43 protein-coding genes (1 of these 43 only partly in view) are annotated in these 56995 nt (G+C 40.8%); 31 read left to right on the top strand and 12 right to left on the bottom strand.

Annotated features, from left to right (window positions below; genetic code table 11):
- Positions 1 to 374: 374 nt before the first annotated feature.
- Positions 375 to 674 carry a hypothetical protein gene (locus tag M3204_RS04700; RefSeq protein ID WP_251479051.1) on the bottom strand — a complete coding sequence of 100 codons (300 nt, stop codon included), beginning with the start codon at positions 672 to 674 and terminating at the stop codon, positions 375 to 377.
- A gap of 107 nt (positions 675 to 781) precedes the next feature.
- Positions 782 to 1432, bottom strand: coding sequence for a helix-turn-helix domain-containing protein (locus M3204_RS04695; protein ID WP_251479049.1), 651 nt, complete (start codon positions 1430 to 1432; stop codon positions 782 to 784).
- A gap of 458 nt (positions 1433 to 1890) precedes the next feature.
- Between M3204_RS04695 and M3204_RS04690 the strand changes: the two genes are divergently transcribed.
- Together M3204_RS04690 and M3204_RS04685 are read left to right on the top strand one after the other, a co-directional pair.
- Entirely contained in the window at positions 1891 to 3810 is a 1920-nt protein-coding gene (locus M3204_RS04690) for a cell wall-binding repeat-containing protein (protein ID WP_251479047.1), read from the top strand.
- 89 nt (positions 3811 to 3899) lie between these two features.
- Complete coding sequence (locus M3204_RS04685; protein WP_251479045.1) at positions 3900 to 5486, top strand: cell wall-binding repeat-containing protein; 1587 nt, start codon at positions 3900 to 3902, stop codon at positions 5484 to 5486.
- Positions 5487 to 5983: 497 nt separating this feature from the next.
- On the opposite strand, the gene M3204_RS04680 is transcribed toward M3204_RS04685, so the two are convergent.
- Complete coding sequence (locus M3204_RS04680) at positions 5984 to 6412, bottom strand: S8 family peptidase (protein ID WP_251479043.1); 429 nt, start codon at positions 6410 to 6412, stop codon at positions 5984 to 5986.
- Positions 6413 to 6425: 13 nt separating this feature from the next.
- On the opposite strand from M3204_RS04680, the gene M3204_RS04675 reads away from it, so the two are divergent.
- The 10 genes from M3204_RS04675 (at position 6426) to M3204_RS04630 (ending at position 15828) form a co-directional block, all read left to right on the top strand.
- Positions 6426 to 6722, top strand: coding sequence for a cell wall-binding repeat-containing protein (locus M3204_RS04675; RefSeq protein WP_251479041.1), 297 nt, complete (start codon positions 6426 to 6428; stop codon positions 6720 to 6722).
- A gap of 511 nt (positions 6723 to 7233) precedes the next feature.
- Positions 7234 to 7983: a L,D-transpeptidase family protein gene (locus M3204_RS04670; protein WP_285856897.1), complete on the top strand. Its 750-nt coding sequence runs from the start codon at positions 7234 to 7236 to the stop codon at positions 7981 to 7983.
- Positions 7984 to 8413: 430 nt separating this feature from the next.
- Positions 8414 to 10501, top strand: a complete 2088-nt coding sequence (locus tag M3204_RS04665; RefSeq protein WP_251479039.1) for a BglG family transcription antiterminator — start codon at positions 8414 to 8416, stop codon at positions 10499 to 10501.
- A 42-nt stretch (positions 10502 to 10543) separates the two neighbouring features.
- The gene (locus tag M3204_RS04660; RefSeq protein ID WP_251479037.1) at positions 10544 to 10981 is read left to right on the top strand and encodes a PTS sugar transporter subunit IIA; all 438 of its coding nucleotides are present in this window, start codon (positions 10544 to 10546) and stop codon (positions 10979 to 10981) included.
- A 2-nt stretch (positions 10982 to 10983) separates the two neighbouring features.
- On the top strand, positions 10984 to 11250 hold the full coding sequence (locus M3204_RS04655) for a PTS sugar transporter subunit IIB (protein ID WP_251479035.1): 267 nt from the start codon (positions 10984 to 10986) through the stop codon (positions 11248 to 11250).
- A 21-nt stretch (positions 11251 to 11271) separates the two neighbouring features.
- The gene (locus M3204_RS04650; RefSeq protein ID WP_251479033.1) at positions 11272 to 12567 is read left to right on the top strand and encodes a PTS ascorbate transporter subunit IIC; all 1296 of its coding nucleotides are present in this window, start codon (positions 11272 to 11274) and stop codon (positions 12565 to 12567) included.
- A gap of 82 nt (positions 12568 to 12649) precedes the next feature.
- On the top strand, positions 12650 to 13642 hold the full coding sequence (locus M3204_RS04645; protein WP_251479031.1) for a phosphotriesterase family protein: 993 nt from the start codon (positions 12650 to 12652) through the stop codon (positions 13640 to 13642).
- Between the two features lie 11 nt (positions 13643 to 13653).
- Positions 13654 to 14385, top strand: a complete 732-nt coding sequence (locus M3204_RS04640; protein ID WP_251479029.1) for a creatininase family protein — start codon at positions 13654 to 13656, stop codon at positions 14383 to 14385.
- Positions 14363 to 15088 carry a KDGP aldolase gene (locus M3204_RS04635; protein WP_435367717.1) on the top strand — a complete coding sequence of 242 codons (726 nt, stop codon included), beginning with the start codon at positions 14363 to 14365 and terminating at the stop codon, positions 15086 to 15088. The genes M3204_RS04640 and M3204_RS04635 overlap by 23 nt, the downstream gene beginning before the upstream one ends.
- Positions 15089 to 15093: 5 nt before the next feature.
- Positions 15094 to 15828: an SIS domain-containing protein gene (locus M3204_RS04630; protein WP_251479025.1), complete on the top strand. Its 735-nt coding sequence runs from the start codon at positions 15094 to 15096 to the stop codon at positions 15826 to 15828.
- A gap of 152 nt (positions 15829 to 15980) precedes the next feature.
- On the opposite strand, the gene M3204_RS04625 is transcribed toward M3204_RS04630, so the two are convergent.
- Positions 15981 to 18491: an NEW3 domain-containing protein gene (locus M3204_RS04625; RefSeq protein ID WP_251479023.1), complete on the bottom strand. Its 2511-nt coding sequence runs from the start codon at positions 18489 to 18491 to the stop codon at positions 15981 to 15983.
- Positions 18492 to 18890: 399 nt separating this feature from the next.
- Here M3204_RS04625 and M3204_RS04620 point away from each other — a divergent pair, with 399 nt between their 5' ends.
- Genes M3204_RS04620 through argH form a run of 5 tightly spaced genes read left to right on the top strand, consistent with a single transcriptional unit; the run spans position 18891 to position 25531 of the window.
- The gene (locus M3204_RS04620) at positions 18891 to 20102 is read left to right on the top strand and encodes an ROK family transcriptional regulator (RefSeq protein ID WP_251479021.1); all 1212 of its coding nucleotides are present in this window, start codon (positions 18891 to 18893) and stop codon (positions 20100 to 20102) included.
- A gap of 15 nt (positions 20103 to 20117) precedes the next feature.
- A complete protein-coding gene (locus M3204_RS04615) occupies positions 20118 to 21206 on the top strand; it encodes an extracellular solute-binding protein (protein ID WP_251479019.1) in 1089 nt (362 codons plus the stop codon).
- A gap of 12 nt (positions 21207 to 21218) precedes the next feature.
- A complete protein-coding gene (locus M3204_RS04610; RefSeq protein WP_251479016.1) occupies positions 21219 to 22313 on the top strand; it encodes an ABC transporter ATP-binding protein in 1095 nt (364 codons plus the stop codon).
- Positions 22310 to 24001 carry an ABC transporter permease gene (locus M3204_RS04605; RefSeq protein ID WP_251479014.1) on the top strand — a complete coding sequence of 564 codons (1692 nt, stop codon included), beginning with the start codon at positions 22310 to 22312 and terminating at the stop codon, positions 23999 to 24001. The genes M3204_RS04610 and M3204_RS04605 overlap by 4 nt, the downstream gene beginning before the upstream one ends.
- 39 nt (positions 24002 to 24040) lie before the next feature.
- On the top strand, positions 24041 to 25531 hold the full coding sequence (gene argH, locus M3204_RS04600) for an argininosuccinate lyase (RefSeq protein WP_251479012.1): 1491 nt from the start codon (positions 24041 to 24043) through the stop codon (positions 25529 to 25531).
- Positions 25532 to 25666: 135 nt separating this feature from the next.
- On the opposite strand, the gene M3204_RS04595 is transcribed toward argH, so the two are convergent.
- Positions 25667 to 27301 (bottom strand): bifunctional metallophosphatase/5'-nucleotidase, encoded by a 1635-nt coding sequence (locus M3204_RS04595; RefSeq protein ID WP_251479010.1) that lies wholly within the window; start codon positions 27299 to 27301, stop codon positions 25667 to 25669.
- Positions 27302 to 27593: 292 nt separating this feature from the next.
- Here M3204_RS04595 and M3204_RS04590 point away from each other — a divergent pair, with 292 nt between their 5' ends.
- Positions 27594 to 28304, top strand: coding sequence for an N-acetylmuramoyl-L-alanine amidase (locus tag M3204_RS04590; RefSeq protein WP_251479008.1), 711 nt, complete (start codon positions 27594 to 27596; stop codon positions 28302 to 28304).
- A gap of 282 nt (positions 28305 to 28586) precedes the next feature.
- On the opposite strand, the gene M3204_RS04585 is transcribed toward M3204_RS04590, so the two are convergent.
- Positions 28587 to 29708, bottom strand: coding sequence for an acyltransferase (locus M3204_RS04585; protein WP_251479006.1), 1122 nt, complete (start codon positions 29706 to 29708; stop codon positions 28587 to 28589).
- A gap of 383 nt (positions 29709 to 30091) precedes the next feature.
- On the opposite strand from M3204_RS04585, the gene M3204_RS04580 reads away from it, so the two are divergent.
- Positions 30092 to 30358 (top strand): IDEAL domain-containing protein, encoded by a 267-nt coding sequence (locus M3204_RS04580; protein WP_251479004.1) that lies wholly within the window; start codon positions 30092 to 30094, stop codon positions 30356 to 30358.
- A 57-nt stretch (positions 30359 to 30415) separates the two neighbouring features.
- Here M3204_RS04580 and M3204_RS04575 read toward each other — a convergent pair whose 3' ends face one another.
- Positions 30416 to 30907: a sigma-70 family RNA polymerase sigma factor gene (locus M3204_RS04575; RefSeq protein ID WP_251479001.1), complete on the bottom strand. Its 492-nt coding sequence runs from the start codon at positions 30905 to 30907 to the stop codon at positions 30416 to 30418.
- Positions 30908 to 31592: 685 nt separating this feature from the next.
- On the opposite strand from M3204_RS04575, the gene M3204_RS04570 reads away from it, so the two are divergent.
- On the top strand, positions 31593 to 32141 hold the full coding sequence (locus M3204_RS04570) for a competence protein ComK (protein WP_251478999.1): 549 nt from the start codon (positions 31593 to 31595) through the stop codon (positions 32139 to 32141).
- 86 nt (positions 32142 to 32227) lie between these two features.
- On the opposite strand, the gene M3204_RS04565 is transcribed toward M3204_RS04570, so the two are convergent.
- The gene (locus tag M3204_RS04565) at positions 32228 to 32902 is read right to left on the bottom strand and encodes a C40 family peptidase (protein WP_251478998.1); all 675 of its coding nucleotides are present in this window, start codon (positions 32900 to 32902) and stop codon (positions 32228 to 32230) included.
- Positions 32903 to 33207: 305 nt separating this feature from the next.
- On the opposite strand from M3204_RS04565, the gene galE reads away from it, so the two are divergent.
- Positions 33208 to 34176: a UDP-glucose 4-epimerase GalE gene (gene galE, locus M3204_RS04560; protein WP_251478995.1), complete on the top strand. Its 969-nt coding sequence runs from the start codon at positions 33208 to 33210 to the stop codon at positions 34174 to 34176.
- 412 nt (positions 34177 to 34588) lie between these two features.
- Here galE and M3204_RS04555 read toward each other — a convergent pair whose 3' ends face one another.
- From M3204_RS04555 to M3204_RS04545, 3 genes are all read right to left on the bottom strand, one after another.
- Complete coding sequence (locus M3204_RS04555; protein WP_251478993.1) at positions 34589 to 34957, bottom strand: hypothetical protein; 369 nt, start codon at positions 34955 to 34957, stop codon at positions 34589 to 34591.
- Positions 34958 to 35152: 195 nt separating this feature from the next.
- Positions 35153 to 36982: a bifunctional diguanylate cyclase/phosphohydrolase gene (locus tag M3204_RS04550; RefSeq protein WP_251478991.1), complete on the bottom strand. Its 1830-nt coding sequence runs from the start codon at positions 36980 to 36982 to the stop codon at positions 35153 to 35155.
- Between the two features lie 187 nt (positions 36983 to 37169).
- Entirely contained in the window at positions 37170 to 37766 is a 597-nt protein-coding gene (locus tag M3204_RS04545) for a DUF5317 domain-containing protein (RefSeq protein ID WP_251478988.1), read from the bottom strand.
- Between the two features lie 416 nt (positions 37767 to 38182).
- Here M3204_RS04545 and M3204_RS04540 point away from each other — a divergent pair, with 416 nt between their 5' ends.
- From M3204_RS04540 to M3204_RS04515, 6 genes are all read left to right on the top strand, one after another.
- Complete coding sequence (locus M3204_RS04540) at positions 38183 to 39382, top strand: hypothetical protein (protein ID WP_251478986.1); 1200 nt, start codon at positions 38183 to 38185, stop codon at positions 39380 to 39382.
- Between the two features lie 34 nt (positions 39383 to 39416).
- Positions 39417 to 39755 carry a hypothetical protein gene (locus M3204_RS04535; protein ID WP_251478984.1) on the top strand — a complete coding sequence of 113 codons (339 nt, stop codon included), beginning with the start codon at positions 39417 to 39419 and terminating at the stop codon, positions 39753 to 39755.
- 250 nt (positions 39756 to 40005) lie between these two features.
- Positions 40006 to 40791: a hypothetical protein gene (locus tag M3204_RS04530; protein WP_251478982.1), complete on the top strand. Its 786-nt coding sequence runs from the start codon at positions 40006 to 40008 to the stop codon at positions 40789 to 40791.
- A gap of 339 nt (positions 40792 to 41130) precedes the next feature.
- The gene (gene glpK / locus M3204_RS04525; RefSeq protein ID WP_251478980.1) at positions 41131 to 42621 is read left to right on the top strand and encodes a glycerol kinase GlpK; all 1491 of its coding nucleotides are present in this window, start codon (positions 41131 to 41133) and stop codon (positions 42619 to 42621) included.
- Between the two features lie 332 nt (positions 42622 to 42953).
- Complete coding sequence (locus tag M3204_RS04520; RefSeq protein ID WP_251478978.1) at positions 42954 to 44606, top strand: glycerol-3-phosphate dehydrogenase/oxidase; 1653 nt, start codon at positions 42954 to 42956, stop codon at positions 44604 to 44606.
- A gap of 199 nt (positions 44607 to 44805) precedes the next feature.
- Positions 44806 to 46047, top strand: coding sequence for a BglG family transcription antiterminator (locus tag M3204_RS04515; RefSeq protein ID WP_251478976.1), 1242 nt, complete (start codon positions 44806 to 44808; stop codon positions 46045 to 46047).
- A 107-nt stretch (positions 46048 to 46154) separates the two neighbouring features.
- Here M3204_RS04515 and M3204_RS04510 read toward each other — a convergent pair whose 3' ends face one another.
- The gene (locus tag M3204_RS04510) at positions 46155 to 47330 is read right to left on the bottom strand and encodes a HupE/UreJ family protein (protein WP_251479080.1); all 1176 of its coding nucleotides are present in this window, start codon (positions 47328 to 47330) and stop codon (positions 46155 to 46157) included.
- A gap of 263 nt (positions 47331 to 47593) precedes the next feature.
- On the opposite strand from M3204_RS04510, the gene M3204_RS04505 reads away from it, so the two are divergent.
- From M3204_RS04505 to M3204_RS04490, 4 genes are all read left to right on the top strand, one after another.
- On the top strand, positions 47594 to 53413 hold the full coding sequence (locus M3204_RS04505; protein WP_251478974.1) for a DUF4350 domain-containing protein: 5820 nt from the start codon (positions 47594 to 47596) through the stop codon (positions 53411 to 53413).
- A 581-nt stretch (positions 53414 to 53994) separates the two neighbouring features.
- The gene (locus tag M3204_RS04500; RefSeq protein WP_251478972.1) at positions 53995 to 54645 is read left to right on the top strand and encodes a 5-bromo-4-chloroindolyl phosphate hydrolysis family protein; all 651 of its coding nucleotides are present in this window, start codon (positions 53995 to 53997) and stop codon (positions 54643 to 54645) included.
- Positions 54645 to 55820 (top strand): toxic anion resistance protein, encoded by a 1176-nt coding sequence (locus tag M3204_RS04495; RefSeq protein WP_251478967.1) that lies wholly within the window; start codon positions 54645 to 54647, stop codon positions 55818 to 55820. The genes M3204_RS04500 and M3204_RS04495 overlap by 1 nt, the downstream gene beginning before the upstream one ends.
- Positions 55821 to 56151: 331 nt before the next feature.
- Positions 56152 to 56995, top strand: the 5' end (the start) of a protein-coding gene (locus tag M3204_RS04490) for a cell wall-binding repeat-containing protein (RefSeq protein WP_251478959.1). It continues 974 nt past the right edge of the window; only the first 844 of its 1818 coding nucleotides appear in the window; the start codon lies at positions 56152 to 56154; the stop codon falls past the right edge of the window.

Below are 56995 nucleotides of genomic sequence, written 5' to 3'. Positions count from 1 at the left end.
GTCTTCACGGTACTGGTATTAATATTTAATTCATTGGCAATCTGAGAATAAGAACGACCTTCCTTTTTTAGTTCAACAGCTCTGATTTTAACTTCCATAGTGTAGTTTTTATAGATTTGGCCTTTTTTCGGCATGTTAATCACCCCTTAAAATGGTTTCCAAACTAGTTGTTTTTCAACCTCTACTTTAAGGGGTGCACATCACGGTTCTAGTGTTTCAGTGTGGAAGCGAAAAACACAGGGAGGGTTCGAAAACCAGGGACGGTTTTAGTGTTTCGAAAGTATGTTCTGATCAGTACTTATTGAAGGTAAGCATAGATTAATTGAACATTAGAAAAGCATAACTAGTATAGTTTTGTTTATTTGAAATTTAAACTATGCTGTTTTGCTTTTCCCCTTATTTTTATCCTTGTTTCGTTGCTCTTGGTGCCATTGTTTATATCCAGTTAGATGTTCATCGAGTAGTTTAGAATAACTAAACCAAGTACTTGTTTCAACTTTCGAGGTGTAATCATCTAAACATTTCCATTTAGATATTAATTCAACAGCAGGTTCTACATATTTTTCATTTTTAGCTGCTATCTTTATTAAATTGGTACAAACATCTCTTGTCCAATTCTTTGTATCATATTTATTGTTAGATTCCTCATTTGGTATTCCAATTAAGTCAAACACATGGTCCACCATCTCATTCATTTCTGCATCAAACACTTCAATAGCTTTTGATATTACGGTTCATTTGAAAAAATCCGATTAAATGATTTTTGTTTCTATAGAAACTCCTATTCTTTGTTTACAAAAGCAATCCACGTCGAGTATGAAGGGCTCTCTTCTTTTTCACCACGGTAATAGGCAAATTGGTCTTTACATATAGCTTTCAGGTTGTTTGATAACTTACGCCAAATATAAAACTCATAAATATGTTGCATATATGGGCTATGAACTCCTTTACCAGAAAGCAATTCATCCATCATTCTATTGCGAATATCCTGCTCGGATTTATAAGAGAAAAACAGTAAACAAAACCCTGCCTCTTCTAAATTGCGAATATTAACGTAGCCCTTTGAGTATGGATTAAATAATTTGCTTTCTTTTTTTGACCTGTTGATCGCATCAGATATTGTTTCGCTTTTATCCTCATACTCAATATTATTATGGTCGATCCGTTGGTATCCTTCTAAATCGCCTTTGAAAACCAATATTTCATCGTAAGATTTTCCTAAAACTCTGGAAAGTATGATTAAATCTTTTTTATCTGGAAGGGATTTTCCACAATAATAATTAGAGATTGTTTTGGGTTCTCTTCCCAAAAGATTTGCTAATTGTGATTGAGAAATGCACTGATTTTGTACCAAGAATTTTATTCTTCGACTAGTTGCTTTTATAACGATATTATCCAGTTCCGAAAAATCCTCCATTTGTTCATTTGTCAATCTGCTACCCCTCCAAAAAAGTAAGATATCAGTATTATAGGTACTTTTTATCTTTAAAAGAAGTAGAAAAATTGTTTCTAGGTGAGGCGCGGTGACGATTTTCGTATCCTATTCGGATTAATAAACCATTCCTATATCAGGAGAGACATGGGGACGGTGATGTGCACCATTGTATTAATGGTTCGGAGTTCTTTTTTTTATTGTGTTTTAAAGGGCCTCAGTATATTTTCACTCCGATAGAAAATCGTTCTTGGGATTTATAATGAGGATTTACGACTCTGTTGTCCCCTTTTATTTGCTTTAGTTTATAAATTACATGCATTTAACGTTTGTTCACTTGCTTTTTCAACCAAATACTGGGTATAAATAACTCTGAAAAAATGTCGATAATAAAAAAGTGACAATAGTAAATATTTATATCCTGATCAATTAATATGCTTATTTGAAAGGTGTTTCTAATGAGAAAATATTTCACAATAACTCTGTCTTTCTTGTTATTAGTAAGCTTGGTCTTTGTAAAAAGGACTTATGCAATGGAAGATCTTGAAGGTCCTGAGCTAGTAAAAGTAGACATAAATAAAAGCAGTATAAATGCGAGTGAAGAAATTACTGTTTTTATAGATCCAAAGGAGGATATATCAGGGGTACAATATGCAGGAATTGTTGTGAAAAGTCCTTCTGGAAATCAGAGTTTTGGTAAGAATATATGGAGTCCCGATGCTGAAGGAAGATACACTTATACAATCAGTATAGGAGAAAATGCAGAAGCAGGAAAATGGGGAGTAGACAGTATTTCATTAGTAGATAACGCGGGCAACACTTCTGTTTACTGGAATGGCAGAGATTATGATTTGAATTTTGATGTAGTTAATACAAACGAAGATACTACTGGTCCAGCGCTAGCAAAAGTAGAAATTAATAAAAGTACTATAAGTGCGGGTGAAGAAATTACTGTTTTCATAGATCCAAGGAATGATATATCAGGGGTACAATATGCAGGAATTGTCGTGAAAAGTCCTTCTGGAAATCAGAGTTTTGGTAAGAATATATGGAGTCCCGATGCTGAAGGAAGATACACTTATACAATCAGTATAGGAGAAAATGCAGAAGCAGGAAAATGGGGAGTAGACAGTATTTCATTAGTAGATAACGCGGGCAACACTTCTGTTTACTGGAATGGAAGGGATTATGTATTAAACTTTGATGTAAATAATCAAGGTGATTATAAAAAACCAAATGTTCCCACAGTCCAAGAAATAACAGATAGAGAAAGTAATTTAGTAGGCACATCCGACCCTGGGTCAACCGTTGTTATTACAGTAGACGGAAAAGAAATTGCACGTACATTTGCTAACGAAAAGGGGAACTTCTCTGTAAGTATAGATCACCATACAGCAGGGAAGCTAATTAAAGTTTATGCAGTAGATAGTTCAGGAAGTACAAGTGAAGCCGCAAGTATAACAGTCAAAAGGAAACTACAGACCTTAATTGGGAGTACAAGGTATACCACAGCAATTGAAGCTTCAAGAATGGGATGGAAAACATCAGGAACAGTCCTATTAAGCAATGGTGAAGCCATTGTCGATGGACTTACAGCAACTCCTCTTGCCTCTGCAAAAAATTCTCCTTTACTTTTAACGAAGAGGACATTGCTGCCTGATGAAACGCTTCAGGAAATCAGGAGATTAGGGGCAAAAGAGATTATTTTGATTGGCGGTACCGGTGTCATTTCTACAACTGTAGAAAACCAGTTGAAATCCAAAGGTTATAAGGTGACACGTATTGGCGGTAAGGATAGATATGAAACATCTCTGATGATTGCCAGGGAACTGGATAAAATCATTGATGTTGATACCGTGCATCTCGCCTACGGATGGGGTGAACCAGACGCATTATCGATAGCAGCACAGGCTGGATTGAAAAAGCAGCCGATCATTCTGGCGAATAAAAACACAGTTCCTGCTGCTACATTCAGCTGGCTGAAACAAGAAGGTTTAGCGAATGCTTACTTTATAGGTGGTACTGGGGTAATATCGCCAAATATTCTCAGCCAGATGGATTCCATCACCAAGCAGAGTGTGTTAAAAAATCGTATTAGCGGCCAGGATCGTAATGCTACGAATGCCAAGGTCCTTGAAAGGTTTTATAAAGGAGCTAATTTGCAAACAATTCTAGTCGCAAAATCCGAAACAAATCTGTTGGTGGATGCCCTGACAGCAGGTCCATTGGCCGCAAAAATGGGAGTCCCGGTACTACTTGTTTCACAAAAAGGATTGCATCCAGAGCAACAAACCGTTTTAAACGGCATTACAACAAAGTTTGTACACCAAATCGGTGGGGGAATCAAGGATTCTGTCATTAATGTTGTTGTTCAATAGATGTTTGGCCCCAGTCAAGGAGGAGCCTCTTTTAATAGGAGCTCCTTTTTTGAGATAAACCGTTTTAGGTATCAGTTAAAGGTAGTAGTATGATGAAATACGAAACTAATACATCCCGTGATAGCATTCTTAACTCTTTTATAAAAAGGGAGATTGAAGATAATATTTTTTTAATTTCGACAGAATTCGAGCGATTTGAAGTGCCTTTTCTTATACTATTATTTTTAGGAATTCACTTTAAGAAAAACGTAAGATTAATAATCTACTATGGAGGAAAAATTGTGAAAAGAAGTATATTGTTTTTAGTTGCTATTGTTTTGCTATCAGCTTCTTCATTTTCCCGTCCAGCATTAGCAAACTATGGTTTTGCGGAAAAACCATTGAACCTGCAAAATGATGAAGATTTTCAACTTGTTAATGAAAAAGAACCAAATGATTATTTTACCGAAGCAAATTCAATCTCACTTGAGGACGAGGTCACTGGAACGATGAGTTCATCAGATCGGGATATGTACAAGATAACCATTCCGAAAAGAGGGGGCTTTCTTCTTTATGGTGCAATGTTAGAAACTTTCACTAGTGTAAATGGTGAAATCAGTATTGTGATCTATAAAGAACACTCAGATGGAACTAGGGAGCACTTACCCGAGGTGCGTAGTTCATTTGATGATGAAGGTGGGTTTTATGCTGAGGCTATTTTAGAACCTGGTACTTATTATTTACAGTTAACGGACAACTACGATACAACAAGAGGCGAACAATACAGATTCACTACAATGATTAGGGAACCAGGTATAGATAGAATTTCTGGTAAGGATAGATATGAAACTGCTGTGAATGTTGCTTATGAGGGTTGGTACGGGAGTGGTGCCGATGAAATTTTATTGGCAACTGGAACAGACTTCCCGGATGCCCTGGCTGCAGCACCGTTAGCCTACTATTTAGATGCGCCTATTTTGCTCACAACAAAGAATTCATTGCCGAATTCTGTTATTCGAGCAATTCATGATCTGGGAGTAGAAAAGGTAACTATCATTGGCGGTACTGGAGTTGTGTCCCAGGCGATTGAAGCCTACCTCAAGAATACTCTTGGAATAACAGTTGAACGAATTGCAGGAAGCACAAGGTATGAAACTGCTGTGCAGATTGCAAAAAAGCTGCCATTACAAGATACTTCTATTGTAGTTTCAGGACAAAATTATCCTGACGCCCTATCTGTTGGATCATATGCTGCTATAAGTGGTACCCCAATCCTGTTAACTGAGGCAAATAAACTGCCTGTTTCAACGACAGCTGAAGCAAAAAAATATAAAAATACATTTGTTATTGGCGGGACAGGAGCAGTGTCAGAGAATGTCTTTAAACAATTACCTGACCCTGTTCGGATCAGCGGACAAAACCGGTATGAAACATCAGCGAACGTATCAAAATACTTCTTTTCAGCGGGAATTGACTCTTCATTTGTGACAACCGGTACTAACTTTGCAGATGCACTATCAGGTTCAGTCCTGGCGGGATTTTACAAGGAGCCCATTGTATTAACCACTCCAAAGACACTTCACCCTGCGGCAAAGGCACTCTTTGGTGATGAACAAGTGTTATGGTACACCATCATTGGTGGACCAGGGGCAGTGAGTTTGGACATTGAAGATGAACTTTGGTCACTAATTCAATAATGATGATTGATGAGGCAGAATGGATTCTGTCTCTTTTTTTCAGTTTTTTTGATGTAGCTTATTGGAAATACAACGACGAGAGACATAGGGATGGTGTTTCATTCGGCAGTCGAAATAGTTTGGTTGATATTTACTAATATCTGGAGATGGATGGTGATTTTTCTTTTTGATTGCAGCGATTCTTGCAGCTAGGAAGCTGAGGTTAGGAGAGACCGCAAGGCTGAAACTCAAAGGAATTGACGGGGGCCCGCACAAGCGGTGGAGCATGTGGTTTAATTCGAAGCAACGCGAAGAACCTTACCAGGTCTTGACATCCATTTGCAGAGGGTCTGGCATCAGCAAATGCTAATGTCCAAAATTCAAAGGTAACTGTAAAAGGTGAACTAAAAACTGATCGAGTGCTTGTAAAGCTTGACTCTGGGATTAAAGCTACTAATTTAGAAAGCTATGATATTGTTGATTCTCAAGTCGGCAAGGTACAAGGGCTTGTGCAACAATCAGCACCCCGTTCTGATATGCATATTGAATCGCTGAATTATAAGAGGAGGAATATGAATAACTTCTAAATCGTCAGCTGTTTCGAGTAAACGATTGGCTAGGTCGTTATTCGATATATAAGGTTCATTGCTCAAAATCAGGGCAGCAACCCCGGCTACAACAGGAGAAGCCATGGACGTTCCGCTCTTCCATGCATAGCCTCCATTTGGAACCGTCGAAAGAATTGATGAACCTGGAGCAGCAATATCGATGTCAGAACCATAATTGGATAAATAAGACAAATCATCGTTACTAGTTGTTGAACTGACTGAAATAACATTTTCGTATGAAGAAGGATAATGAGCCCCACTTACAGCATCGTTACCTGCCGTTATAGGTGGTACTGGGGTAATATCGCCAAATATACTCAGCCAGATGGATTCCTTCACTAAGCAGAGCGTGTTGAACAACCGTATTAGCGGCCAGGATCGTAATGCTACAAATGCCAAAGTGCTAGAGAAATTCTATAAGGGAGCAACATTGCAAACAATCCTCGACTCCAAGAAGGAAACGAAACTGCTGGTGGATGCTCTGACAGCCGGACCATTGGCAGCCAAGATGGGAGTTCCTGTTCTACTCGTCTCACAAAAAGGATTGCATCCAGAGCAACAAACCGTATTAAATGGCATGACAACAAAGTTTGTACACCAAATCGGCGGGGGAATAAAGGATTCTGTTATGAATCAAGTTGTTCAATAGTAAATCTGATAATAGTTAGCAAGTTGGCAATAGCAGATACAAAAAATAACCATCCTCTAAAAAGGGTTGGTTATTTTCTATTTTATTATTTTTTTTGGATCAAAATAAAGGGACGGTAATCGCGTTTCAAGACCTGTAATAATATGTATTTTTATGAAACGGAGCCTTTCCTGTGCTTCTAAATCACCCTCAGTAATATTAAAATACCCAATTTCCAAAATCCTCTCAGTTTCAATAAGTACTTTGATGACTTCATTTTATTAGAGCATTATATGTAAAATTGACTACCATTCCAAAAAACGACATAAAAATAATCATTTTGTCACAAAAACAAGAAAAAATTTTTACCATTTAACGGTAATATATGTAACTATTGTAAGGGAAATACGTTTATAAGAGTGTAAAAAACGTTTTAAATAATGCATGCCATCGGCTATTTTTGCAAAAAAGCCATTCAGGCAAGTTGGTCCTGCAATATTTAAATCAGTTTGGAACTCAAGGGGGATGGGGTATGAAAAAATTCATTATTTGTATTATGCTTCTTGTATCCATGGTGTTCTTTGAGGCACCAGCATTGGCTGCGGGCGGAGACATTATTGTTATCAATAAGTCGAACAATCAACTAGCTTATTATCAAAATAATAAACTAGTAAAAACGTTCAAAGTGGGTACCGGTCGGAAACCTTCATATACACCGGAGGGAAAGTTCAAAATAGTTAATAAAATTAAGAATCGACCATATTACAGCGGGAATATCCCTGGTGGAGATCCAAGGAACCCACTTGGCAATAGATGGCTTGGTCTAAATGCGAGAGGGACTTGGGGAACAACTTATGCAATTCACGGCAACAATAATCCTAAATCGATAGGCGAATATGTGAGTGGCGGATGCATCCGAATGTACGATGAAGAAGTGGAATGGCTTTATAAGCAGGTAAAGGTCAATACCCCTGTAATCATCACTACTTCTAAAAAGTCCTTTAATGCTATTGCAGCTGCTAATGGATATAAGGTTACTGGCGGGGCTTCTGTGCCAGTGTATGCCGTTCCTGCAGGCTCAGTCCTGAAAAAAGGCATGAAGGGTGCGGAAGTTAAGGAATTGCAGAAGCTCCTTACAAACAAGGGCTATAGCACGAAGGGGATCGACGGAGTATTCGGACCGGCTACTGAAGCAGCCGTGAAGAAATTCCAAAAAGCCAAAAAACTGAAGGCCGACGGGGTAGTTGGACCAGCCACCAAAAAGGCACTTGGAATGAAATGAATGGGATAAATCCCTATGTAAGGTAGTCATCTCATTGATGGTTGCCTTTTCTTTTTTTGCTAAGCTTGTGAAGAAGCATGGAGACTCTATACCATTGGGAAATGAATTATAGCTACCTGTCGCCACCCAGAACTTGTCAAAGTAATAGGTTGGTTTAAATATATCAATAAAGGAGATTGATTCAGTTGATAGCTGGTCACTCTCTTTTTCTATATTCGTCACTAGCCAACAGAGGTACAAATTAATAAACTGCGCATAATAAACAGTCCAATTTTGCACAAAATTATTCGGAATATTTGGTCTCCTGTTTTTTGTAACGCTGGCGTATATTATATTTAAACAATTGTTTGATTTGTATAAAGTCCTATTTTGCACAAATAATTGTACTAAGGTGGTGGTTTATCTGTCTCTTGATCAACGCAGTAGTGCAATGTTATCGTACCTCGCGCAAACTCAGGATTATGCTCCGGTGAAGGTGCTGTCTGAGAAATTCAATATCTCAAGAAGAACGATTTATTATGATATTGAAAAAATTAATGGATGGCTTAAAGAGCATAAGCTTTCGCCTGTGCAATATGTGCGGTCGGCTGGGTTTTTCCTGGAGGAGGAAGCTGCTTCGCAGGTTCCCGAGAAGTTAGGTTCATTGAAGGTCTGGCATTATGAATACACACCCAAAGAGAGAAAAGCTTGGCTTTCTATCTATTTAATGTCCAGGACGAGTCCATTATATCTTGAGGACTTGATGAAGAAGGTACGTGTCAGCAGGAATACAGTCATCGAAGATTTAAAGAGCTTGAAAGAAGAATTATTGCGTTTTGAGTTAGATCTGGAGTTTGACCGTAAAGAGGGTTATGTCATCACTGGGAAAGAAGATGATAAAAGAAAAGCGATTGTCTACTATTTACAGCATATTTTTACAGAGCAAAGCTGGCAAACAGTATTAGCCCAAATTCCAGTCCTCCTTAATGCCAATGATGAAGGTCTGAATTTATTCGATTCAGAAAAAATGAAAGCGGTTCAATTTATCGTCAGTTCGATTGAGCAGGAGTTGAATATACAATTTACGGACGAATTCATCCATAATTTTGTGTTTCGCATACTGCTTTTTGTTCGAAGGCTGGCACAAGGGAAAAAAATCAAGATTGATTCTGTAGAGAAAGAAATTCTCAAGGAAACAAAAGAATACCAGGCAGCAATAAAAGTCAGTGACCAGTTATCTAATCTTTTTCATGTGAACTTTCCGGAGGATGAAATTTTTTATATTACCAAACATCTCTTGGGATCCAGGATTCAGTTCTCAGAGGATCTGCTTTTACACAATAGCAACCATGAAACAGCGATGCTTTCCGATGTTGTATCAAACATGGTCACAGACTTCCAGACGTATGCATGTGTGTTTTTTGAAAATCGCAGAGAAATTGAGAAAAATCTAATATTGCATGTTAAACCTGCTTTCTACCGGATCAAATATGGCCTTGAGGTTGAAAGTGAAGTGACTGGCTCGATAAAAGAAAAATACAATGATGTTTTCCAGCTAACCAAAAAAGTGATTGTTCACCTAGAAGAAGCTGCAGGCAAAGAAGTTAATGATCATGAAGTAGCCTTGATTGCCATGCATTTCGGCGGCTGGATGGAACGAGTCGGTGTTAAACCGGCCAATCGAAAGAATGCTTTGCTTGTCTGCACGACAGGAGTTGGAACTTCTCAGTTATTATGGCATCAGCTTGAAGGGCTCTTTTCGACAGTGGATATTCTAGGCTGTGTTTCCAAAAGGGATTATGAGAAAAATCTTTATGATGTGGATTTCATTATTTCGACCATCCCGCTGGAGGAAAGGAATAAGCCGGTTTTCGTTGTCAGCTCTATTTTAACAGAAGCTGAAAAGGAAGGCCTCCTTCAAAAGGTGAATGCCCTGGTTGACGCGAAGCCACAGCAACGGACTTCGATAGAAGCTGTGATGTCTATTGTCCAGAAATATGCGGAAGTTATCGATGAGGAGAGCTTGCAAAGGGAATTGAAGAAATATCTGTATCAGCCAGTAAATACTAGTAAAGAAGTGGTTAAGCCCAATCTAAAAGACCTTCTGAAAAAAGAGAACATCCAGGTTGCTGAAGGTGTTTCTGATTGGAAAGAAGCAATACGGCTAGCTGCACAGCCATTATTGAAGGATAAGGCAATAACAAATGTCTATATAAGGGCCATGATTGATACGTTAGTCAAAATGGGCCCGTATATTGTCGTCTCGCCTAAAGTGGCAATCCCGCATGCCAGACCCGAAGATGGGGTAAACAGGCTGGGAATGAGCGTGCTTTGGCTGGAACATAGTGTACCATTTTCTGATAAAGGAACGCACGATGTTCAGCTTGTAATTGTCCTGGCGGCAATTGATGGGGAAGCACACCTTAAAGCATTATCCCAATTGACGAACATGCTTAGTGATCAGAAGGTAAAGGAAAAATTGCTTGCCACAGGTTCGAGAGAAGGTATTTATGAATTGATCAAGGCTTATTCGGTATAAAAATGAGATAGAAAAGCAATTAAGGCAGAGAGGGTTTTCATCATGAAATTTTTAGAAAAGAATTTAGTAGCACTGGATGTTGCTGCAACCTCTGCTGAAGACGCAATCAGGGCGGCTGGGCAGTTGTTGGTGGAAGAAAAACTTGTGGAGGCACATTACCCGGATGCCATGGTAGATTCTTATAAAACCAATGGTCCTTACTTTGTCCTCGCACCGCAGATTGCTCTTCCACACGCCAGGCCTGAGGATGGGGTGAATGAAGCATCCGTATCATTTGTAAGATTGAGGGAACCTGTGGTTTTTGGCAATCCAGCAAATGACCCTGTTACATTAGTGTTTGCGCTCGGTGCCTCATCAAGTGATGAGCATCTGCAAATCATCCAAAAACTAATGAAGCTGCTGGGTGATTCTGCAAATGTTGAAGCATTGAAGACGGTATCAAACTATGAAGAAATAAATTTATTAATCGGAGGGAACTAATAATGAAGATTTTATGTGTATGCGGCCTAGGACAAGGAACGAGTTTGATTTTGCGAATGAATGTTGAAACAGTGTTAAGAGAACTTGGTATTTCAGCTGACGTTGAAAATACAGATGTATCTACAGCATCAAGCATGGCGCCAGATTATATCGTTACGAGCAATGAATTAGCACAAACACTCGAAGGAACAGCTTCAAAAGTTATTATTGTTAATAACTATTTTGATATGAACGAGATCAAGACTGCATTACAAAATAACTTAAGTTAATTCTAAAAGGGGGAAAATGCAGTGGAAATTATCAAATGGGTTGCGACGAATGTTTTTGGGACTCCGGCAATTTTATTGGGTTTTATCGTATTAATTGGTCTGCTGCTTCAAAAGAAAAATTCCAGCCAGGTTGTAAGCGGCACTTTTAAAGCAATTATCGGATTCTTGATTATCGGTGCTGGTGCGGGAGTAATTGTAAACGCTTTACTGGTATTTGAGCCAATGTGGAAAGAAGTGTTTAACCTTGAAGGCGAATCATTAGGCAAATTCATGGGCCAGGAAGGATTCAATGCTAAATACGGCAGCGCAGTAACTCTGGCTATGACTATCGGTTTTTTAATCAACGTATTGCTTGCTCGCTTCACGAAATTTAAATATATCTATCTGACAGGACATATGATGTTCTGGACTACCACAATTTTCGCAGGTATTGTTGTTCACTCTGTTGGTGATGTTTCTCCAGTAAAACTAGTAATCTTCTTATCAATACTAATGGGTATTTATTGGACAGTACAGCCTGCATTGACGCAGCCATTCATGCGTAAAATCACTGGCAATGACAACATTGCTTTAGGTCACACCTCGGCATCAGTTGCGTTGCTGGCAGCTCTTGTAGGGAAGGTAGCAGGTAATAAAGAGAATGATTCTGAGAAAATCAAATTGCCAAAAGGACTTGAGTTTTTACGGGATTCAAACGTAATCACGGCTTTAACAATGGGATTATTATTCCTTGTAGGTGCGATTATTCTTTCTGCCAAGGGTACTCCTGGTGCGGAGGAATTAATGAAAAAATCGGGAGAACAGAATTTCATTATCTATTCGATCATTCAGTCATTTACATTTGCAGGAGGTATTGCAATCGTCCTGCTCGGTGTAAGGATGTTCATCGGTGAAATCGTACCTGCGTTTAACGGAATTGCAACACGCTTAGTTCCTGGAGCAAAGCCTGCGCTGGATTGCCCAATCGTATTCCCATATGCTCCAAATGCTGTAATTCTTGGATTCCTTGGTGCATTTGCCGGTGCTTTAATCTGGCTTGCAGTACTTGGTAACACAGTTAGCTATGTATTTGTACCAACAATGATTGTCTTGTTCTTCCACGGTGCAACTGCCGGTGTATTCGGTAACGCAACAGGCGGTGTACGCGGAGCGCTTCTCGGAGGCTTCATCACTTCAACTGTAGTTGCATGGGGACAATATATCATGGTGAAAATGCTGATTTCCAGCACAGTACCTGATACTGCAATGTGGGCTGCTGATTCTGATATGTTCATCCTTGGACCAATCATCAAATTTTTAGCTCAGCTATTCTTTTAGTCTATAAGACAATTCCAGTAAAGGGCATCTCGATGCCCTTTACCTATTTCATTAGTCAAAGCACAAGCAGGAGGGAAAGATTATGAGCTTTATTCGTACATTGCGCGGGGATATAAAACCTGAAGATCTAGGCTTTACCTACTCCCATGAACATATCGTTTGCAGGCCGGCCTATTGGGCTGAAAGAGGAGAAGACGACCTGTTATTGGATGACAAGGAAAAATCGAAGCTTGATGTGGAAGATTTTAAAAAGCACGGAGGAAGGTCAATCGTTGATGCGACAGCAGTTGATTATGGCCGCGATGTACAAGCTGTAAAGGAAATTTCTGAAGAGCTGGATATTCATATTGTAGGAACAGCAGGCTTCAATAAAAGCTTTTTATGGGATGCAAAAATAAAGGAAGAACTGAAGCCGATCATTGGTGACTACAAGACGTATACTGATTGGATTGAGAATAAGAGTATTAATGAATTAACAGAATTTGTGATCAGAGAAGTGGAAGAGGGTCTTGAAGGTACTCCTTTTAAAGCGGGCCAGGTGAAATTCGGGACCGGCTATAACCGTATTACACCGCTGGAGGAAAAAACATTGCGGGCTGTGGCGCGTGCGCACCATGAAACAAAGGCGCCGCTTCATTCCCATACAGAAGCCGGCACAATGGGGCTCGAGCAAATCGACCTTTTAAAAAGTGAAGGTGTCGATCTTTCTTATATGAGCTTCGGCCATATGGACCGAAATCCCGACCCTTATTATCATGAGCAAGTCGCAAAAACTGGAGCATACCTGAGCTTTGATGGAATCGCAAAAATCAAATATGCACCGGAAAGCACGCGGATCAACTGTATTCTTGAGCTTGTTAAAAAGGGCTATGAAGATCAGATTCTTGTAAGCGGGGACACAGCCAGGAAGACCTATTTAAAGCATTATGATTACGGTCTTGGCCTGGAATACATTATTGCAAAGTGGGTGCCTCGTTTTATTGACGATGCAAACCGCCAGGGATTTGACGGTGAAAAATTAGTGCGGAAATTCTTCGTCGATAATCCGGCACGATGCTTCACATTTAAAAAATAGGAGGCGCAGCTATGATTTTTCAGAATGAAAACTCCTTTGAGGTTAAAGAGAAAATCCAGAATAGAAAGATTGCTATTTTGCCTATTGGGGCAGTCGAAGCCCACGGGCCACATCTTCCGCTTGGTACAGATAACTATTTGGCAGAACGGCTTTCGGAGAGAGTTGCCGAACAAACAGGGGCATTTGTTTTGCCGACACTTCCTTACGGTCAGGTATGGAGCCTGAAGAATTTTCCCGGAAGTATAAATGTAAGCAATGATTCTCTCATCAGCATACTGGTGGATATCGGTATAAGCCTTTATGATCAAGGGTTTAAAGTATTTGCGATGGTTAATGGCCATCTTGGCAATGCAGTTGCTTTGAAGGAAGCTGCAAGGAAGCTTTATAGTCTATATCCAGACTTTAAGATTCTTTACTTATTTTACCCAGGAGTAAAAAAGATAACGGAGGTAGTCAGGGAAACACCTTCAGCCCATGCCAGCTATTTTCATGCCTGCGAGATCGAGACATCTTATATGCTGTATCTCGCGGATGAATATGTGGACATGTCCCGTGCGATTACCGACATCCCTGATATCCCGATGAATGCGGACGTTACACCAACGCCATGGGAGGAGTTCACAACCTCAGCTGTATTAGGTGATGCAAAAATTGCGACAAAAGAAAAAGGCGAGAAAATTATCGAAGTAGCGATTGAAAATATGGTAAAGCTGATTGAAGGTGCCAAAAATGAAGTTATATGACCTGAATAAACTTGATGGCTTTTTGCTGTTTAACTTCCTTGCTAAGGATAAAGAAAATGCTCGCGAAATAATCGAAGCAGGGACTGGTTTTATCGTCCCAGGAATTGTTTCTTCCGATTTTGACAGCATTGAGGCTGGTATTGAAAAGGTTAAGGAGTTGAAAGAAGTAGCTCCTGTAGTCAGCATTGGGCTGGGAGACGGAGGCAACCCTGAAAATTGGGAAAAGGTTTTAAAGATAGCTGCTGGATCTGATCCCGGTCATATTAATCAGCCTTTTGAAAAATCCAGTTTTTCAAAAGGGTATTTACAGGCAATCGGATTGGATCAGGTTGTTAATGGATTGGTTACTCCATCTGGCAATGTAGGGTCTGTAAAGCTTGCTGGGGTTGAAATCAAGGTAGAGGATTTCGTGAACCTTGCCATCTCAATGGGCATTGAGTCAATTAAATTCATGCCATTGAAAGGAACCGTCCATTTAGAAGAGCTTGTCTACCTTTGTAAAGCAGCAGCTGAAAAGGGAATTTTGTCAGTTGAACCAGCTGGAGGCATTTCTTCAGACAATATCGTTGAAATCATTAAGGCAGTCAAGGAAACAGGGATTTCACTATTCATGCCGCATATATTCGGCTCAACCATTGATAAACTGACAGGCAGGACGCTTCCAGAGGAAGTCAGTAAGATTGTGAATTTAGTTAGGAGATGATCGAGATGCTAAGTCAATATTTCGCGAGAGCAAAAGAAAGACTGGAACTAGTAGAGAATAACGAGCAGGAAAAGATGTCGGCAGCGGCAGTAAAGGTAGCGGAGGCAATCAAGAACGGTGGAATTATTCAGCTGTTTGGCTGCGGCCATTCTCATATTTTAACTGAAGAGGTGTTCTATCGTGCTGGAGGACTGGTGCCAATAAAGCCGATATTAGTAGAACCTTTAATGCTGCATGAAGGGGCCTTGCGGTCATCCTACTTGGAGCGCCAAAATGATTATGCTGCAGAATTCTTGAAAGAACAGGATATCCGCCCGGAGGATGTTGTATTCGTACTTTCTACTTCAGGACGTAACCCGGTACCAGTAGATGTAGCCCAGGCAGCAACAAAGAAGGGTGCATATGTTATTGGCCTTACCTCATTCGAGTACTCGCAAAGCCAGCCATCCCGACATAAAAGCGGCAAGCATCTCTTCAATTCAGTAGACCTGGCGATTGATAACCATTCTGTAAAAGGCGACGCCATTCTCTCATATGAAAAGGTATCTGTACCATTTGCCCCTACATCAACAGTAGTCGGTGCAGTTATCCTTAACGCCATTTTTGCAGAAGCAATCAAGATTCTTGCCGACCAGGGAATCGAACCACCTGTGTTCCTCAGCGGTAATATCGATGGAGCAGACGACCATAATAACATGCTGGTAGAAAAGTATAGAGGTAGGATTTCGTTGTTGTCTTAATACTACGCAAGTATTGCAACGCCAGCAAGCTGCGGGAAATCCTCGACAACTTCTTCTTTATTATTAGGAATTTCGGTTCTGGTGCCTGCCACCACCCGAATTTGATCGAAAAACAACCATCCACCGGAGGGGGGATGGTTGTTTTCCTTTGCTTAGTTCTCTGAACCGTAGCTGATCAGGTTTGTAAAGATTCTATATCCACCCGGCACCTGTCCCTGGATTTGGCGGTAGAATACTAGGTTGGTGTAGAGGTAGGTTCCTTTGCCGTAGTTGGCCATGAGGATTCCTCCGTCAAATGCGTTTTCGCCCGGGTCAGCCATCCTGACGTATGTTTCGTATTCTGGTCCCCATGCCATTGGGTAGTATAGTCCTCTTTCCTGGATCCAGTGATCCCAGTCGCTGTCTGTGATTTTGTTCGGATAGTTGAACAGTGGCGATTCTGGCTGCAGGACTGTCACTTTCGCATTTTCATCGGTCACCCTCCAGGCGATGGATGGGTTTCCGATTGTTAAAGGATATGGTGCTGTTGTATCTTTGTTCCATCCGTCGTTTGGCTTGTGGTATTGGACGACTAAATGTCCGCCGTCTTCTACGTATTTAAGCAGGCGGGCGTTGTTCGCAAGAAGATCTGCCCTTGATAGGTAGGCGCGGATTCCGACTACGATTGTGTCGTACTGGCTTAAATCGGATGTTGCTACATCGGATTCAGTAAGCTTTGTGATATTCAATCCGGCATTCGACAGATAATCAGCAACCAAATCGAAGCCGCTGTCGATATAACCGACCTTAAGGTTATCGTTCTTCAATAATTCAAAAGCGACACCGTTTACCTTGGCAGGGTACTGATAATAGAACGTTCCAATATGGTCGTAGCTGATTTCCTGGATGGTGGAATTGAATGTTTTTCCGTTAACAGCGACCTCTGCATCAATCTTGAAATCTCCTGAATGAATGTCTTGAGGCGGTGATAGGGTGAATGCCACTTCTTGTTCTTCAAATTGGGAGCTGAAATCAACTGTTGCTGTTTTAGGTTCAACTTCCCAGCCTGCAGGTGCCTTTAAAGTCACAGAAGCTTGAGTTGCGCCGTTAAAATAATTCTTAACCTTTGCAGTCACCGGAATTTCTTTTTGGACGTTAGCGGTATTGACGATGATGTCCTCTGGATTCAAGGTGACCGCCGCATCTGGAAGGACGGCGATTGTGCCATCTAGTTCTCTCACTTGTTCGACGGCAGCGCCATCATTCTTGTAAGAGACTTTGGCCTGTAAAACTGGTTCTTTATAGGCGTGATAGAACTCGGCATCTTCAGGTACGGAAACGTTAAAAGTAAGGGTAGCCGTTTCGCCTGGCGCTAATGCTTTTTCCTTGCCGTTAGCTTTAACAGTCCAGCCTTCTGGAGCCAATAATTCAACAGCAGTATGCTCCAATTCATGTGAGCCGTTGTTTTTTAGTGTAACGGTAACAGTTGTGTCCTGGCCCTTAGTAAGGACAGTTGATAGAGCTTCTGCTTTTACATCAAGGCTTGAAGAAACGAAGCTTGCCTCCTGCAGCTGAGCTTCCTTCAGGCTTAGCTTGTGGAGCAAATCAGACTTTAGCTCGTCATCAAGCTTTGCCTTTTCCGTCATCTTTTGCAGGCGGAGGACATCTTTTAAAGCTTTTTGCGATTGAGTGAATACCGTTCCTCTGTCAGGATAGGAAGCGATGATCGACTCAAGCTGATCCTGGAGTTTCGTATATTGGACTGATAGTGAATTCGCGTTTTTCGGAAGAGTTTTAGCCCATTCTGCAAAGTCATATGGTACACCTGCAAAAAGTTCGCTGCTTTTGTTTGTGTCTACAGCGCTGAAAAGCAATTCTAGATGAGTTTGACGTGGTTCGACAGAGATGTCATTGCCCATTCCCTGGCTTTTATGCATGTAGCGGGATTCTTCTCCCAGCTGTGGATAGGACATCTGGTAAATCGGATCATACATACCGATTTCAATAGAGGTAGTGGCAGTATCTTTTGAAGCAGCAGGGAGGAAGAGCTTTTTGATCTGCCATACTGACAATCCTTCTTTTAACTGCTCTGGATAAACCGCTGGATCTGCCGCGTCTTTAAAAGCATTTTCACTCAGGATTTCCATTGCACGGTGATGGCCATGCTGCGTTGGGGTGTTCCTGAATGAAGGCATGACGATGTCCGGCTGATATGTGCGGATAAAACGGATTAAACGTTCATAAGCAATGTCTTCATCCCATTTTTCCAGCGTTTCATCCGGGCTTTTCGAAAACCCGAAGTCATAAATTGCATCGGATGTTGTTTCGCTTAGGTGATAAGCGGTAACTCCGGTGATCTTTGCGGCTTCAATCATTTCGCGGGAACGGATGATTCCGAGGGCGTTCCCAAGTTCATTGCCGATTTCATTCTGGCCGCCTTCGCCACGGTTGGCAATCATGCTCGCCGTTGTAACACCGAGTCCCCTTGATAGATATGCTAAAAAGTCGCTTCGCTCATCATCCGGGTGCGCGCCGGTGTTCAGGAAGGTCACGGTCGTATCGAGAGGCTTCACTGCATTCCAAAGATCAACATCTGGCTCCTGGGTCTGGGCGGCTGTTCCGCTTACTGGCAGCAGGGATACGACTAGCAGGAAAGAAAGCATGCCCATAAAAAACTTCCTCATTTTTGTAACCCCTTTCATTTTTAAGTTCTGATAAAAAATATCAAACACTCCTTCCTTGGTATGTAATTGCAGGTTAGTTAATCTACCTAACTAACAGGTGATATAACCCCTAGTTAAAGGTAATCACAGTTGGATAATATTGTAAATTAATAAATTGTCAGAATATTAAAAATGGTAAATTATATCCAGTTTCCCGTTGGGTAAATTGACCTAACTGAATATTTTATTTATAAAGATAGCGAAGGATCAAGAATATCTCCTAAATTTATAAAATATAACTCTAATAAACTAAGTTTTTAAATTTTCTGAACAATATAGTTGTAAACGATTTCAAACTATTGTATATTTTTAGTTAATTAGTAAATCTTACTAACCAAAAAGAATTAAGGCCGTGATGTTATGAATTTAAGTGGAACAACGGTGCAGGTGAAATCACTCAACAAAAAAAGAGTGCTTCAGTGCATACAAGAGAATTCACCGATCTCAAGGGCTGAAATTGCAGCAAAAATCAATATCAGCAAGCCAACGGTATCATTATTGGTCGATGAATTGATTCAGGAAAAATGGATTTTTGAGAAGGGGATTGGCGAGTCCACTTCACAGGGAGGCAGAAGGCCAATCCAGCTATACTTCAACGAAAAAGCAGCGTACATAATTGGAACGGATATTGGTGGAACAAAGGTGAGGACAGTCATTTGCGATTTGAATGGGAACATCATCACAAGCAGCAGTTTTAGCACATGCCAATATCTTGAATCTGGGCTGCTGAAACAGATTGCTAAAGAGATTGATTTCATGATTAACAAAGAAGGAATCGAAGCTGAGAAGATTTTGGGAGTTGGCGCAGGGGTGCCGGGGATTACAGAGACTACAAGCGGAATTGTTGTCGAGGCTCCAAGCTTGAACTGGGTCAGATACCCTTTTATTACTGAAGCGAAGCGCCATCTTCCGTTTCCTGTCCATGTGGACAATGACGTCAATGTCGCGGCACTTGGCGAACAATGGCTTGGAAATGCGCGAGAAAAGCAAAACGTTCTGTTCATTGCGGTTGGCACGGGTATTGGCAGCGGCATTATCATCAACAATCAATTATACAGAGGGTCCTCAAGTGCTGCAGGTGAGATTGGCTACATGGTAACAGACAAGAATGATATGAAAAATGAGTTCAAGCCGATTTTCCACCGCTACGGCTACCTTGAAAGTGTAGCAGGCGGGAAATCGATCGGAGACAGGCTGACAAAATGCATCCAGAAGGAGCCAGACCATCCTCTGCACCAACAGGCACTTAAGTCAGAACTGCCAGGGGAAATGGCATTCAGGCTAGCGAAGACCGGCGATCAAATCGCCCTAAACGTGATTGAAGAAGCAATCGAGCATTTAGCCTATGGAATCGTGAATGCTGCTAGTTTGCTAAATCCGGAGGTTGTCATTTTAGGAGGTGGTGTTCTCAAGTCATCCGAATTCATTCTGCCGAAGCTGCAGGAAATCGTGAATCAATACCTTCCTAGTTCAGTCCAGCTCAGAACTTCCCAACTGGGTGATAATGCAGGGGTCTTAGGTGCAGTATCACTGTTCATGAGGGAGCATGAAAGTCTGATTAAATACAATTAATGAGGGGGAATTTTTGTGAAACACAAGAAAAAGGTTTCGATTATCACGGCATTGACTTTATCTGCATCGTTATTGCTAGCAGGGTGCAGCTCTGAAGAGGGTTCAAGCAAACCGGCAGGAGATAACGGCTCCAAAGAGAAGCTCGAAGATAAAGTCGTCATCTACTCTCCGCATGGAAAAGATATTTTATCAGAATTCGAAAAGCAGTTCGAAGCTGAATACGATGTGGATGTCGAGTGGCTTGATATGGGATCACAGGAAGTCCTTGACCGTGTCCGTTCCGAAAAGAATAATCCTCAGGCTGACGTATGGTGGGGAGCTCCTTCCGTCATGTTCGACCAGGCTAAGGACGAGGGACTTTTAAAGCCGTATGAACCTTCTTACTCTGGCGCATTGGCTGAGGGCTTCCATGAAGCAGACTGGCACTGGTCTGGAACGAGCCAGACACCTGAAGTCATCATGTATAACAGCAAAGAGCTGACAAAGGAAGAAGCTCCTAAAGATTGGGATGAATTGCTTGATCCGAAATGGAAGGATGAAATCATCATTCGATATCCATTGGCTTCCGGAACGATGAGAACGATCTTCTCAGCAATGATCTACCGTGACTTCAAGGATTCCAAGGATCCTGCCAAAGGCTATGAGTGGCTGGAAAAGCTGGATGCCAATACAAAGGAATACTCTGCTAACCCTGAAATGATGTACAGCAAGGTTGCCAAGGGAGAAGGTTCCGTGTCTGTCTGGGCAATGCCGGATGTCGTCATGCTGAAGGAAAACAAGAATTATCCATTTGAATTTATCGTTCCAGAAAGCGGAACGCCAGTATTGACTGAAGGTATCGCGATCGTCAAGGATGGCAAGAATCCTAAAGCAGCTGAAGCATTCTATGAGTTCGTAAACAGTCCTGAAGCTGCAAAGCTTTTAGCGGAAAAATACTACCGCATCCCTACTCGTGATGATGTTACGGATCTTCCTAAGTGGATCACGGATACAGAAATCAAGGCCATGGATATCGACTGGAAAGTTTTCCAGGACAATAGTGATGCGTGGATGAAGTATTGGGATGAAAACATTAAGAGTGGAGATAAAGAAATCAAAGAATAGGAAGTGTGTGGTATGGCGTCGATAAAAATAGAGAATGTCCAAAAAGCCTTCGGTAAAGTAGTTGCGGTTGACCATTTGAACCTTGAAATCAAGGATGGGGAATTCTTTACGTTTCTCGGGCCAAGTGGCTGCGGCAAGACGACAACCCTGAGGATGATTGCTGGATTCTATTATCCTACCAAGGGTGTCGTGCGATTTGGCGATAAAGATATGACGCGTGTACCTCCGGAAAAAAGAAATACGGGCATGGTTTTTCAAAACTATGCCCTTTTTCCTCATATGACGGTTTTTGAGAATATTGCCTTCGGGTTAAAGGTAAGGAAAATCGCTTCTAATGAACTGAAAGCACGGGTTCAAGAAGTGCTTCGTAAAGTCAGGCTCGAAAAGTATGCCGACCGTCAGGTGAGTCAGTTAAGTGGAGGTCAGCAGCAGCGCGTAGCTCTTGCGAGGGCATTGGTGATTGAACCTGAAATCCTTTTGCTTGATGAGCCCTTGAGCAACCTCGATGCCAAGCTTCGGGATGAAATGCGAAGCGAAATCCTCAGGCTGCAAAAAGAGTACAAGATTACGACTATTTATGTTACTCATGATCAGGCTGAAGCTTTGTCGATGAGTGACCGGATCGCTGTTTTCAATTTTGGTGTGTGCCACCAGGTTGGGACGCCGTCTGAAATCTATAATGAGCCTGCAAATGATTTTGTTGCGAGTTTCATAGGCGAGATTAATCTATTGCCTGTGATAGTGGATCAAGTTGAAGGAAATCGCGTAACCGTCTCGGCTGGTGAGAACCAATATGTTGTACATAATAACCCTTTTAATTTTAATAGAGAGCATCAAGATGGAGAGCTGGCTCTGTCAATCCGCCCAGAATCAATCAGAATTCTTGCGGAAAAGGCAGACCGGCCGAATGTGTTCCAGGGAAAGGTCGAGGATGTGCAATTCTTCGGCACGATCATCCTGGTCAGGGTACGCGTCAATGGTTTGCTGCTTGATGTGAACCTGCTGAACCATGTGTCTGCAAACCTGAAGCCGGGAGCCGATGTATGGGTTGAGCTTCCTGAAGATCAAATCAGGCTGATTCCGGTGCTGAGCGGTGATGCGTCATGATGAAGAATCGTGATAACCGGCTGACGTTATATTTGCTGATTCCTGTATTGCTTGTGTTGATCGCTTATGTCCTGTACCCGTCGCTGCGGACGTTCCTTGAAAGCTTGCAGAAGGAGGGCGGGTTCACTTTAGGGAATTATCAGGACTTTTTCTCACAAGAATCCAAGACGAATCTGCAGGCGTTGTGGAATTCAGTGTACATATCCGTACTGAGCGTTCTGGTTAGCGCGGCAATCGGGATTCCGCTGGCATTTATTTTTAACCGTTACGACTTCCCGGGCAGGGGATTCTTCGCCACGGCAGCAATCATGCCAATCGTCTTGCCTTCATTGGTAGGGGTCATGGCGTTCATGTTTTTGTATGGGGAATCGGGATTGGTTCCGAACGCGATCAAGGATTTATTGGGGCTAAAAGAAGTTCCGTTCAAAATCGGCGGGGTGTCAGGCATCCTGATTGTCCACGCCTATACGATGTATGTTTATTTTTACATGACAGTTTCTTCCGCGATATTAAAAATTGATCCTTCGCTAGAAGAGTCTGCGTACAATCTGGGAGCAAGCCGTTTCCAGGTTTTCAGGAAGGTGACATTCCCGCTGCTGACTCCGGCAATCGTGGCCGCTTCGTTGCTCGTGTTCATGATTTCGATGGCATCCTTCAGTGCGCCATTCCTGCTTGCGGGCGGGTTTAGGGTACTGAGTCTGCAAATCTATTTTTCAAAGATTAATGGAGACATGGAGGTCGCTGCTACCCAATCTGTCATTCTCTCGATTGTCTCGATTGCTTTCTTGCTGTTCATGCGCTGGTACCAAAACCGGAAGGACTATCGGATGGCGACGAAGGGGATTGGCGCGCATCGCAGTGAAGTCAATAATCCGGTGCTGAAATGGACAATGGTGCTGACCGGTGTGATTGGCGTCATCATTCTGCTATTGCCGCACTTCACGATTTTACTGTTGTCGCTAGTTCCGGATGGAACCTGGACTTGGCAGACGTATCCTTCGGTGTTCAATTTTGAGAACTATCGATTGCTGCTGGAGGATCCGAATATCTTCAAGCCTTTGAAAAATAGTTTGATTTTGTCGTTCATCGCGACGGCAGGGAATTTGGTCTTCGGTGTGCTGGCCTCGTATGTGCTTGTGAAGAGGAAGTTTGTCGGGAAGAGCTTTGTTGATATTCTCGTCATGATTCCATGGGCTTTGCCGGCGACGGTGATCGGGATGAACTTGATCTTTGCTTTTAACGAGCCGAATATTTTCTCGTTTGGGAATATCCTGGTCGGTACCTTCTGGATCTTGCCGCTTGCTTATTTTATCAGGCATATTCCTTTGGTTGTTCGCTCGACGAATGCTGTTTTGGAGCAGTTGGATGATTCCATCGAGGAAGCATCGAGGAGCCTTGGAGCAAAGTGGTTCTATACGTTCAGGAAGGTCATTTTGCCGATTATCATGCCAGGTGTCCTGTCGGGGACATTGCTTGCGTTTGTAGAATCTGTCGGTGAATTCCCGACATCGGTATTATTGTACACCATCTCGAACAGACCGATTTCGATTGAAATTATGAACCAGCTGAGAATGTTCAATATGGGGCAGGCGGCGGCTTATGGGATGATCCAGATCACCTTGATTGCGATTGTGCTTGTTATCTCGAATAAGTTCTTCGGGGTTAAGGCGGAACAGTCGTTATCTTAAAGCAGGAATTAGCATAATCATAGAATCGGAGATGAAAATATGAACAAGCTAGAAGAGTTTATTAAGAATGAAGGGGCTGCTTTTCCGGGTAAGACATACGTGGAAGAGCTGTTGAAGCCTGTCTTCAATGACCAGCGGGATTACTTGTTCGATGTCATGTTTGATATCCACCGGGCGCATGTGATTATGCTTGCTGAGCAGGGGATTATTGAAGAAGCGGAAGCGAAAGTGATGTTTGAGGGGATTAATAAGGTAGCCCAGACTGATGTTGGACTGTTAAACTATCATCCGCAGTTTGAGGATTTGTTTTTCATGATGGAAGCACAGATCGGCGAGGAGATAGGTGCTGAGCTTGCTGGTAAAATCCATATCGGGCGAAGCCGGAATGATATGGGCGTTGCGATGTACCGTTTGGTGCTTAGGGAGCACCTGGTCAATTTGCTGGGGAGTGCGTACCAATTAAGCGAGGCGTTACTCGAGCAGGCTGAACGCCATACGGATACAATCATTACAGGCTACACCCATACACAGCCGGCGCAACCTACGACTTTAGGGCATTACTTCCTTGCGATTTACGATGTTTTAGGCCGGGATATCCAGCGATTGTGGTCAGCTTATCGGACAGTCAACCAGTCTTCGCTAGGTGCTGCCGCATTGACAACGACAGGGTTTCCAATTAGTCGTGATCGGACGCGGGATTTACTGGGCTTTGACGGGATTGTCGAGAATTCTTATGACTCAATTGGCGGAGGGGACTACCTGCTTGAAACAGCTTCAGCATTGATGACAAGCATGGTCAACACCGGCAGATGGATCCAGGATTTCCTTCAGCATGTCACACGGGAATTCGGTTCTTTTTACGTAGCCGATCCATACGTCCAATGCAGCAGCATCATGCCGCAAAAGCGTAACCCTGTGTCGATCGAGCATTCCCGCTCGATCGCCAGCAGTGCATATGGGGACGCGCTCGCTGCTTTTAATATGGTTCACAATACCCCATTTGGCGATATTGTTGATACAGAAGATGATTTGCAGCCGCATTTGTACCGTGCATTTAACAATGCAAATCGTGTATGGAGGCTGATGTATGCGGTCATCGCAACCTTGAAGGTGAATGGCGAACATACCCGGGAAATGGCGAAAAAGTCCAGCATAACAATTACCGAACTGGCCGATACACTGGCACGTGAATACGGAGTGCCATTCAGGAAAGCCCACTCCATCGCTAGTTTTATTTCCAAGCAGACCGTGAAGGAAGCGAAGGAACTGTACGAGTGGGATGTTGCCGACATTAATAAAGTCATTAAAGAATTTGTGGATGTTTCTTTGACTGAAGCAGAATGGCAAAAAATTATCTCTCCGGAATACTTCATCCAAATCCGCGACATCCAGGGGGGCCCAAGCCCGAAAGAAGTCCAGCGGATGATAAGTGAGAGAAAAGAGAAACTCGGTAGAGACCTAGAAGACTATGCAGGAGTCGTACAGACTTTGGAGCAAAAAAGGGAAGAGCTGGTTAAATTTAGGTTTTGAAACATGGGGACGGTTCTAGTGTTTTAGTTGTAAAAATATGTTATTTTATTAAACGAAAGAACCGTCCCTGCATTTCTCAAAAGAAGACTTATAAACAAACGCCCAGTAACAAGAATCTGTTCTGGGCGTTCATCCTTAATTAGCTATATCGACAATTCTTCCTTCCACAGAAGGGCTTACTGTGTTTTGTTCTTGTGCAGAAATATATTCCGTGAAGATTTCCCAATCAACGAAGCCAGGTTCACTGACGCGGCCTTCCTTGTAAGCTTTTGCGAAGACATCGTATCCGTCCCCGCCTTTGGCAGTGAAGGTGTTAGTTGCTACTGTATATGTCTTATTAAGCTCTACGCTTACATAGTTGACGCCATCTTCTTTTACTTCAACGGACTGGACTCTTTGGCCTGCAGGCAGACTGCTATCATACCCGAATTTCAAGCCTGATACTTGCAGGAATCCTCCGAATGCTGTTGGAGCATCTTTGACGCTATGTTCCAATGCCTCTTTGATTTCAGCACCTGTAAGCTGCATGATTCCTAAAGAGTTACCGAAAGGCATTACTTCGAGCACCTTTGCCATGGTGATTTCTCCAGCATCGACGGATGTTCGAATTCCGCCGCCGTTTTGAACCGCTATTACCGTATTATGATTGATGGTTTTCGCTTTGGCCAGCATTCCATCAGTAATCAGGTTTCCTAGATTTGTTTCGCCAGTTCTTGCGGCAGGGTTGCCGCCAACTAATTCAACGGTTGTGGTGCCAATAACCGTTTGTTTCATTTCATCAACGGCAGGTTTGTATTTTTCATTCAAGATTTTCGCAGCTTCAGGATCCTCCGGATAAGCTTTGACGTCTAACAACTCACCTGCATATTCGACTACTTTCCCATTTTTATTAAATTTCACATCCAGAGTACCGAGGAATTTTCCGTACTCATTTGCCTGCACGATGACTGTAGGTTCTTTGCCAGCCTCTACAAAAACTGGTTCAGTCAATTTAACGTGAGTGTGTCCGCCGACAATAACATCAATGCCTTCTACTTCCTCCGCTAACATCAGATCATTGTCTCCGCCGCCATCATTCAGGCCGATGTGAGTTAAGGCAACAATCTTATTGATTCCTTGATCTTCAAAAGCTTTAACTGCTGCTTTTGCCTCATTGATGTAGTCATTGAATTGGACATCTGGGCCAGGGCTGGAGATATCTACTGTTTCAGCTGTCGTGAGACCGAAGATCCCGATTTTTTCTCCGTTTACCTCTTTTACGAATCCTTTGTAAACTTCGCCATCATTTGGTTCCGGAGAAATTTCGTTATTGGAAAACATATTTATATTTTGGTCAGTCTCAAAGTTTACGTTCGCGCTGACAAATGGAAAATCTGCATCTTTGACAAAGTTTGCTAGAGTAGCAGTCCCCTTGTCAAATTCATGGTTTCCGAAAGTCATGGCATCATAGCCTGCCAGGTTCATGAACTCCAAATCTGCGAGTCCTTCATATTCGTTAAAATACAAAGTTCCTGAAAACACATCCCCAGCGTCTAATAACAAAGTGTTGGCGCTTTCTTCCCGTACCTGCTTAATGGCCGCAACACGTTTTGCGACAGTGTCTAAATGAGCATGCGTATCATTCGTATGCATGATAGTTAACTCGTAGGGCTTGCCAGGCTTCTGGCCCTTCATGTTGGCTGATACTGCTGGAACAGCGATTGATGTCAAAAGAGCAGCAGAAGCAGCTAAAGACAAGAATTTCCGGTAAAACTTGTTCTGGTGATTCATAATATTTCCCCCTTGTAAGAATATGTAGTATTGCGACTAAGCTAGGAACAAAGTGGTAAATCACCTACATTCTATCAAAATGCAAACCAAAAAGGGTGGATTAATCTTAGTTTCATAATTTTAACAATCTGCATATAAAATGGAAGGCTGGTTTATATTTTTTAATTTGTCATTCGCACCTTTGATAGATAAAAATTCATTATACCAAGATAGAAGGGGGCAATTTATGAAAAAGGTTATTTCACCTTTGATAACGAATTATTTATAAATAAAAATTAAAGAGATAGGGACGTTGGGTGAGAAGATGTATAGAAGGGGATTGTTGGACGTTTTGTCCATTTTATTATTGCTGAGTGGCGGCTGCTCTGCCGGTATTGAAGAGAAGGCTGTGGTTAAGGTGGAAGCACGTCCAAAGCCAGAGGATTCACAGCCCGAAGTACAAGTACCGGTTATTAGAGACTTTATGCCTAAGCTAAATTTTGTGCCACGCAGTGATGTGAAAACGCATATCGTGCTTCATTTTTCCAGTAATGCAGTGATGAATCCGGAAAATCCATATGTGTACGATGAAGTCCGGAAAACTTATATTGAGTATGAAGTCTCTCCTCATTATATGATTGATCGGAACGGTGAAATATACTATTTACTGCCGGAATCCCGTGCTGCGCGCCATGCCGGGAAAGGAGATTTGCTTGAATTCCCTGATTACAGAGACCGCTTGAATAAATACTCGATTGGCATTGAACTCATGGCAATTGGAACAGAAGCAGAAATGGCGGCAATGATGTCCTCGGAGCACTATAAAAAAATTCCGATGGAACATATCGGCTACACAGATGCCCAGTATGCAGCTCTTATTCTATTGCTAGACGACATTATCACGAGGAACAAGAAGATAAAAAGAGATAGAGAACACATAATTGGTCATGATGAATATGCTCCAGAGCGGAAAACAGACCCAGGCAGTTTGTTTGATTGGGCTAAGGTTTTAGAGGGGAAATGAAGTAATGTTAAAAGGAGCAGCTGCTAAAATAGCTGTTCTTTTTTTATTGACTTAGAAGGGGAATGAGCGGATTCTTCCTTATACGGTATGGTAGATGTGCTAAGAAATGTTAAAGTTGCCATTGTCGGGAGTGCGATTACAGCCAGCAGCAACCCAGGAGAAGCAAGCAAAAGGTTAAAAGATTGAACAGTTATCAAAAAACAAATATAAGGAAGAGTAATAGTTTATGTAAGAAAGAGAGCTATTTGTTGGTTAAACAATAGCTCTCTTTTAAGAAGATTTTTATTGATTCTTAGCCAGGGTGACGAATGGTTCTTTATTAAAACGTTGTTTACTTTGAGGTCCGCCATTAGAACCTTTAAGCTTAGGCACAGTTAAAATATAGGTGCTGAAAGGAAGCAGCTGTATTAGCTTGGTTATCAAGATCGTTGCTAACAGGATTAGCCCAAAGGTGATTGGGAATAAAGATGTCTTCCAAAGGATTGCAGGAGCAATTCTTTCGAAGATATTTATAACAAACGGATGAATCAGATAGATGGCCATTGATAGGCTTCCTATTTCCTTCAGGAATTTTTCTGCAAGTCGGATTTTCTTGATATTATCCATAATTCCCGCCATGAACAATGTCAAAATCGGTATATTGATGAAATTGGCTGCTCTATTTGAAGGAATTGAGCCAACGCTCTTGTATTCCATCACGGCGAGAACAGTAACAATAACTGCAGCCACACTTAGTACTATTTTATATTTCTTTGAGAAGGCAAGAAGAGGTTCCCAGTGATAAGCTAAAAAGCCTCCAAAAATAAAAAAGAAAATCCATTCCGGAAGAAACGCTCTCTGGCTAAGTATTACTCCTAATGTTCCCTCGAATTGACTAGAAACATCTACTTCCAAAAAGTAAAAGTTGATTACTGCTGCCAATATTAATAGGAAAGACCAGAGCATCTTCGAACGTATAACCTGCAATAACGGGAAAATAAGATAAAACTGAAAAACGATCGCTATAAAATACAAATGGTAAAAAGCATTTCCTGAGAAAAAATTGAGAAGAAAGGTATCTATACCATCTTTCATAGGATTAATTTTTAAGACAAAATACATAAATAAGAAATAAAAACTGCTCCATACAAGAAACGGGATACCTATCTTCGTGAAGCGGCTTGATAAAAATCTCTTAAAGTTAAAACCCTTCTTTCTAGTCTGATAGAAAAGAAGAAATCCGCTCATCATTGCAAACATTGGTGTGCCGAAACGGCTGATCTGATTAATGAAAAATGTGTAATCATTATATTTCTGGCCATGTTGGTAAAAGTAGGCTGCAGAAACATGTACAAGAAGGACCATTAAACTAGCGATGGCCCGAATATAATGAATTTCATAAATATGTTCACGTTTAGTACTCATCCATCACACTTCCTTCTTTTAGTAAGTAGAGGAAAATATCCTTTTACATAATAAAAGAAAGAAAGGTGGATTTAGTGCTTTTAACCGTTATTTAATATGATTGTATTATTTTTTTAATATAGTAATTTGTGTAAGTTCCTATCAGATAAGTAAAGTGAAAATATTTTTAAGAGAGTACAGGACACAATCTTATTATGAAGTTGCGCTTGAAAAACTGGGTTTCACAGGTGCAATTTTTGATCGCAAAAAGAAGCATGTCTATCCATTAACGGAAACCACGAAATTTCCATATTCAGATAATATTCATTACTATGAACGTTATTTTCTCGAAACTTTGGGTAAATAGTAACTAACAATTAAACCCACAGAAAGTAGGGATTGTGATGAAAAATGAAAAGAACTCTAATTACTATAAACAAGACATGGATTTGAATATGTATATGGATACTATGCACGACCCCGACAATACAAACCTGATTCTGACTCGTGAAAAAACAAGGTACACAGAAGGTGCTAATGAAATCATCAAAAAGGTTCAAATGGAGTTCCTCAAGAAAAAAAGAACAGAAGAAATCGACCTGGCCCTCGCGAACAAAGACAAAGAAAGATTTATGGCACTGACATCGGAGAACTGGCAAGATGCTCTATAAAACCACCAAAATATAAAGGCCTGAAACCGTAAATAAAGAACCGGTTTCAGGCTTTTTTTAGTCTATAATTTCTAGAAGGCCACCTTGGAGCTTTCTCTTTGCACCATTCCGCCACTGTTTTACGGCCGAGATAGAAACATTCTCTTTTTTAGCGATTTCACGCACAGACAGGAATTCTACACAGGTATAAATCACCCATTTCGTTTCTTTTTCCGAAAGATCCTGGCAGTAACTGAGCAGAATTTCAGTTTCTAAAGGAATGACTGGATTCTGTTCTTCAATGGTTTCCCAATATTCCTCTTTTGGGGAAACACTTTGGTCTAAATGCCTGTTCATTTTATTCAATTCATTTAAAATCCGGCCCTTAATATATGTGTACGCATAGTTTGTAAATTCGCCCTTTGCTGGGTCAAATGTCTCCGAAGCTTCCCATAGACCGATAAGCCCATTATGAAAAAACTCTTGTTTATTTTTATAGATATTGAGCGAGCGGATGATTTTGTGAATCATAGGTTCATATTGTTTTGCTAATTGGTCAAAACACTCCATTTGCGAATCCTTTCAGATCGCGCGATTCTCAATTGTATTCCCGGGTAGCTTTAACATACTGCTTACCTAGCGGGTTGACTAATTTCTTAAAATGAGTTTTCGAGGCTAAAAAGCAAAAATAAACTATTATTTACGCTGGAAAATCATTTTTTAAACTGAAAAAGATGAGTTTCACTTAAAAGAAGTATGAATAAGGGTGGTAAGAACAAAGGGAAGGTAATTGTGAAAGATTTTAGACAATTCAAGAAAAATATTTTCCGCTTACGGATGAGTCAGGTTTCTGCTATCAAAATAGAATTAACTCTAATATTTGGATAACTCGCGCTGTTTTTCCAATAAAAAAGGACTCGAAAATGAGCCTTAGCAAAAATACAATATTATATTATACTGATAAAACAAAACTTTATCAATATTCTGTTATTACCAGCATTTTTCTTCTGCTTAATTACGGATTTACTTATTAATAGAATAATTAATATAATAATACCTGCAGGGGTTTTTATTAAAACCGAAGATATAGGAGAGGAGGTGAGTATCAAAATTGGGGCAAAATAGCTTTACCAAAAGAAAGACCTCAGGAAATAACGTCTTGGAGGACATTTCCCGAGGACATCTGTGTTGGGTATACCAACTATGTAAGTATACCCTTTCTGCTGAATTATTCAAGAAGCTGGAGGGTTAAGGGATGGAAACCTTAAAAAATTACACGATAAACCAAGAAACTGTGCTCATTACAGGAGAATATAGTAGTCTTGGGAAGTTATGTACCAGGGTAATCGAAGGAGAAAGAACTTTCCTTGTAGATTTGAAGCCGCTCGAGATTATTAATAATACTTTATTAGGGCTCGGTTCTGATTTTCGTGGAGGTAGAAAAAGCACGAGGAATATACTCGGAGAAATAAATATGTGCCCGATAAAGATCAATTGTAATTTAGGCATTTGGCTATTCCCGACTAAATCATACAATGATGATTTTTGTGTATGGTTTTCGCTTATGCATGTTAAAAAGACAAAGGCGCGCGGAGTAAGAAGGACAGAAGTTTTTCTCAGCTACAATCATACGTTCATCATTGAGATGAAGGAATCATCCTTTAATTCAAGACGTCAAAAAGCCGAAGATTTAAGAGAGGCAATGTTTAATAACTCTAACAGGCCGCTTACCTTTTTCGTTGAACCAAAAAAAGGTTTCAATATTCAACAAAAGGAAGGAATAAATCCTTACTTAATTTTTTAGTATTTAAAAACGAAGAGGCTCCTGCTCAAAAGCAGGAGCTTTTTTGGATATAAAAAAAGTGGCACACAGCCACTTCATAAACTCTATTATATTCTTTTAGCTCCTATGAATCTGTTCTTCCAATAGGAGTTATTCAAACTAGCGATTGAAACACCCTTTGAAGTTGCGGAGTGGATCATTTGTCCATTTCCAATATAAATGGCAACGTGTGTAACCTTTTTACCGCCACTAGTTGCATAAAATAGTAAATCTCCAGGCTGATAGGATGTAACCTTTGTTCCCTTTGTATACATTTCAGCTGCTGTACGAGGCAGAGAAATTCCGGACTTTCCGTATGAATAGTTAACTAAACCAGAACAGTCAAATCCTTTAGGTGTATAACCGGCCCAAAGATATTTAACTCCTAAATTGCTTTTAGCAACTGAAATAGCTTTAGCTTTGTAATTAGCATTGCTCACAGCCAGTTGTTTCTTGGCTGCATTAGTTTTCGGAGCAATAAATTTTGAGCTTACATAACCTTGTTTTCCTTTAGCTGTAATCTTTGCCCAGCCTTTTGATTGGGAACTAACAGTGATTTCCTGTCCTTTTGATAGTTTCGTAACAACCCCGGCAGATGTTGAAGGAGTTTTACGTACATTCAAAGTTCCAGAATTAATTTTAACTAAATAGGAAGTACCCGCGGCAGAAGCTTGGTCCACAGACGGTGCGACAGTAGCTACCAAAGAGAAGAGCATTAAAACAGCTAAGATTTTCTTTAACAAGGATGTTTACCCCCAATTGATAGATTGTAAACATAGTATATATTGAAAGGGGTTACAAACAAATAACGGGAAAATTACATTTATATTACAGATTACGACAATAATTATTGATTAATTTGTATCTTGTTGCAATATTAAGTAGAAATTCCTATTCGAATTACAAAATCATTATCTGCTTTGTAAGGGAATACTTAAAATTCTGAAAGGCTGACTACCCATTTTGGGTTTCAGCCTTATTTTTTTGGTCATTTTTGTGAACTCAAAAATATATTGAGAATAAAAGTATATTGTTTAAGGAGGATAATATGATCCTAGTAGTTGGCGGTGCAGGTTATATCGGCAGTCATCTTGTAGAGAAATTAATAAAAAGGAATGAAGTAGTAGTATTGGATAATCTATCAACCGGCCACGAGGATGCAGTTGATCCCAGTGCAGTGTTTTTCAAGGGGGATCTTGGCAATGAGAGTGATCTTGAGGCTGTTTTTAGCAAATACCCAATCAAAGCGGTAATGCATTTTGCGGCGAATAGTCTTGTGGGGGAATCTGTTGTCGATCCTTTAAAGTACTATGAGAATAACGTAGCTTCCACGCTAAAGTTGTTAAGAGTGATGTTGAAATATAACGTGAAGAATTTTATTTTCTCTTCGACGGCGGCTACTTACGGAATCCCGGAAGTGGAGATCATTGGTGAAGACAGCAGGACGCAGCCAATCAATCCATATGGCCAGTCAAAGCTTATGGTAGAGAATATCCTGGCGGACTTTGCTGTTGCATATGATCTGCGTTATGTTGTATTGCGATATTTTAACGCTGCTGGAGCAAGTGAATCAGGTAAAATCGGAGAAATGCACGATCCTGAAACGCACTTGATCCCAATCATCCTGCAGCATCTGTTGGGTCAACGTGAACAAATCTCTGTTTTCGGCGATGATTATGACACGCCAGATGGAACATGCATTCGCGATTATATTCATGTGAAAGACCTTGCTAACGCTCATATTGCCGCTCTAGATTCGTTACTGAATGAACAGAATAAAACGGCCATATACAATCTTGGCAACGGACAGGGCTACTCTGTGAAAGAAGTTATCGATACATGCGAAAAAGTTACTGGCAAAAAAGCAAATGTGGTGATTGCCGAACGCCGCGCAGGTGATCCTGCTAGATTGGTCGCTTCTGCGGAAAAAATCCGCCAGGCTTTAGGCTGGAAAGCAGAACGAAAACTGGAAGAAATCATTAGCAGTGCATGGAAGTGGCACCAAAGCGTAAAATAATTCGGGCTGTTATATACTAAAACAAAAAAGTGTAAGTGGTTCTCCTTTGGAGTACCCGCAGCTATAAAAACACATATAAAAGCGTATTAAAAAGCAGAGTAATTCATATGAATTCGCTCTGCTTTTTTATTGGTATGAAGGGATTTGTAGAGATGCATATACTTGAAATGAATAATAAATAGCACCCCAATTAGCAAGGGCAACAAAATATTATGCTTCTGCTATTTGCTGTGCGGATGGGGGTGCTAATTCAATAACTTAAAAAACGATAGCTGACTATCATTTCAAAATTTCTTATTTAAGTTAAGAACCTGTTTGTTTTAAGTACATTGCTTCACAATCAGAAAAACTGTCCCATTTGTTCAATAAAGGTTTCTTCAAAAATATAATCAAAACACCCCTTTGGGGGAATTTAATCAGTAGTCAGTTTGTAACGGCTTACACGATTATCTTCATCAAAGTAGATAATCAGCCACGCATCATCTATACTCATAAAACCTGGCTCTGGTCCTAAATTAAAATTCAGACCATTGATTTCCCTTTCTCCTATTGGGCGTTCCATATCTATTGGTTCACCACTGGATCCCAGCAAATTTATTACTTCCTTCTTTGTCATTCCAACCATCTTATAGGATGTTAATAAATCATCAACTATTTCTCCTCGTTTCAACGGTTCATTTATCCACTTCTCTGTTGTAAATTCGTTCTTTTTATCAACCCAAATGTATATTCCGCTAAGGGCAATAATACTGATTGCCAGGATACTATATAATTTATACAAGTTAATAATTCCTCCATAATTAACATCTCGAGATAATCTAGATTAAACAACTAATTTCACCATATTAATAGCTCCTAAAATACTAAAAGCAGTGCGATTTCAGTTGTGAAATCCACTGCTTTTATACTTGTTTTTAAATTTGCATTTCCCATACGGGTACTCCCAAAGCGGATTAATTTGAATGGATGTCCTTTTTTAATGCTGCATAGCAAGCTCTTTTTCTTCCTTTAGAAAGTAACGCTCTTCAATCATCTCAATAAATGGTTCTACATACTGCGCGTCAAATTGGTTGCCTGCACAGACACGAAGCTCCTGGATTGCTTCCTCAAAAGATTTTGTTTTCTGGTAAGGGCGCTCGGTCGTCATTGCATCGAAGGAGTCGACAATGCACAATAGGCGAGCAAGCTTAGGGATGTTTTCTCCTTGAAGGCCATAAGGATAACCTTTCCCATCATAACGTTCATGGTGCAGTTCGACTAACGGAATTAGTTCTTCAAGCTCCTTGTTGGTAGAAATGATTTCTTTACCCCAAGTAACATGCTTTTTTACCATTTCCCATTCGTGAGGTTCTAGTTTGCCTTTTTTGTTGATAACATCGCGCGGAATTTCTAGTTTGCCGATATCATGCACCAGTGCCCCTAATGTGAAAAGTCTCCGCTCGTGATCAGAAAGATTAAGCTTTCTCGCAAAATCGACAGCATATTGGAAGACCCTTTTACTATGCCGGTAAGTATAAACGTCTTTGGACAGGAAGATTTTCAGCTGTTGCTCAGCTTCTTCAAGCTGCTTTTCAAATGATTGCGAGTCATCAAGACTTTTTAACTGAGTCTGATAAGTCTGCACAAGGTTTTTACCTTGAGCCTTTGCGAAATACATTGCTTCATCTGCTTTGTTCAGCAATTCGGAAATGCTATAGGTTTCTTTTTCCCACTGAGCCAATCCAGCTGAAAAAGATAAACAGCCATAGGGAAGGGCTTCGACACCATTAAAATATGTGTCGTTTATCTTTTTACGCATATTATTCAAAAACAGGAATGCATCGTCCGACACAGTATTTGGCATGAGAATCGCAAACTCTTCACCGCCGTAGCGAGCTACTGTATAATTTTTAGCTGCTGATTCTTTTAAAAGAATGGAGCCGAATTCTTTGAGGAGTTGGTCTCCTCTGATGTGGCCGTACAAATCGTTATATTTTTTAAAATCGTCAAGGTCCAGAAGCGCAACATTTAAAGGCAGTCCAGATTCTCTGGCGACAGACATTTCATTTTCAAATAACTCTTTAAAATATCCGTGGTTATTCAACCCGGTTAGATAATCTTTGTTCGCCTTCTCAGACATTTCCTTGTATAGCTCAAAATGCTGCTTGAAAGCTTGTGATAACAAGAATGAAATGGTTATAAATAAAAAAAGTCCAAAGTTTCTTTGAGAACTCATTAAAATTACGAGAACAAGTGATAGCATTAAGGTGCTCACATATGTTGCAAGTGTTTCTTTGATAATACCTCGTAAAACATTTACCAGGCTTTCAGAAGCCGCTAAAAGGAAGTAAAGGCCTACTAATAAAATGTTGATAATAAAGTATATGCTTAATGAAGAAATATAAGGAATCAGATTTGTAATGTGAACATTCCCGACAGTGCCGCCAGTGTATATGAATAGATGGAACGAGAAAGTGATCATCAAAGTATAGATGGAAAAGTTAATGATATGTTCCCATAACTTACTTTTTCTTTTGGTGAAACTGAAAATTATACTATGCAATAATAACACCGTAAGGGTAAGGTCCAGTCCAAACAAGAAGAGACTCGCAAGGAAGACCGAAGAATCCATCGAGAGAGCATTACCCTTTGGAGGAAGCTGTATATGGTAGTGATTCAACAATAATACAGAACCAGTTAAAGTTAAAATAGCGACCCATTCAGTTAGAGAATAGGAGGTTTTTTCTACTTCCAATATGAAGGCCATTATCCCTAATACTGAAACCGCAAAGATATATATATTCGTACTGTTTCTAAAAAATTGCATTTTTATCACTCTCATACACAAGATTAAGGAGAAGTTTTTATAAAAACTCCTCCCGCTAGATATTTTTTCTTCGTATATTAGGTTCCAATAATTTTAAAACCTGAAGTTAACGCCATGATCGCTGAACCAATGATAACTGCGTTATAAATGATAGTAGTAATTTTAATGCCTTGCTTTTGATCCTTTTTCATCTCAATCCACCTCCCTCAGTTGACATATTGATATCTTGAACCTCTTTATTTTTAGGTATTTCTACCATCAAATACTGAATAAAGAGGAAGATCCCGATATTCATGACAACATCGCCGATTGAGATGACTTGAGTTCGCGGGTATGGATCTGTTAATGGGATGATATCTGCGAGCATTCCTAGTTTAGTAGAAGAATCAAGAAGTGAATGCTTTGCATATAAACCTTCTTTTAGCGCCTCGATGTAACTTGGATCAAGAATTGCAGCTGCTTCAGCAGAAACAGGCATTCTTCCTCCGTTGATCGCCATCGCTAAAAAGTTCAGGAATACCCCTATGAAAATAACTAAAAATCCACGGTGGTTCCGGTTAATGAATAAAAACACGAGGCCTAGTATGTAAACAACCATATAAATAGATGCGCTAGCCTGTCCTAGTACCTTGTAATCATTCTGGAAGGAATAGACTACTAATTGGACTGCTAAAAGAAGCGGGAAAATCCAGCCTGCTTTCAGTTTTAAATCGGACAAACCTTGCAAATTCCCTTTGCGGAACAAGGCAATGACAAACGAAATAACAATCCCGTCAAATACCATAACATACTTCCTATCTCATAAGTATAGTAGAAAATCAATATTGTTAACATATGTAATTACATTAATATGATAGACTCACGAAGAAAGAAAATTCAACCACTTTTTTAGTGTTTTCATTCTATTAGAAAAACTTAGGAATAAAGAACTAGATAACGGATAGTAGGATTAATAAGTGCAAAAAATCGTGTCGAGTTTAATTGGCTGCAAATTAACTATATTAAGATATTTTCTTTTTTAAGAACACAAGTGTGGTAATAAGAACTTTGAGGGACGTTTTATTCAAGTAGTCAAAGATAAAAAAAAGTACAATGGATTTCATTTGACTGGACCGTTGATTATATAAGATTATTATGATAATTACCTAATTTTCCTAATGTAAAGAGACCATTTATATATTGAGGAGGTGCCTCTATAGAATGCAGTCAATCAAATTTAAAGGTAGAATTATACAGAGTATTAACCCAGAGACAAGGCAGCTGTTTGTAAAAATCGCGAACATCCAGAGTGGAGTCTCGCAGGTAAGTGGGATTCTGGATCGCAGGATTTTAAGCAGGAGATCAATTGGAACAAGTCTTTCTAGAGCAGGGAGTTCTCTTGGTAAAATAGAACAAAAAATAAAGGAGCTGAACTCTTTTGTAAATCGCTCTGTTGACCAATACACAATAGCTGAAAATACGGTCAATAGAAAGGCAGTATCACTCATTGCAACATGGAATAAAGACTTTGGTTTTGCTCAATGCAATAATCCTTTGAATTCACAATCTCAAAAAAGCAGCAAAGTTGATAAAAAGTCGTCTTCTTATCAGGAAATCCTTAAATATTTTGCATCTGCTAATCAACAGATGGGATTGCTTGATACAGCTCTTGTTGGGTCACAAGTAGCTTCGGTAGCCACTGCCTTTACACTTGGACGCAAGCTTACTATTAACTACATCGGCGGAAAACCTTCATTATGGCAACGGCTAAAAGGTGGCTACAAATTTACTGTTTCAGCCGATGCATCCTGGACCAGCAAAGGGAAATATAGTTCCAATGTTGCCCGATATTTATATGATTTCTCAAAATCCAATCCGGTAAATCCGGTTGCCAAAAAGCTTCATAATTTTGTAACCTCATACACTAGCCCGGCAGCAATCCTGAAACATGCTGCAGGCTTTCCTAAAAATGCTACTTACATGAAGGCATCTACTTTATCTGAAGAATTTCACAAAAGGATAAAATTAGGTGTGAAAGACGTAGCAAGAAATCTGGCAGAAGCGAAAGGTTTTACAAAAGTAGGTAAAGGAATTCCAGTCGCTGGGACGTTAATCTCTTTTGGATCAGCAGCTTGGGAGCTGTTCGATCCGAAAAATGCGAATAGGAGTGAAGGTGAAAAGTTTGGAAGAGCTGTCGGCGGATTTGCCGGAGACTTTGCTGCGATAGGTGGCGGCGCTAAAATAGGTGCGATAATTGGCAGTATCGGTGGCCCTGTAGGTACTGTTATTGGCGGGGCCGTTGGCGGTTTAGCGGGAGGCCTCATAAGCGTAAAGTATGGGGATAGCTTTAAGGATGCTGGCGGTTACATTGGAAAACTCGCAGACAAAGGCTTTAAGTCTATTGACAGTTGGTTTAATTAAGTTAAATAACAATCTAAGGTGGAATTAAAAAGAGATGGCGATCAAAGAAATATTCGATATCATTTTGGGTGTTATTGGACTTCTGCTTTCAGCTCAGTTCGCATTTGCCCTGACAATCCTGTTGTTAGGGAATATGATGATTGAATACTATGAATGGGGCACATATGAAAAAACTGAAACAAAATATCAAAAAACAGTGAATGGAATCATGGGGCTAATCATTGGCATAGGGCCTTTCTTTTATAAAAGATTCATAAAATATAATTGGTTCTTACGTAAACTTATTATGTTGGGTTTCCTGTTGCTGATGGGGATTACAAGTATCCTGGTATATCAATTTATTAAATGGGTTCTATTTTCATTGATATTGTAAGTTTTGAAAGGATGTACGTCGTCAGCATAGTCAAAGATACGAATGGTATGAATTTCTTGAGGTCGAAAGCGTCATGGTCGTGTTCAAATCATGAAAAATCGCAGTTTTTCCGCCTTGATGGGGATGACTCTTATGTTTCAAAATCCATTGGTTTTTAGAAAATCTATGATTTATGATTGCGAGTATCTTAGTTTTTAAGTTTACTATCTTTGTTCTTAAAGTTTCAATATATAGAAAAGGATGTGTTCCAATGAAGCCTCTTTTGGCATGCACAACGGAAGAACTGGCATTATTAGTAACATTTAGCGGCTATCCGGGTGTAGGAAAAGGAATCGCGGAGTCTTCGATGGGAACCCTGAGTCCTGACAAGTGGGAATCGGTCATGCAGGCAACCATCCACCAATTGATGCTGAAGCAGATATGGGATTATGAAAGGGAAGCGAAAAATGAGGCGCCAATCAGTGTTGAAATGGAAGCCTTCATCAAATCCTATGTAGAATCACAATGGATGATTCGCTGCTCGAATGCGCCAGAGCAGCATATCCTGATGATTCATAAAATAGATAATGAAACATGGCTGTCCCATTTAATTGACAGGGATATCATCCATGAATTTGCGTATATAACCAACGATGAACTTCCTGCACATATTATAGATTACTATTCTTTTACAGATATCAAATTTGAAAATGGGTTGTCATTTCATATGACTGACCAGGATTTTGATATGCTAAGTGATAAAAAGAATCTTGAAAAATTAGAGGCAAATACATATTTTACTCCCGATGAAAGAGTGGCTTTCAATCAATTCAAACTTGCCTTGGAGTCGAAGCAGTGGTCTCTGAATAACATATCGATGTTTAATCTTCCGTCTCTGGAGGAAGATCCTTTGCTTATGAATATCATGTTCTTTTTACCATCATCAAAGGGAATATGGGTAGTAGAATACACGGATCATGCTGAGACACCAGTGCATGTGCAGCTTCATTCTTACGATACATGGATGGAGATGCTTCAGGGAGTAGGACAGATATAATTAGAAATGATTTTGTCGAGATTTATAGAAAAATAGTTAATCAAACGTTTGATTAAAATAGTGGCATTCGATAGAACTCCAAGTGATTGGGGTTCTTTTTTACCTTTAACTGAAAAAAGGCAAAAAGATAAAATGAGTCAGTAAGATTTTAAATGACCTTTTTGGGAAGATGAATGAGGATTTAGGAAAATTAACTTGCAAAACAGGGAAGATAAATATTCCATGCAGTGAGAATTTTTGAAAATTACACTCTGATTTGGGTATAGTTAAGTTAAGTATTCCATGAAATTACATATGCTTTAGAAACATACATGATCAATAACCAAGGGAGGGGATTCTATGGAACAGTACATCCTGTCATTGGACCAGGGAACGACTAGTTCAAGGGCGATTCTGTTTGACAAAACAGGTGGGATTGTCCACGTTGCCCAGAAGGAGTTTACTCAGCACTTTCCGAAGCCGGGCTGGGTCGAGCATAATGCGAATGAAATATGGGGATCGATTTTAGCGGTTATTGCCGGAGTTTTATCGGAATCCAATGTTAAGCCTGCTCAGATAGCGGGAATAGGGATAACAAACCAGCGCGAGACGACTGTTGTCTGGGATAAGGAAACGGGCACACCTGTCTATAACGCAATTGTCTGGCAATCGAGGCAGACGAGCGTGATTTGTGATGAGCTAAAAGCTGACGGGTACAATGACCTTTTTCGGGATAAAACAGGCTTGTTGATCGATGCCTATTTTTCAGGCACAAAGGTAAAATGGATCCTTGATAATGTAGAGGGGGCAAGGCAGAGGGCTGATGAGAGCAAGCTGTTGTTTGGCACGATTGATACTTGGCTGATTTGGAAGCTGTCTGGCGGTCGCGCCCATGTTACGGACTATAGCAATGCATCAAGGACGCTGATGTTCAATATCCATGACCTGAAGTGGGATGGCGAACTGTTAGAAATCCTTGGGGTCCCAGCATCGATGCTTCCTGAAGTAAAGCCTTCTTCGGAGGTTTATGCCAATACTGTCCCACATCATTTTTTCGGCAAAGAGGTGCCGATTGCCGGGGCTGCTGGTGACCAGCAGGCGGCATTGTTCGGCCAGGCGTGCTTCCAGGAAGGAATGGCGAAGAATACGTACGGAACTGGCTGCTTTATGCTGATGAATACTGGTGAAAAGGCAGTGAAATCAGAGAATGGGCTGTTAACTACTGTGGCCTGGGGCTTGAACGGAAAAATCGAGTACGCACTTGAAGGAAGCATCTTCGTTGCGGGTTCGGCGATTCAATGGCTCCGCGATGGCTTGCGGATGCTTAAAGATGCGAAAGACAGCGAACAATATGCGGACAGAGTAGAATCAACCGATGGAGTTTATGTGGTTCCTGCTTTTGTTGGGTTAGGTACACCTTATTGGGATAGCGATGTAAGAGGTGCTGTTTTCGGCTTGACTCGCGGAACGAGCAAGGAGCATTTTATCCGGGCCACACTTGAATCGCTTGCATACCAGACAAAGGATGTATTGTCCGCGATGGAAGCCGATTCGGGGATTGAGCTAAAAACACTGCGTGTTGACGGCGGAGCCGTAAAAAATAATTTCTTGATGAATTTCCAGAGTGATATCCTGAATGTTCCGGTTGAAAGGCCGGTTATCAATGAAACAACGGCATTAGGAGCTGCTTACCTGGCTGGGTTGGCGGTCGGTTTCTGGGAGAGCCAGGATGAAATCGCCGCACAGTGGGCCATCGACCAATCATTTGAGCCAAAAATGCCAGACGAACAACGGTTGACGTTATACGACGGATGGAAAAAAGCAGTCAATGCCGCGATGGCTTTTAAATAGACTCTTTTCGTGTACTTTGTTGCTTTTACAATAGGAAAGTAAAAAATCGGCAACTGGATTTTCACGAGTTTTAATGCATTCTATGTTCAGAAACGTCATCGAAAAGTGCTCGAAGCCAAGCGATATAAGGGATGAAAGCTTGGTTGTAAAAACAACAATCAATGCGTAAACAGCATTTGAATAAGATGACAGGCACCAACTGAAAATAAGACTGGCCATAAAAACATATTTATTTAAAGAGACATAGCAGAAGGACTGGAGAGACCGCAAAGCATTACCCTCATGGAAAGGTGATGAATAGTGGTCTCTTGTTGTTTAAGGAGGCAATATGTATGTTTACGAATTTGAAGCGGAATGAGTTTGTGTCGAAGCTGAAAGAGGAGTTAGTGGATGTATTGGTTATTGGCGGGGGCATTACAGGAGCAGGGATTGCATTGGATGCGACTACCCGTGGTATGAAGACAGGCCTTGTTGAGATGCAGGATTTTGCTGCTGGGACGTCAAGCAGATCGACAAAGCTTGTCCACGGTGGATTGCGTTATTTGAAGCAATTAGATGTGAAGGTAGTTGCTGAGGTAGGGAAAGAGCGCGCGATTGTTTATGAAAATGGTCCGCATGTGACGGCGCCTGAGTGGATGCTGCTGCCATTTCATGAGGGAGGAACATTTGGAAGTCTTACAACTTCGATTGGCTTGCGTGTATATGACTTTTTAGCTGGTGTGAAAAAAAGCGAGCGCCGCAGAATGCTTTCAAGAGAGGGAACCCTTGAAAGGGAGCCGTTGATTAAGAAACAAGGGCTGAAGGGCGGCGGCTATTATGTGGAGTACCGGACTGACGATGCCCGGCTGACGATTGAGGTCATGAAGGCAGCAGTCGAAAAAGGCGCAGTCGCCCTGAACTATGCCAAGGCAGAAGAATTAATCTATGAAAACGGACGTGTGGCTGGTATTCTCGTTAAAGACCAATTAACTGGCGAAGAATACAGAGTACGTGCGAAAAAGATCATAAATGCAACTGGACCCTGGGTGGATGAACTGCGTGAAAAGGATGGCTCCAAGGAAGGGAAAACATTGATACTCTCGAAAGGTGTCCATATTGTCATCGACCAGTCGCGCTTCCCGTTAAAGCAGGCGGTTTATTTTGATACACCCGATAAAAGGATGGTTTTCGCCATCCCTCGAAATGGAAAAACATATGTCGGCACGACTGATACTTTTTATGAGGGCGAAAAAGCAACACCAAGAATGACAAAGGTTGATTTGGATTATTTAATCAATGCCATCAATTATATGTTCCCAGAGGTAAAAGCAAAACCTGAGGACGTAGAATCCAGCTGGGCAGGAATACGCCCGCTCATCCATGAGGAAGGTAAAGGCCCTTCGGAGATTTCACGGAAGGATGAGATCTGGGAATCAAAGTCGGGTTTGATTACAATAGCTGGTGGCAAGCTGACCGGTTACCGCAGTATGGCAGAAATGATTGTCAACCTAGTTGCGGGAAAGCTGGAAGCTGAAGAGGGCCGGAAGTTCAACACCTGTCAGACTAAGGAGCTTCCAATATCCGGGGGAGACATTGGCGGGTCGGGAAAATTTGAAGAGTATGTAGCATCTAATGCGGAACTGGGAATCCAGGGAGGCCTTTCTGAAGCAGATGCGAAACACCTCGCAGCATTTTATGGATCCAATGCCAGAACGGTGTTTGATCTTTTCAGCAGTCACAAAACAATCGCAAATCAATATAACATACCACCAGGTGTTTTCGCTAAGTTGATATATGGAATCGAACATGAAATGGTCGCGACACTGCTTGACTTTTATTACAGGAGGACAGGAGCACTTCTTTTTGATATAAAAGTGGTTCTTCAAACTAAAGATGAAGTAAGCAGTTATATGGCTAAACGATTTAATTGGACAGCGGCTGAAAAAGAAAAAAATGACTTCGAGTTAGAAAATGAGATTAACGCAGCGACAATACCTATGAATTAGATGCATAAGCTCCCAATCAATCAAGATTGGGAGCTTTTTGCCGTTATATTTGATTAGCGAGGAAAGTTACCGAATAGTAGAAAATGTCTGTGCGTATCGTTATCCATAGGGGTATGAAAAGCCAATCTGGCAAAGTATAATGTAATAGACGGAATCTTCTCGTTTTTTAGTATGCCACTTTAAAAAGGGTGATTTCTTAATGACTTTAAATGCTCGGAGAATATGGATTTTAAACAGATTGTTACAGGCGGATTCTTATATACCCTTAGCGGAAATTATCAGAGAGTGGGAAATCACGAGAAGCACGGTTTATCGTGATATAAAAGAAATTAGTGATTGGCTGGAGAGTAATAGTCTGCAGCCTGTTTGCTATATTCGCAAACATGGTTTTTGCCTTGAAACCAATGAAAAGATTTTTATTAAAGAAAAAGTTTCCCGTATTGCATTGAATCCAGACTATCATCGCTCTGCTCGGGAACGGCTGGCCTGGATTGGGATTCTGCTTTTGACGAGAGAGGAGCCGATTTTTCTTGCTAATTTAATGGAAAAGCTTCGTGTAAGCAGAAGTACCATTTTGCGAGATGTGGAAAAATTGAAAGCACGGCTGGCTCGTCATAGATTGAATCTGCAGCTGGAAAAAGATGAAGGCTATCATATCATTGGATTGGAACAAGACAAGCGGAGAAGTCTTGTCCATTTTCTTGCGCGTATCCATCCAAATAAGGAGAGTCATTGGCTGAATTCTGAGCTGCAATCCGAGATAGAAAAAAATTGGTCGAATGAACTTTTTGCATCACCTGAGGCTGCCGCCGTTCACCGGATTTTATTTGAATCGGAGAAATATCTTAATATCCATTATCCTGATGATATGATCGAGATCTTAAGCATTCACCTGCTGTTTTTGCTGAAAAGGTACCGGCAGGGGAAGATGATGGACATAGATCCAATGGAAAAAGTCATTTTGAAGCCCGCAGCAGAGTACCAGGCTGCCCAATTTATCGGTAAGCAGATTGAGGAAGAATTCAAGCTGATCATTCCAGATGATGAGCTTTGTTATATATCGGTTTGCCTGATGGGGGCCAAAACTGAAGAGTATTGCCCGAGCAGTGCGGGGGAAGCTGAACTAGATCTTTTAAAAAACATTATAGAAAAGATGGTTAGTGACTTCGAGGAGGATTTTCACCTTGCATTCCATGATAGGGAAGTACTGGAACGCAGCTTATATTTCCATTTGAAATCAGCTTATTACCGTATCATCTATGGCCTAGAATTCGAAAACCCTCTGGCTGAAACAATCATTAGCAATTATTCGGATCTTTTCCGGGAAACAAAAAAGGTGATTCATCACCTAGAACTAGCCATCTGTAAAAAAGTGCCGGATGAAGAAGTTGCCCTGATCACCATGCATTTCGGCGGATGGATTGAGAGGCCCAGTGCGTAATTTTTTAACAAAGCAAAAGCCTGAAACTCAAACAAGTTTCAGGCTTTCGCTTTGTGATTTTTATAAAAGGCTGTTTTCGCATAGATTATTGTTTTACGAAAAGATTCTTATAAAAATAGCCTTTCAAACAACCAGTAAGCTCCTAATAGGATGATTGCCATGGATCCATACTTTATCAACTTTTGTGACACTGCAAGTTTATGCATATAGGCAAGAATCGGCAGGAGCAACAGCACAATCACAAGCTGTACGACTTCAATTCCGATATTGAAACTTACCAATGCGGAGGCAAGGTGTGATTTTTGCAGGTTCATTTCCTGAAGGATGTTAGCAAACCCAAGTCCATGGATTAAACCAAATACAAATGTCAGAGCCCAACGATGGTTTACATCCTTTTTGACAATATTCTCAACCGCTACATAAATGATGCTCAAGGCGATAAAGGATTCTACAAATCTTGATGGAAGGTCCAGGATTCCTAGCACTGCCAAACTTAAAGTAATACTATGAGCAATTGTAAAAGAAGTGATGATCATAGCATATTGTCTAAATGTTTGTTTCCTTAGCAGCAGAGCAAAAAGAAAGAGCAGATGATCGTACCCTGTCAATATGTGAGACATACCCAATTTAAAAAATGACAACCAGGAAGAAGATGTCTTTGTGGGTTTTGGCTCTGTTGTCTCTCCGGTTTCGTCAGAATCTTTATCTGGTATGGTCTCATCTCCTGCTTGCTGCTCCTGTTGATCCTCAGAGAGCAGGATGGTCCAGGATCTATTATCTCCCTGCAATGCAGCTTGGCTCGAGCCACCTGTATAGGTTGCGGTCAATAAGTTTACATAGTTGGTATCAGTGTCATTAAAATAAAGTCCATCATTGATCGTGATAGTGTCACCGGGTTGATAAGCAGGATATGTTAATGAAATAGTCAGAAAATCCTTGTTTTCTTTTTTCACTATTTTGATATCTAGAACTTCTGGCTCCTGCTGTTCGTTGTTTTTATCAAGGATGACAGTGTGGGTAAGGAATTCAACAAGATGATCTTGATCATCTTCTATTTCATTCATCTCAAGTACATTATTCTCGTTCGTATCTATATCCTCTTGGAGCTCGATGATAGACAGGGCATCAATGGAGAATTCAAATCTTGTTTCATTTTCCAAAAACTGAATCGTTGTGAAGCTGGCGCTGTAGGGATGGGCAGACGCCATGGAAGGGAAAGTATATATAATAAAAACGAAAATAACGAAATATAATTTTAATTTAGACCCTCTCTTGTTAAACATCCTCACTAGTTGTCCTCCCCGATTTTTCTTATCTAACTCTATTAACATTTAAATCTAATCATATTTTCCTATAGGTGTATAGATGATGGAAAAATTTAAGCGAAGATTTTCAGGAAATATTTATTTTCAGTTATATCTTTAGTAATCAGAATTTTGTAGAATTAAAGATGGACTAATACTTATTTATGAAAGGGTGTCGATAATCTTTCAGGGATTATTCGCTGTTTAGGGGTTCGCAAAAATACAGTAAGGGTGGAAGATGAATGAACAGAAATAAGAGAAGCTTTAAAAGATGGACGAGCCTGTTAACAGCAGTAATATTGCTGATTACCACGTTTCTACCAGCTGGCTTGGCCCAAAAAGCAAACGCTTCCATTTCAGAACATGTGGTGATCAGTCAGGTATATGGAGCCGGGGGAAACAGTGGTGCTCCTTTTAACAAAGATTTCATAGAATTATATAATCCGACGGATAAGCCTGTTCCTCTTGACGGATGGTCTGTGCAATATGCATCTGCCACTGGTACATCATGGAACTCTACTAGTATGTCAGGTGAAATCCCAGCTTATGGATATTATTTAATTGCACAAACAGGTGGAACTTATGGAGGTGAAGAGCTTCCTGCACCTGATGCTACTGGTGGTGCCTCGATGGCTGCTGGAGCTGGTAAAGTTAAGTTAGTGGATAAAGACAACAAACAAGTAGATTTTGTTGGTTTTGGCACAACAGCAAGCGTTTTTGAAGGCAGTGGTCCAACTCCCGCGCCATCTGCAAGTAAAAGTGTCCAGCGTCGTCCATATGCAAACGTCATACCTGAACCAGGTTTGGGAAATGCATGGGATTCTGATGACAACGCTTTGGATTTCGTGGCAGCAGCGCCTGTTCCAAAGAACAGTGCAAGCCCAGCAGAACAGCCAATGGAATCAAACATTAGCCTTCAGCCAGTAGGAAATAATATTCAATTCACTTTAAAGGATGGCACTGTTAAGGTGACTGGCTACGCTGAGGCAACAATGGCAGGATCAGTCATCAAGGTTTACGAAACTTCCTCAAAAGGAACGGTGCTTAACGAAGGGACTGCACTTGTTGACGGTTCTTTTGAAGTGAATTTTACAACAGATAAAGCTTTAGCTTCGGTCTTCGTTTCTGCAACACAAGAAGGCAAAGGTGAAAGTGATGCCATCCAGATCAATCTGGCTCAGGCAAGCAAAGATGTTGTTGCAGATAAATTAAGCTACAGCGTTGATAACAATGGTAAAGGTACATTGATTGGCAATACCGGAGCTGGTGTGGCCAGATCATTAATTTACGTTTATCCAAATTCTTCAGCGAACAAAGCTGAGAGGTTGAACAGCAATGGAACCGAGGTTCTTGGCACAGGAGCCTTTAACGCAATCACATTCACAAATGCTCCTGATACTATTTATGTAACTCAGCAGTCAAGTGACAGCAAGGGTGTTATGCTTGAAAGCGTTCCTGTTTCAGTTGAGAAAGCCGCAACTGATGTTGTTACTCCTTTAAATGAAGTGAAGCAAACGGATTCAAAAGGAATCCTTACGAACCTTAATCAGTTTTTCACTGTTGAAGGTGTCGTCACGGTCGATAACGGCGTGATGGGAACACAGAAGAATAATTTTTACATTCAGGATGAAACAGCTGGAATCAATATTTTCGGAAATTATGATTCTGGGTTGAAAATGGTCCGTGGTGATCAGCTTAGAATTACTGGTAAAGTCATTCAATACAATGGACTGACTGAATTAGAAGCAACATCAATTACAAAAGTAAGCGAAGGCAATGTTGTGCCTGCTGCAAAGGATATTACAATTTTAGGCTTGAATACATTCACAGTGGCAGAGCCGCTTGAAGGCAGCCTTGTAAAAGTAAGCGGCAAAGTTTCATCAGTGGCGACCTCGGGAGCTAACTGGAATGTTACTTTTGTTGATGAAAACAATAAGTCAACGACTGTCCGAGTAATGGAGAAGACAGGAATTAAAGCAGAGGACGTTTTTGTATCCGGCAAAAACTATGCTGTGACTGGAATAGTAGGCCAATATACAACAAATGCGACTCATGTTAACGGATACCAAGTGTTCCCGCGTGATATGCAAGATATCACGGCGCAATTGAGCATTGACCATAATCCTTTAACAGAAGTGTTTAAGGATACGAATGTTGAATTTGTAGCAAATGCTAGTGGCGCGGAGTTAGTGACCGTTTACTATCGTGCGAAGAATTCAGCTGATTATTCTGCTCTTCCGATGACTGCGGGAAGCGAAGCTCGTTACACGGCAGTCCTGCCTTCAGAAAATGTACCAGCAGACGGCTTGGAATACTACATTGAGGCAAAAGCGGGAGAAAGTGTCCAAAGCTCCGGTACAAAGGAAGCCCCATATCAGGTAAACGTGATTGAAGATGAAGTGGGACCCCGTATTTACGGGGAAACGCCAGTTGGCGGTACGAAGGTTGAGAGTCCTCGTCCTGAAATTTCTGTTTTACTTGAGGATCCAAGCGGTGTTAACCAAGAAACTGTAACAGTTCGACTAGATGGCGAGGAGCTTGATTATGCTCAAATCAGCCAGAGCCAGGTGAAGTTCATACCTGAGGAAGATCTCTCTCTGGGAGACCATACAGTTAATGTTACAGCGGCGGATTTAAAAGGGAACAGTAGTGAGTATCAGTGGACATTTACAGTGGTTCCTCGCTTTGAAGGTGGCAATCACTACCGTGGTACAACTCATAACCATACAAATATTTCTCATGACGGAGCCGGTCAGCCAGAGGATGCCTTAAAGGCAGGTCAAAAGTATAATTATGACTGGTTCGCTTTCTCTGATCACTCTCACGATATCGACCCAACTTTGCTGGGACAAGATACTGTTGAACGTGATGGAATGCAAGAACGTAAAGGTGGAGAGGATTGGCAATTAACGAAAGACCTTTCTGCTCAATATACGAAAAACGATGAATATGTTGTGTTCCCGGCATTTGAGATGACTTCTACAACTTGGGGCCACTCAAACATTTTCGGAACCGAAAACTTTATTGACCGAAACATAAATGGCAAGATGTATCAGGACTTGAACAAGTATTACGCTTGGGTCATGACATATGATGATGTAGTTGGACAGTTCAACCATCCGGATATGTCCAAAGACGCATTTAACAACTTTAAACCTTATAACAAAGATATGGATAAACTGTTCACAATGCTTGAGGTTGGTAATGGATCCGGACACTATGGATATGCCAACGCTGAGAAAAAGTTCTTCTCCGTATTGGACCTAGGCTGGCATGTCGCACCGACATACGGTGAGGACAATCATGAAGGTACTTGGGGACAAACAAGGGCTCGTACAGTAATCGTTGCAGAAGACCTTTCACAAGAATCCCTTCTGCACTCTATGCGCAATATGCGTGTCTACATGGTTGAGGATCCAAACTTCACGCTTGATGTGAAGGCGAATGGCTTCTATATGGGCTCAACAGTTGACAGCAAATCACTAAAATTCAACATATCAGGTAGTGACCTTGTTGCAGAATCTCGCAGCATGGCGGAATATAACTATCTGGCTGCTGATTATAAGTCAGATGATCGAGTAGAAAAAGTTGAATTGATAACAAACGGCGGCACAGTATTAGCTTCCCATTCACCAATGACAACGGACTTTACTTGGGAGCCTTCTTATACTGTTACAGGCGGCCAGCAATGGTTTGTCGTAAGAGTGACTCAGGTAGATGGTGAGCGCATGTATTCTGCTCCAATCTGGTCCAAGGAAGAAGCGCTTGATGTGAAAGTGAACGGAATCGATATCGTCGGTGACGTAATCGTCGAAGGAAACCCAGCAACACTAAAAGCGAACGTAGCTAACAATGGTACACAGGAAGTAAAGAATCTAAAAGTAGATCTTTATTATGATGAAGTCAAAGAAGCAAACTTGATTGGTTCACAAAATGTTTCTTCCATTCCTTCAAAGGGAGTAGCAGCGGCAACGGCTGTCTGGAATAGTCCGTTAAAAGGTGACCATGATATTATAGCAGTGGTAACCTCTCTTGATGGTTTAGATCTTGGAGATACAAACTTTGTTTTACCTGTGAAGATCAAAGAACCGTTAGGAATCAATGTCGTAATTGATGCCAAGCACGGAAATGAAAACACAAGCGGTGATGGAGGAACATATAAAGATAACTTAAAAGCCTTCACAACCATGCTGCAAAAAGAGGGTTATAAAGTAACAGAGAATACAGCGACTATAACGGATGCAGTCCTAAACAACGTCAATGTATTAGTGATCACTCACCCTAGATCCACATACACAGCAGATGAAAATGCTGCGATTGCAAAGTTTGTTAAAAATGGCGGATCATTATTGATGGCAGGAAAGAGCAATAACAGCACAAATCCTACTATTAATAACGAAATGCTGGCACAAATCGGCACGTCTATCCGAATGGGTAATGATGGCGTATTCGATGATAGTAAAACAGGAAACTTCTGGAATGATCCGAAGGTAGCACCTTATGCTGTAAGGGTATTCCCTGGATTAGTTTCCAACTATATTACGGACCGAGTTTCTTTCCTTGATTATTACAGTGGTACTAGCTTATCAGGCCCTGATAATACAGCACTGACTGAGAGTGGAAAAGTAGTTATCCATGCAAAAGGGAATGAAACAACCTACCAAGGAAACATTAAAGGTGGCAACACATACGATGCAGTCTCTGATGAAACAGGCGGATCTTCTATTCCGCTAATTGCTTCAGAAGAAATCGAAGGAAATGGCCGTATCATTGTATCTGGCATGAACATCTTCAATGATAAACAAATGGATGAATCGTATGAACCGAAAGGAAACGATGAGTTCGCGCTGAATGCTGTTAACTGGCTGGCTCACCGCGAAACAAAGATTACTAGTATCGGTGATGCAAGAAAGCTTGCGGAGGATACTGAAACAGTGGTCGAGGGTACAGTCACAACTGGAGCAGGAGTATTCTTCGACGCATTCTATGTCCAGGATGAAACTGGCGGTATCATGGCATTCCAGGAGGTGCCTGCAGGTTCATTGAAGCCTGGTGATAAGGTCCGCATCTATGGACATATCATTACATTCGATAACAACAAAGAAATTGAGTTTGCGAAATTTGAACAGGATGTTATAAAAATCGGCAGCGGCGAACCTATTGAACCTAAGTTGGTTCCAACAGGGGAAGCAACTTCTGATGCTAACCAGGGACTTCTTGTAAAAGTAGCAGGTGAAGTCGTATCTAAATTCGACGATAACTCTTACGTGATCAATGATGGTTCTGGTGATGTTTTAGTCTTCACGGATGGTTATATTGTCAACCAAAGTGGTCCAGTACCAGTACTGGAAGTTGGAGATACATTAGAGGCTGTCGGCCTGTCCGGTTCATTCGCACAAGGAACGAGAATTCGTGTCCGCGATACAAAAGAATTGGTAGGAACTGCTGGCGATCGAACAGCGCCAGAAACAACGGCTATTGTAAATCCTGAAGCTCCAACTGGCAAAAACGGCTGGTATACTTCAGACGTAACCGTGACACTAACAGCTGAAGACAATAAGCCAGGTGCAGTCACGACTCAATACCGTTTCTCAGGAGAAGAGAATTGGAAAGAGTATTCAGCACCGATCGAGCTGAAGGAAGATGGTAAATACACCATTGAATTCCGCAGTAAAGATGTTCGAGGAAATATGGAAGAAACAAAGTCCATTAACGTGAAAATCGACAAGACTGCGCCTGAATTGAATGTCTCAGTGGATAAGCCAATCTTGCTGATTCCGAATCAAAAGCTGATTGATATCAAAGCGATTTTAGAGTATAGCGATGCTACCTCTGAAATCGATTCAGTAGTTCTGGAATCTATCACGATGAATGATGAAAAACAAGATATTACAGACGTTCAGGGTGCTGTATATGGCTCTGATGACAGAGACTATGCATTACGTGCAACAAGAGGCGAAAAAGGAAAGGAACGTGTTTACACCATTACCTATTCCGTAACAGATTTTGCTGGTAATACAACAGCAGCATCAACGACTGTTACCGTCTTGAAAGGAAGATAAGTTTTATAAATAGAAAGACTGCTATAGGTAAGGAACGTAATCGTTTCTTTATAGCAGTCTTTCTTTTATTAATGCTAATCTTTTATTAATGCTCATACCGGTTGCATCCACACCACTTTCACGATTCATTGCTTCTCTGCTTTTTCGATTGGTTACTAATGACTGTTAATAGCAATAATTTTTCCTCTTGGCTCAACATACTCCAGCTTCCTGCTTTTACTCTCATTTAAAACACTCCTTTAAAATGTATTTTTTTTACTATTGATTGCTTTAATCCCTATATACCGCCTTTTTCAAAAAATCAAACAACAAAAGTTTCTACAAATTACCAGATGTTTTTACAAGCTTGTCCTTATAATTGTCGAAAGACAGCCGTACTGATTAATTAAATATTTCCAGTTTAGCCTTTATAATCAGGCATCTACGTCTCAGGACCTAGATGACATTACTGATAGAGTCTGTGGAAAAATCATCTGTTTTGCAGTATTGTATGAATAAGGAAACATTTTTTTACAGTTATTGAAACATTCCCAGCCTCCTATCCGTATAAATAGGAAGATTCTAAACAGGAGTCGATAATCATGAATAAATTTCTTTCACTTATTGCTCAAACAGGTGCAGCTGTTCCTTTTTCAGGATTCATATGGCTGTTAACCTTTGCGGGTTTTGACCAGACGTTTTTAATGTCTTCCCTATATGGCGTTATTGGCGGAGCAGTTATGTTCTTTGGGCTTGGTAATTATCTGCAAAAGCGTTTTATTGAAAAACACAGGCTTACAAAGAAGGAATACAAATATATTAAGAAAAACCTTTCCGAAGCTAATGAAAAAATCAACCGCCTGCAGAAATCGCTCTTTTCCATTCGGCACATTCGTTCATTGAAACAAAGGATGGAGCTTTTGCGGCTTGTGAAAAACATCCAGAAGCTAAGTACTCGGGAGCCAAGAAGATTCTTTAAAGCGGAACAGTTTTATTTCTCACATTTAGATTCAGTATTGGAGCTGAGCGAGAAGTATGCCTTTTTATCTTCCCAGCCAGGCAAAAACCGTGAGTTGGAGCATTCTTTATATGAGACGCAGCAAACATTAAAAGAGCTTACCAGGGTTGTTGAAAAAGATCTTAACTATATACTGGCAGACGATATCGATCATTTGAATTTCGAAATCGACGTTGCTAAACACTCAATTAAGAAGCTAAACGATATTCCTGACGAAACCAGGAGGTTAAAATAATGACCGAAAAAAACCCAGACCTTTTAAAGAGTACCGGAAATATAGTGGATGATATCCTTGCTAACCCGTTTGGTGATACACCGGAATTGCAGGTTCAGAAAGTTAAGCAGCAAGAGAATAGACCAGTTAAGCTTATAGATGTAATCCCCGAGGAAAATAGAGCAAGGGCCTATCAATTAGCAGAGCAAATCGACCCGAAGAATCACCAGGCAATGATTCAGTACGGCACCCAGGCACAGGGCAAGTTGCTTACGTTCTCTCATGCCATGCTCGAGCATGTCCAGAAAAAGGATATCGGTGAGGTAGGGGAAATCATCAGTGATTTGATGAAGCACCTTAATGATATGAATCCAGATGAGCTTAAGGCGGAAAAGCCATCTTTCCTGTCACGGATGTTTGGAAAACTTTCAGGTTCGGTGCAAGAAATCCTATCAAAGTACCAGAAGACTGGAGCACAAATCGACCGAATTAGTGTGAAGCTGGATCGGAGTAAAAATGTCCTATTATCTGACATAGGAATGCTTGAGAAGCTTTATGAAACGAACAAGGAATACTTCAATGCCCTGAACATATACATTGCAGCGGGGGAGCTGAAGCTGGAGGAGCTCCATGAAAAAACGATCCCTGAATTGAAGAGGGCAGCAGAAGCATCGCAGAATCAAATGAAGTTCCAGGAAGTCAACGACATGGTTCAGTTTGCTGACCGTCTCGATAAAAGATTATATGACCTGAAATTAAGCAGGGAAATCACGATACAAAGTGCCCCGCAGATCCGCTTGATTCAAAATACAAACCAGGCGCTCGTCGAAAAAATTCAATCGTCTATTGTAACAGCAATCCCACTTTGGAAGAACCAGGTTGCCATTGCATTGACACTAATCAGGCAGCGACATGCAGTGGAGGCGCAAAAACAGGTGTCTAAAACAACAAATGAACTGCTGCTGAAAAACGCTGAAATGCTTAAAACAAACACAATCGAAACGGCCAAAGAAAACGAACGCGGCCTTGTCGATATTGAAACATTGAAGAAAACCCAGGAAAACTTGATTACAACATTAGAAGAGACATTGAGGATTCAAGAGGAAGGCCGTACAAAGAGGCGTCAGGCTGAACAAGACCTGGCGACGATGGAAAACGAGTTGAGATTAAAGCTGCTGGAGATTAAAGATAAGTAGCCAAAAGTGAGCAGGGACCTATAATGTTCCTGCTCACTTTTTTTACTGGTTTTTATGCTTTTACACTTTCAATTTAAGATATATGGCCAATAATTGTTTTGTGGGTGTTACTTCCCTAAATACATCATCCACTTAGTAGCTTTTATGCTTACACCATATGGTAAAGTGTTCGCAACATCGATACCATAGTCTTATAGGTGAATGGCCTCTATTAAAAAATGCTAACTTGAAACTTACTATTCTGTTAAATTATTTATGTTTCGTTTATGGTAATCTTACTGGAAGAATGCTACCATTTTATAAGAAGGGAAATCTGGGAGGAGAGAAAGTTTTGAGAAAAATAGTAATCATATTAGCATCATTCATATTAATTTGGCTTCCTACTAAAGTAATCCATGCTGAAGAAACTAGTCAGGTACAAACCTATCAGAACCCACCTTATCACGTGATTAATGAACTTTTGACAAAAGCTGCGCTGGAAAAAAATATTCCACCTGAAATTGTGAAAACAATTGCTTTTCAGGAAAGCAGCTGGCAGCAATTCGTTAATGGTGCTCCTAATATATCAAGTGATGGCGGTATAGGAATAATGCAGGTCACAAACGATATCAGGTTTGATCAGGAGAAACTCAAAACCGATATCCAATATAATATTAATGTTGGTATACAGAAGTTAGAAGAGAAATTTATAGGTAAAGACGGTACTTTACCTAAATTAAATGATAACAATAGGGATGTTCTGGAAAGTTGGTATTTTGCTATTCTTGCATACAATGGAAAAGGACAAAGTAATAGCCCCATAATCAAGGATACGGGTGAACGTAATATTAATGCTTATCAGGAAAAGATATTTTCTAAACTAGATTCCTTAAATAACTATATGGGAATATATCCGATTCCATTTGACTTCAATAAAGAAGATTTTACTTATAGTGGTGATCCATATTACCGCTTGTCATTCAATAAATTAAATTATTCTATTCCCCACCAGCTTTTAAATGAGACAAAACATAAATTTCAAGCGAATGACATTGTTTTGTCAGCTGAAGGTGGTTCTTTCCGGCATGCTCCTACTTCATCTGCAGGATCTATCAAAACTTTACCTAGTGGAGAACGTGAAGCAATTACAATAATGGACAAATTTGTCTATGATGAAACATATAAATACAATAGTT

Source organism: Mesobacillus subterraneus (assembly GCF_023715485.1).
Lineage (GTDB): Bacteria > Bacillota > Bacilli > Bacillales > Cytobacillaceae > Mesobacillus > Mesobacillus subterraneus_B.
This window is presented reverse-complemented; position numbering and strand designations above follow the sequence as displayed.

Excerpts from the sequence above, each read along its gene's own strand:
- M3204_RS04690 (WP_251479047.1), top strand. The coding sequence starts at position 1,891 with ATGAGAAAATATTTCACAATAACTCTGTCTTTCTTGTTATTAGTAAGC.
- M3204_RS04685 (WP_251479045.1), top strand. The coding sequence starts at position 3,900 with ATGATGAAATACGAAACTAATACATCCCGTGATAGCATTCTTAACTCT.
- M3204_RS04670 (WP_285856897.1), top strand. The coding sequence starts at position 7,234 with ATGAAAAAATTCATTATTTGTATTATGCTTCTTGTATCCATGGTGTTC.
- M3204_RS04665 (WP_251479039.1), top strand. The coding sequence starts at position 8,414 with ATGTTATCGTACCTCGCGCAAACTCAGGATTATGCTCCGGTGAAGGTG.
- M3204_RS04660 (WP_251479037.1), top strand. The coding sequence starts at position 10,544 with ATGAAATTTTTAGAAAAGAATTTAGTAGCACTGGATGTTGCTGCAACC.
- M3204_RS04655 (WP_251479035.1), top strand. The coding sequence starts at position 10,984 with ATGAAGATTTTATGTGTATGCGGCCTAGGACAAGGAACGAGTTTGATT.
- M3204_RS04645 (WP_251479031.1), top strand. The coding sequence starts at position 12,650 with ATGAGCTTTATTCGTACATTGCGCGGGGATATAAAACCTGAAGATCTA.
- M3204_RS04640 (WP_251479029.1), top strand. The coding sequence starts at position 13,654 with ATGATTTTTCAGAATGAAAACTCCTTTGAGGTTAAAGAGAAAATCCAG.
- M3204_RS04630 (WP_251479025.1), top strand. The coding sequence starts at position 15,094 with ATGCTAAGTCAATATTTCGCGAGAGCAAAAGAAAGACTGGAACTAGTA.
- M3204_RS04625 (WP_251479023.1), bottom strand. The coding sequence starts at position 18,491 with ATGAGGAAGTTTTTTATGGGCATGCTTTCTTTCCTGCTAGTCGTATCC.
- M3204_RS04620 (WP_251479021.1), top strand. The coding sequence starts at position 18,891 with ATGAATTTAAGTGGAACAACGGTGCAGGTGAAATCACTCAACAAAAAA.
- M3204_RS04610 (WP_251479016.1), top strand. The coding sequence starts at position 21,219 with ATGGCGTCGATAAAAATAGAGAATGTCCAAAAAGCCTTCGGTAAAGTA.
- M3204_RS04605 (WP_251479014.1), top strand. The coding sequence starts at position 22,310 with ATGATGAAGAATCGTGATAACCGGCTGACGTTATATTTGCTGATTCCT.
- argH (WP_251479012.1), top strand. The coding sequence starts at position 24,041 with ATGAACAAGCTAGAAGAGTTTATTAAGAATGAAGGGGCTGCTTTTCCG.
- M3204_RS04595 (WP_251479010.1), bottom strand. The coding sequence starts at position 27,301 with ATGAATCACCAGAACAAGTTTTACCGGAAATTCTTGTCTTTAGCTGCT.
- M3204_RS04585 (WP_251479006.1), bottom strand. The coding sequence starts at position 29,708 with ATGAGTACTAAACGTGAACATATTTATGAAATTCATTATATTCGGGCC.
- M3204_RS04580 (WP_251479004.1), top strand. The coding sequence starts at position 30,092 with ATGAAAAATGAAAAGAACTCTAATTACTATAAACAAGACATGGATTTG.
- M3204_RS04575 (WP_251479001.1), bottom strand. The coding sequence starts at position 30,907 with ATGGAGTGTTTTGACCAATTAGCAAAACAATATGAACCTATGATTCAC.
- M3204_RS04570 (WP_251478999.1), top strand. The coding sequence starts at position 31,593 with ATGGAAACCTTAAAAAATTACACGATAAACCAAGAAACTGTGCTCATT.
- galE (WP_251478995.1), top strand. The coding sequence starts at position 33,208 with ATGATCCTAGTAGTTGGCGGTGCAGGTTATATCGGCAGTCATCTTGTA.
- M3204_RS04550 (WP_251478991.1), bottom strand. The coding sequence starts at position 36,982 with ATGCAATTTTTTAGAAACAGTACGAATATATATATCTTTGCGGTTTCA.
- M3204_RS04545 (WP_251478988.1), bottom strand. The coding sequence starts at position 37,766 with ATGGTATTTGACGGGATTGTTATTTCGTTTGTCATTGCCTTGTTCCGC.
- M3204_RS04540 (WP_251478986.1), top strand. The coding sequence starts at position 38,183 with ATGCAGTCAATCAAATTTAAAGGTAGAATTATACAGAGTATTAACCCA.
- M3204_RS04535 (WP_251478984.1), top strand. The coding sequence starts at position 39,417 with ATGGCGATCAAAGAAATATTCGATATCATTTTGGGTGTTATTGGACTT.
- M3204_RS04530 (WP_251478982.1), top strand. The coding sequence starts at position 40,006 with ATGAAGCCTCTTTTGGCATGCACAACGGAAGAACTGGCATTATTAGTA.
- glpK (WP_251478980.1), top strand. The coding sequence starts at position 41,131 with ATGGAACAGTACATCCTGTCATTGGACCAGGGAACGACTAGTTCAAGG.
- M3204_RS04520 (WP_251478978.1), top strand. The coding sequence starts at position 42,954 with ATGTTTACGAATTTGAAGCGGAATGAGTTTGTGTCGAAGCTGAAAGAG.
- M3204_RS04515 (WP_251478976.1), top strand. The coding sequence starts at position 44,806 with ATGACTTTAAATGCTCGGAGAATATGGATTTTAAACAGATTGTTACAG.
- M3204_RS04510 (WP_251479080.1), bottom strand. The coding sequence starts at position 47,330 with ATGTTTAACAAGAGAGGGTCTAAATTAAAATTATATTTCGTTATTTTC.
- M3204_RS04505 (WP_251478974.1), top strand. The coding sequence starts at position 47,594 with ATGAACAGAAATAAGAGAAGCTTTAAAAGATGGACGAGCCTGTTAACA.
- M3204_RS04500 (WP_251478972.1), top strand. The coding sequence starts at position 53,995 with ATGAATAAATTTCTTTCACTTATTGCTCAAACAGGTGCAGCTGTTCCT.
- M3204_RS04495 (WP_251478967.1), top strand. The coding sequence starts at position 54,645 with ATGACCGAAAAAAACCCAGACCTTTTAAAGAGTACCGGAAATATAGTG.